General features: G+C 64.8%; 47 protein-coding genes (2 of these 47 only partly in view). 19 read left to right on the forward strand and 28 right to left on the reverse strand.

The window, feature by feature from the left end; all coding sequences use genetic code 11:
• The 3 genes in view from M9955_11910 to M9955_11920 are tightly spaced (each overlapping or abutting the next) and all read left to right on the forward strand, a layout consistent with a single transcriptional unit that may run on beyond the window.
• A protein-coding gene (locus tag M9955_11910; GenBank protein ID MCO5082348.1) for a biopolymer transporter ExbD crosses the window boundary here: on the forward strand, positions 1-53 show its 3' end. Its footprint begins 376 nt before the window's first position; the window shows 53 of its 429 coding nt (coding positions 377-429); the start codon falls outside the window, past its left edge; the stop codon is at positions 51-53.
• Positions 50-463: a biopolymer transporter ExbD gene (locus M9955_11915; GenBank protein MCO5082349.1), complete on the forward strand. Its 414-nt coding sequence runs from the start codon at positions 50-52 to the stop codon at positions 461-463. Before M9955_11910 ends, M9955_11915 begins: the two co-directional genes overlap by 4 nt.
• Positions 463-2,049 (forward strand): hypothetical protein, encoded by a 1,587-nt coding sequence (locus tag M9955_11920; protein ID MCO5082350.1) that lies wholly within the window; start codon positions 463-465, stop codon positions 2,047-2,049. The genes M9955_11915 and M9955_11920 overlap by 1 nt, the downstream gene beginning before the upstream one ends.
• A 13-nt stretch (positions 2,050-2,062) precedes the next feature.
• On the opposite strand, the gene M9955_11925 is transcribed toward M9955_11920, so the two are convergent.
• From M9955_11925 to M9955_11955, 7 genes are all read right to left on the reverse strand, one after another.
• Entirely contained in the window at positions 2,063-4,309 is a 2,247-nt protein-coding gene (locus M9955_11925) for a protein kinase (protein MCO5082351.1), read from the reverse strand.
• Complete coding sequence (locus M9955_11930; GenBank protein ID MCO5082352.1) at positions 4,306-5,094, reverse strand: protein phosphatase 2C domain-containing protein; 789 nt, start codon at positions 5,092-5,094, stop codon at positions 4,306-4,308. Before M9955_11930 ends, M9955_11925 begins: the two co-directional genes overlap by 4 nt.
• A 40-nt stretch (positions 5,095-5,134) precedes the next feature.
• Positions 5,135-5,803, reverse strand: a complete 669-nt coding sequence (tagF, locus tag M9955_11935; GenBank protein MCO5082353.1) for a type VI secretion system-associated protein TagF — start codon at positions 5,801-5,803, stop codon at positions 5,135-5,137.
• Positions 5,803-9,387 (reverse strand): type VI secretion system membrane subunit TssM, encoded by a 3,585-nt coding sequence (tssM, locus tag M9955_11940; protein ID MCO5082354.1) that lies wholly within the window; start codon positions 9,385-9,387, stop codon positions 5,803-5,805. Before tssM ends, tagF begins: the two co-directional genes overlap by 1 nt.
• The gene (gene tssL / locus M9955_11945) at positions 9,384-11,003 is read right to left on the reverse strand and encodes a type VI secretion system protein TssL, long form (protein ID MCO5082355.1); all 1,620 of its coding nucleotides are present in this window, start codon (positions 11,001-11,003) and stop codon (positions 9,384-9,386) included. The genes tssM and tssL overlap by 4 nt, the downstream gene beginning before the upstream one ends.
• On the reverse strand, positions 11,000-12,331 hold the full coding sequence (gene tssK / locus M9955_11950; GenBank protein ID MCO5082356.1) for a type VI secretion system baseplate subunit TssK: 1,332 nt from the start codon (positions 12,329-12,331) through the stop codon (positions 11,000-11,002). The genes tssL and tssK overlap by 4 nt, the downstream gene beginning before the upstream one ends.
• 136 nt (positions 12,332-12,467) lie before the next feature.
• Positions 12,468-13,919, reverse strand: a complete 1,452-nt coding sequence (locus M9955_11955) for a caspase family protein (protein MCO5082357.1) — start codon at positions 13,917-13,919, stop codon at positions 12,468-12,470.
• 520 nt (positions 13,920-14,439) lie between these two features.
• Here M9955_11955 and M9955_11960 point away from each other — a divergent pair.
• Positions 14,440-16,926 carry an autotransporter gene (locus tag M9955_11960; GenBank protein MCO5082358.1) on the forward strand — a complete coding sequence of 829 codons (2,487 nt, stop codon included), beginning with the start codon at positions 14,440-14,442 and terminating at the stop codon, positions 16,924-16,926.
• Positions 16,927-17,115: 189 nt separating this feature from the next.
• Here M9955_11960 and M9955_11965 read toward each other — a convergent pair whose 3' ends face one another.
• From M9955_11965 to M9955_12015, 11 genes are all read right to left on the reverse strand, one after another.
• Positions 17,116-17,544: a peptidoglycan-binding protein gene (locus M9955_11965; GenBank protein MCO5082359.1), complete on the reverse strand. Its 429-nt coding sequence runs from the start codon at positions 17,542-17,544 to the stop codon at positions 17,116-17,118.
• 427 nt (positions 17,545-17,971) lie between these two features.
• On the reverse strand, positions 17,972-18,628 hold the full coding sequence (locus M9955_11970; protein MCO5082360.1) for a flavin reductase family protein: 657 nt from the start codon (positions 18,626-18,628) through the stop codon (positions 17,972-17,974).
• 118 nt (positions 18,629-18,746) lie between these two features.
• Positions 18,747-19,835: an ABC transporter substrate-binding protein gene (locus M9955_11975; protein ID MCO5082361.1), complete on the reverse strand. Its 1,089-nt coding sequence runs from the start codon at positions 19,833-19,835 to the stop codon at positions 18,747-18,749.
• Between the two features lie 108 nt (positions 19,836-19,943).
• Positions 19,944-21,893 (reverse strand): ATP-binding cassette domain-containing protein, encoded by a 1,950-nt coding sequence (locus M9955_11980; protein ID MCO5082362.1) that lies wholly within the window; start codon positions 21,891-21,893, stop codon positions 19,944-19,946.
• On the reverse strand, positions 21,890-22,765 hold the full coding sequence (locus tag M9955_11985) for an ABC transporter permease (GenBank protein MCO5082363.1): 876 nt from the start codon (positions 22,763-22,765) through the stop codon (positions 21,890-21,892). The genes M9955_11980 and M9955_11985 overlap by 4 nt, the downstream gene beginning before the upstream one ends.
• A 302-nt stretch (positions 22,766-23,067) precedes the next feature.
• On the reverse strand, positions 23,068-23,556 hold the full coding sequence (locus M9955_11990) for a MaoC family dehydratase N-terminal domain-containing protein (protein ID MCO5082364.1): 489 nt from the start codon (positions 23,554-23,556) through the stop codon (positions 23,068-23,070).
• A complete protein-coding gene (locus M9955_11995) occupies positions 23,556-25,751 on the reverse strand; it encodes an acetate--CoA ligase family protein (GenBank protein MCO5082365.1) in 2,196 nt (731 codons plus the stop codon). The genes M9955_11990 and M9955_11995 overlap by 1 nt, the downstream gene beginning before the upstream one ends.
• 116 nt (positions 25,752-25,867) lie before the next feature.
• Positions 25,868-26,665, reverse strand: a complete 798-nt coding sequence (locus M9955_12000) for an ABC transporter permease (protein MCO5082366.1) — start codon at positions 26,663-26,665, stop codon at positions 25,868-25,870.
• A gap of 143 nt (positions 26,666-26,808) precedes the next feature.
• The gene (locus M9955_12005; protein MCO5082367.1) at positions 26,809-27,618 is read right to left on the reverse strand and encodes an ABC transporter ATP-binding protein; all 810 of its coding nucleotides are present in this window, start codon (positions 27,616-27,618) and stop codon (positions 26,809-26,811) included.
• Positions 27,615-28,640, reverse strand: coding sequence for an ABC transporter substrate-binding protein (locus M9955_12010; GenBank protein MCO5082368.1), 1,026 nt, complete (start codon positions 28,638-28,640; stop codon positions 27,615-27,617). The genes M9955_12005 and M9955_12010 overlap by 4 nt, the downstream gene beginning before the upstream one ends.
• 30 nt (positions 28,641-28,670) lie before the next feature.
• On the reverse strand, positions 28,671-29,663 hold the full coding sequence (locus M9955_12015; GenBank protein ID MCO5082369.1) for a nitronate monooxygenase: 993 nt from the start codon (positions 29,661-29,663) through the stop codon (positions 28,671-28,673).
• Between the two features lie 356 nt (positions 29,664-30,019).
• Between M9955_12015 and M9955_12020 the strand changes: the two genes are divergently transcribed.
• The 3 genes from M9955_12020 to M9955_12030 are packed head-to-tail and all read left to right on the forward strand — an operon-like array spanning position 30,020 to position 34,195.
• Positions 30,020-31,273, forward strand: coding sequence for a DUF1116 domain-containing protein (locus M9955_12020; GenBank protein MCO5082370.1), 1,254 nt, complete (start codon positions 30,020-30,022; stop codon positions 31,271-31,273).
• A gap of 38 nt (positions 31,274-31,311) precedes the next feature.
• Positions 31,312-32,691 carry a malonyl-CoA decarboxylase gene (locus M9955_12025; GenBank protein MCO5082371.1) on the forward strand — a complete coding sequence of 460 codons (1,380 nt, stop codon included), beginning with the start codon at positions 31,312-31,314 and terminating at the stop codon, positions 32,689-32,691.
• Positions 32,681-34,195, forward strand: a complete 1,515-nt coding sequence (locus M9955_12030; GenBank protein ID MCO5082372.1) for a malonyl-CoA synthase — start codon at positions 32,681-32,683, stop codon at positions 34,193-34,195. The genes M9955_12025 and M9955_12030 overlap by 11 nt, the downstream gene beginning before the upstream one ends.
• A 2-nt stretch (positions 34,196-34,197) precedes the next feature.
• On the opposite strand, the gene M9955_12035 is transcribed toward M9955_12030, so the two are convergent.
• A complete protein-coding gene (locus tag M9955_12035) occupies positions 34,198-34,662 on the reverse strand; it encodes a carbon monoxide dehydrogenase subunit G (protein MCO5082373.1) in 465 nt (154 codons plus the stop codon).
• Between the two features lie 213 nt (positions 34,663-34,875).
• On the opposite strand from M9955_12035, the gene M9955_12040 reads away from it, so the two are divergent.
• On the forward strand, positions 34,876-36,165 hold the full coding sequence (locus tag M9955_12040; protein ID MCO5082374.1) for an amidase: 1,290 nt from the start codon (positions 34,876-34,878) through the stop codon (positions 36,163-36,165).
• Here M9955_12040 and M9955_12045 read toward each other — a convergent pair.
• The 7 genes from M9955_12045 to M9955_12075 form a co-directional block, all read right to left on the reverse strand.
• Entirely contained in the window at positions 36,159-37,157 is a 999-nt protein-coding gene (locus M9955_12045; protein ID MCO5082375.1) for a hydroxyacid dehydrogenase, read from the reverse strand. The two genes, M9955_12040 and M9955_12045, sit on opposite strands and share 7 nt — an antisense overlap.
• 98 nt (positions 37,158-37,255) lie before the next feature.
• The gene (locus M9955_12050; GenBank protein MCO5082376.1) at positions 37,256-38,038 is read right to left on the reverse strand and encodes a class II aldolase/adducin family protein; all 783 of its coding nucleotides are present in this window, start codon (positions 38,036-38,038) and stop codon (positions 37,256-37,258) included.
• A 53-nt stretch (positions 38,039-38,091) separates the two neighbouring features.
• Entirely contained in the window at positions 38,092-38,988 is an 897-nt protein-coding gene (locus M9955_12055; protein MCO5082377.1) for an amidohydrolase family protein, read from the reverse strand.
• Between the two features lie 98 nt (positions 38,989-39,086).
• Positions 39,087-39,728: a flavin reductase family protein gene (locus tag M9955_12060; protein MCO5082378.1), complete on the reverse strand. Its 642-nt coding sequence runs from the start codon at positions 39,726-39,728 to the stop codon at positions 39,087-39,089.
• 1 nt (position 39,729) lies between these two features.
• The gene (locus M9955_12065; GenBank protein MCO5082379.1) at positions 39,730-40,527 is read right to left on the reverse strand and encodes an enoyl-CoA hydratase/isomerase family protein; all 798 of its coding nucleotides are present in this window, start codon (positions 40,525-40,527) and stop codon (positions 39,730-39,732) included.
• A gap of 33 nt (positions 40,528-40,560) precedes the next feature.
• Positions 40,561-42,171 carry a GMC family oxidoreductase N-terminal domain-containing protein gene (locus tag M9955_12070; protein ID MCO5082380.1) on the reverse strand — a complete coding sequence of 537 codons (1,611 nt, stop codon included), beginning with the start codon at positions 42,169-42,171 and terminating at the stop codon, positions 40,561-40,563.
• 187 nt (positions 42,172-42,358) lie between these two features.
• Positions 42,359-43,300 (reverse strand): LysR family transcriptional regulator, encoded by a 942-nt coding sequence (locus M9955_12075; protein ID MCO5082381.1) that lies wholly within the window; start codon positions 43,298-43,300, stop codon positions 42,359-42,361.
• Positions 43,301-43,438: 138 nt separating this feature from the next.
• Between M9955_12075 and M9955_12080 the strand changes: the two genes are divergently transcribed.
• Genes M9955_12080 through M9955_12105 form a run of 6 tightly spaced genes read left to right on the forward strand, consistent with a single transcriptional unit; the run spans position 43,439 to position 50,221 of the window.
• Entirely contained in the window at positions 43,439-44,482 is a 1,044-nt protein-coding gene (locus tag M9955_12080) for a hypothetical protein (protein ID MCO5082382.1), read from the forward strand.
• Between the two features lie 5 nt (positions 44,483-44,487).
• Positions 44,488-46,809: a xanthine dehydrogenase family protein molybdopterin-binding subunit gene (locus M9955_12085; GenBank protein ID MCO5082383.1), complete on the forward strand. Its 2,322-nt coding sequence runs from the start codon at positions 44,488-44,490 to the stop codon at positions 46,807-46,809.
• A complete protein-coding gene (locus M9955_12090; protein ID MCO5082384.1) occupies positions 46,806-47,681 on the forward strand; it encodes an FAD binding domain-containing protein in 876 nt (291 codons plus the stop codon). Before M9955_12085 ends, M9955_12090 begins: the two co-directional genes overlap by 4 nt.
• The gene (locus M9955_12095; protein MCO5082385.1) at positions 47,678-48,166 is read left to right on the forward strand and encodes a (2Fe-2S)-binding protein; all 489 of its coding nucleotides are present in this window, start codon (positions 47,678-47,680) and stop codon (positions 48,164-48,166) included. Before M9955_12090 ends, M9955_12095 begins: the two co-directional genes overlap by 4 nt.
• A gap of 25 nt (positions 48,167-48,191) precedes the next feature.
• A complete protein-coding gene (locus tag M9955_12100) occupies positions 48,192-48,698 on the forward strand; it encodes a cupin domain-containing protein (protein ID MCO5082386.1) in 507 nt (168 codons plus the stop codon).
• Between the two features lie 59 nt (positions 48,699-48,757).
• Complete coding sequence (locus M9955_12105; protein MCO5082387.1) at positions 48,758-50,221, forward strand: NAD-dependent succinate-semialdehyde dehydrogenase; 1,464 nt, start codon at positions 48,758-48,760, stop codon at positions 50,219-50,221.
• 2 nt (positions 50,222-50,223) lie between these two features.
• Here M9955_12105 and M9955_12110 read toward each other — a convergent pair whose 3' ends face one another.
• Entirely contained in the window at positions 50,224-50,706 is a 483-nt protein-coding gene (locus M9955_12110) for a MaoC family dehydratase N-terminal domain-containing protein (GenBank protein MCO5082388.1), read from the reverse strand.
• Positions 50,707-50,824: 118 nt separating this feature from the next.
• On the reverse strand, positions 50,825-51,835 hold the full coding sequence (locus M9955_12115) for an ABC transporter substrate-binding protein (GenBank protein ID MCO5082389.1): 1,011 nt from the start codon (positions 51,833-51,835) through the stop codon (positions 50,825-50,827).
• Between the two features lie 491 nt (positions 51,836-52,326).
• Between M9955_12115 and fgd the strand changes: the two genes are divergently transcribed.
• The 5 genes from fgd to M9955_12140 form a co-directional block, all read left to right on the forward strand.
• Positions 52,327-53,334, forward strand: a complete 1,008-nt coding sequence (fgd, locus tag M9955_12120) for a glucose-6-phosphate dehydrogenase (coenzyme-F420) (protein ID MCO5082390.1) — start codon at positions 52,327-52,329, stop codon at positions 53,332-53,334.
• 28 nt (positions 53,335-53,362) lie between these two features.
• Positions 53,363-54,118: a coenzyme F420-0:L-glutamate ligase gene (cofE, locus tag M9955_12125; protein MCO5082391.1), complete on the forward strand. Its 756-nt coding sequence runs from the start codon at positions 53,363-53,365 to the stop codon at positions 54,116-54,118.
• A gap of 61 nt (positions 54,119-54,179) precedes the next feature.
• Positions 54,180-54,875 (forward strand): 2-phospho-L-lactate guanylyltransferase, encoded by a 696-nt coding sequence (gene cofC, locus M9955_12130; GenBank protein MCO5082392.1) that lies wholly within the window; start codon positions 54,180-54,182, stop codon positions 54,873-54,875.
• Between the two features lie 18 nt (positions 54,876-54,893).
• Positions 54,894-57,332 (forward strand): 5-amino-6-(D-ribitylamino)uracil--L-tyrosine 4-hydroxyphenyl transferase CofH, encoded by a 2,439-nt coding sequence (gene cofH, locus M9955_12135; GenBank protein MCO5082393.1) that lies wholly within the window; start codon positions 54,894-54,896, stop codon positions 57,330-57,332.
• 245 nt (positions 57,333-57,577) lie between these two features.
• A protein-coding gene (locus tag M9955_12140) for an extracellular solute-binding protein (GenBank protein MCO5082394.1) crosses the window boundary here: on the forward strand, positions 57,578-57,671 show its 5' portion. The gene runs 1,004 nt beyond the window's last position; 94 of the gene's 1,098 nt are visible here — the first part of the coding sequence; it begins with the start codon at positions 57,578-57,580; its stop codon lies beyond the right edge, outside the window.

Raw genomic sequence — 57,671 nt, forward strand, 5'->3', positions numbered from 1 at the left:
AAGGCGCATCCGCCGTGACGGTGACGCTGGTGTCGGCGGGCGGCGGGCGATGAGCTACATTCCCGCAAGGCCGAAGCGCGCGCGTCACGATTTCTCGCTGACGATCATCAACATCGTCTTCCTGCTGCTGCTCTTCTATCTGGCGACCGGAAGCCTCATCAAGCAGAACGAACTGACGGCCGATATCCCCTTCAGCAAGGATATGCCGCTGGAGCGGCTGCCGCGTCCGTTGCTGCTCGCCGCCGCCGACGGAACGCTGTTCCTTGACGGTCAGCCGGTTTCGCTCGATGCGCTGAAGGAGATCGCGCCGCAGGCTGTCGGAGACCGCGCCTATCTCAATATCCTTGCCGAACGGACGCTGCCGGCGACGAGCCTCGTGGCGATCCTCGCAGAAGTGGATGCGGGCGGCGTGGCCGCGCGGCTGGTGACGCTGCGCGAGCGGCGGGACGGGAGCGCGCCCTGATGCTGCGGCAGGGCGACGGCTGGCTGTGGGCCGGTGCCTTCGGCGCCTCCATCGTCCTGCACGGCGCGCTTGCGTCGGCGCTGGCGCTGGCGCCGCGTCCCGAACGCCGGGAGACCCCAGCCGCCGCCATCTCAATCCAGTCGTTGACACGGGGCGTTCCTTCCAGCGTGGCGCCATCGCAGGTAGCGGTCGCGGATGTGTCGACAAAACTGGCCGAAGCGGCGTCGGCAAGTATCGTGTTGCCGCCTGTCCCGCAGGCGGAGGACGTCGCGGCCGTATCCGCCTCGCAACCGCTTGCGCCCGCGCAGCAGGGCGAGGCGATTGCTCCGATCCGGGAGGCGGCGCCCGCAGCCGCTCCTGCGGCCCAGCCCGAAAAGATCGACGCCAGCGAGCCCGCGCCAACGCCTGTCGTGGTTGCGGGCACGTCCCGGCTGGTAGTGGCTGCACCCGTGGAGAGCCTGTCGACATCGCCTGTCGATCAGGCCGAACCGGTGAGCGCCGCCCGGGTGGCCGATGGCATGGCGGTGGAAACTGTCACGGCCTTCGCCGCAGACAATATTGTGCCTGCCTCGGCGTCGGACGCGGTCGCTCCTTCGGGCGTGTCACCCATCGAAACAGTGGGCGCGGTGCCGCCACGGGTCGGCTCGGCCCTGCCGCCCGTAGTACCAACACCGGCCGAAGGACCTCGTGTCGCTACCGCCGCGCCGATCCTTGCGCCTGCGTCCGTCGGTGCCGGAACGGCGTCGCGCACCGAACCTCTGCGCCCATCTCAGCCGACCGCCAGCGTTCAGACGGGATCGGAACGATTGAGCGCCATCGCGGCCGACCCCCCACCCGCAAATGCGGAGCAGCCGGCCGCCCCGGTCGTCACGGGCGCGCCGGTATCCGCCCCGGCGCCGGAGGAGCGGGTCGCCATGGCGCCAATCCGCCCCGAGGCTCCGCCGGTCGAGCCGCGCTCGTCGGTCGATCCCTTGCAGCAGGTGCGCAACGTGATCGTGGCCGAGCCGGGCGACGGCGGATGTTTCGTCGCGATCGCAAAGCCTTCTGCCGATACCGTCGCGGTTGACGGCTACGCCGCGGCTGGCGAGACGCTGGCGAGGCTCGAAACGGATCTCGTGGCGATCGAGGACGCGTCCGTCGCGATGCGCCGGCATCGGATTGCGTCGGCGCAATGCGACGCGCTGGCCTTCACGCGGGGGCTCAATCCGGACCCCGTGCCGCGCCTGACGATCAGGCCGGACACGCCTGAGATCGCAAGCGGAACCGAACTGACCGGGATCGTGCGCGACTTCGGCCGCAAGTGGCTCTATCTCGTCGTCGTGGACGACGAGGGCAAGGTCCAGGAACTGGACGATCTGAAACCCGGTCCCGACGGCTCGATCGTTTTCCGCGCTCCGTTGACATTGACGGACGGACCCGTCGATACGGTGCAACTCCTGCTCGCGGTGGCGAGCGACGAGCCGCTGGACACGTTCGCGACGCAGGACGGCGCGCCGGCGGGAGCTTATTTCCAGTCGCTCCGGGAGGAGATTTCGGCGCATCCGCGCCCGATCGATATCGGGCTCGCAGGCTTTCTGATCCGCTGAGGTGCAAAGGCGCTCAGCCGCCGAGCCGGAAATATTTCGCGGTCGCCGCCGCGTCGCCGTTCGAGCGCATCTCGTCGAGGATCTTCGGAAGCACGTCCGCCGCCGGCACCGGCGCGGAGAACTCGGCCGCCTTGATGCCGTCGGCGCTCGCCAGCACGATGATCATCTGCGGCACCACCTTCCTCGCGGCCTGATCGGCGGCGCTCAGCCCGATGGGAACCGAGAAGCTGCGGCCGTCGCCTGTCCCTGAAAGGCGGCTGTTGAGGTTGAACGCCATGCCCTTGTGGTCGATGAGCAGCATTTCGGGCTTGCGCCCGCCGAGATCGGACAGCGTGCCGCTTACCGGCGTCCCGTTGGGCACCGATGTCCGGTCAAGCGTCAGATCCGGGGCGCCCGCCGACGACCGCGGCAGGTCGCGCAGGAAGTTCGCCACTACGCATTGCGGCTGCTCGATGAGGCGCACGCCGACATCCGGCTCGATCCTGAACTCGCTCTGGAAGGAGTTCAGCAGTTGCATGAAGGGCTGCACATCGGTGCCGAAACCCTCGATTTCGATGGCCTTGTCGGTCGCCGCGAGAGCGGTTGCGTAAAAGCAGTCGCCGCCGGAATAGTCGCGCACCCATGAAATCCGCCGCGCGACGTCATCCAGCGCTTCCGTCGCCGGCGGGGCGGCTGTCGGCTGCAAGGCGGCTTCGGTGACGGCCGGTTCAGGCTGCGGCTGCTGGGTCGGCGCTTGCGGCGTCGCGGGCTGAACCGGAGCCGCCGGGTCGGATGCGGCTGCCGCTGGCGGTTGCGCGGGAGCGGGCTCGGACGCCAGGGGAGCTTCCGCAGGAGGCGGCTCCGCGACGGGCTGCGATTCCGTAGCCGGCGGGGTCGTGGCCGCTGCCGCGGGCGGTTCGACCCGCGCCACGGCTTCTCCGGCATCATCGGCGGGCTGACCGGCAGCGGATTGATCGGTGGTAGTCTCGGTGCCGGCAGACGGCTCCGGCGTGAGCACCGTCTCGGTCTGGCCGGGTTGCGCCGACTCGGGCGTGGACGGTCCGAGAACGCCGCTCATATAAAGAGCGGCGCCTCCGAGCACGACGACCAGCGATGCGGCGATCGCCACGATGGCTGCTTTGCCCGTGTGCTGCTTCGGCGGCGGACCGGACGCGGGCGTGCCCTCCCGTTTCTCGTCCAGCCATGCAGGCCGGACATGCGCGACGAAAGGCGGCGCTTCACCGCCGTGTGCGGAAGAATCCCCGGCTTGTGGCGACGGTTCGTGCGCTGGTTGGTGAGCAGCCTCCGCGACAGGTTCGGGTGTTGGCCACGACGCTGCGGTCGGCACGGGGTCGGCGGCAGGCGGGGGAACTTGCGCCACCGGATCGGCCGCAGGCGGAACCGTGCGCGGCAGGGCGGTGACATCGACGCCGCGCGCCATCTCCGCGACCGCCGCCATGCTCGCCGGCCGGTCCTGCGGCCGGGGCTGCAACATGGCTTCGAGGATCGGGCGTATGCTTTCGTCAATCGCGGAAAGAGCCGGCACGACGCGCCGCTTCTCCACGATTTCCACCTGAGTGCCGCCCATGTCGATCGGCTCGGCCAGAAGGGCGGCGGCGATCACCAGCCCGAGGCTGTAGATGTCGGACTGCTCGGTGATCTCGGCCCCGAAGAGACCCAGCTGCTCGGGAGAAACATAATTGTACTTGCCGGCGAACTTGCCGCCGATCAGCGTTTCGCCGCCGACGGTGGCGGAGCGAGCAATGCCGAAATCGATGATCTTGGCACGCTCCACCCTGCCGCCCGGCAGGATGATGTTGTCGGGCGAAAGATCGCGATGCACGATGCCGGCCTCGTGCGCGGCCGCCAGTCCCGAGGCGAGCCGGGCGCAAAGCTTGCGCGCCTGGTCAGCCGACATGGGTCCGCGCTTCATGAGGTCGACCAGCGACTCGCCGTCCACGAACTCCATGGCGAGATACGGCCGGCCGATGCCGGCATCGATGGTGAAGACGTGGTAGCGGACGATGGCGTCGTGGGCGAGATGGTTGAGGATCGACGCTTCCTTGCGAAACAGCGACAGGATGGTCGGGTCGCGGGCGAGTTCCGGCAGCACGATCTTGATCGCGACCGGATCGCCGGTCTGGATGTTGTGGCCGCGATAGACCTCGCCCATGCCGCCGAAGGCGATGCGCTCGTCGAGTTCGTAGATGCCGCTGAGCTGCGTGCCGACCGTGGCTTCGGCGACCTGCGGCAGGATCTGGGTTTTCTCGTCGCTGCTCATAGGGCGTGACCATTGCCGGCATAGGCGGCGGATTTTCGATGGGTCGATGGCATATTGGCGGCATCGAGCATGCGGACGACGATAATGGTCACATTGTCGGTGCCGCCGCGCGCCAGCACCATCTGCAGCAGCGCCTCGCAGGCCTGCTGCGGCGAGCCTCCCGCGACGGCGCTGAGTATCTCGTCGTCGGACACATGCGCCGTCAGCCCGTCCGTACCGAGCACGAAAGTGTCGCCGGGCTGCAGTTCTCCCTGCGCGATGTCGACGTCGATGTCGTCGCTCACGCCCACGGCCCTTGTGATGACGTTTCGCCGGGGCCAGTTGCGCGCCTCGTCGGCCGTGATGACGCCGCGGTCGAGCAGTTCTTGGACCTCCGTGTGGTCGCGCGACACCTGCGAGATGGCGTCGTCGCGGACGAGATAGACGCGGCTGTCGCCCGACCAGAGGCAGGCGAAACGTCCGTCGATGGCGAGCAGCGCTGCGACGGTGGAGCCGATGGTCACGCCGCGCTCCTGCGCGACACGCCGGATCTCCGCATGGGCGCGCGCCAGCCGGTCCTCGAAACGGGCGCGCAGATCCGGCGCCGAGGTGGCGATGCCCATCGTTGCCAGATGCTCCACGATGCTCGCCGAGGCGACCTCGCCGGCATCGTGGCCGCCCATGCCGTCCGCCACGAGCCAGAGCCCGCTTTGCGGCTCGACGAGGAAATTGTCCTCGTTCAACGGGCGGACGCAGCCAGCATGGCTGACGGCGTAGCTGTCGGACTGAAAGGAAAGCTGGCTCACCTTGTCTGCCCTTGCCCGAAATCCCCCGGAACGCAGAATGTCAGTCTGCCACAGACTTCAGCATGAGAGTATAGAAATAAGGGTCGGGCAGGCCGTCTTTCGTGAGCAGGACCGGCCCGCCGTCGGCGCTGCCGTTGGTCCACCAGAAGGTGCGGGTCCGCGCGGCCAGCCGGTAATCCTCCTCGACGATGCCGGTGAGAAGGGCGGCGGTTCCCGTATCGGGACCACCGCGCCAGAGCGTGCCGCCCTTGAAGTTTTCGCGCGCTCTTCCGGAGGCTTGTTCCAACGCGGGCGCCGGCAGGCCGGCGAGCAGGGCATCGATCTCGACCGCGCCGTCATTGTGCAGCACCGACAGAAGACGGCCTTCGAGCGCGCCGAACCAGTCTCCCTGCGGCGCGAAGGGCGGCGGCGCGATTGTCTCGCCGTTTCCGCAGGCATAGAGCGCCATCAAGGGAAAATAGCGGCCGACGCCGTCGACGGAGGGCATGATGACGCCCGCGCAGCCGGTGCCGAGGATCGCCGGCCCGATCCAGAAGCGCCAGAGCGGCGCGACGAGATAATGCTGCTCCCAGCTTTTTCCGAGCTCGGCGCGGCTCGCCGCCAACGCGGATTGCAGCCAGGTTTCCAGCGGGGTCAGGATGTCCTGGGCGATGCCGAAGGAGATGAAATCGCGCTTCTGCGGCAGCTTGCCGAACAGCCCGAAGCCCATCACAGACCGGACGGGCAGGAGAATTCGGAAAGGGCGGGCAGGAAGAACGGGTTCTCGATCGATCCGACCTGGATGGTGTAGGCGACGTCGCGCCCGCCGACGACGAAGCGCGCCCGGATGTTGTCGCCGCTCTTCGTCACGGAGCCGGCGTCGAACAGGCGCATCAGCGCCCACGGCCCGTCGAAATTGACGGAGGACTGCCGCCCCTCGATCGGCGGCTGGAAGCTCAGATTCACCGAGCCGGAAGCCATGCTGCCCGGCCAGTCCACCTGCGAGGGGATGCCGCCCACCTGCTGGCTCTGGACGACCTGCGAGTTGATGTCGAGCAGCGCCATCTGCGCCTCGCCATGCAGGGAGAAGGGCGTGAAGGTGAGCTGAACGGACGGCATCGAGCCGCCCTGCGGGAAGAAGGCGTCGCGGATCTTCGACGCCCGCTGGAACTCCTTCAGCGACGCGTTGGAAAGCTCACGCCCGAGCCGGCTGTCCTGCTTCCACGTCCAGTTGTCGCCGGTCATGTCGGCGAGCGGCGCGAGGTTCTGGGCGAAGAAGCGGTCGATGACGCCGTTCGGCGAGAACAGGCGGGCAAAATCGGCCATGGGCACGTCGCGGCCGCTCTTCCTCGCGAAGGGGAAGCGATTGGCGATCACCTGTTCGCAGGGGCGCGTGACCGTCGCCACCAGCATCTGGTTGAGTTGCGCGATGGACGTGTTCGCCGCGTCGCCCTCGAAGTCGTCGACGGCGGCATTCACCATATGCGCCAGCGACCTCGGCAGGCGCGAGGCGTTGGCGCGCAAATTCACGACCTGGAGCTGGAGATTGGCGTTGGCGCGCTCCGCCTGCGACGGGTTCGTCGCCGCGAGGACGAGGCTCTGATAGACCTCGTAGAAATTCTGGATCAGGGCGTCGATCGGCCGCTTGCCGACATCGCCGTCGACCAGATTGTGGTACTCGCGGAACTGCGCCTCGATGTTGGCGCCCGGTATCTGCGCGCTGCCGCCGGCGAAAGCGCCGCCGGCGCGGCTCTGCGACTTCTTCACGGCGAGGTCGATGCCGATCTTGGCCAATCCGCCGGCGCGCGAGGTGATCGCCTGCGTCACCTTCTGCGTGACCTTGCCGATCGCCTTGTCCGTCGCCTCGTCTCGCGGCGCCTCCTCGGCTTCGCCTTCGGGCTCGCGCGTCAGCATCGTCTCGCGGGCGATCTCCTCAAAAAGCTGCTTGACAGGCGAAGTGGACGAGGCGACCGCCGAAAGCGCCACATATTGCGGCTTGTCGGCCGACATCTGCTTGAGCTTCAGGTTCTCCAGAGCCGCGTTCCAGGCGGCGACGAAATCCTTGCCGTAGCGGTCGAGGAGTTCGGGGCCGAGCCTCTGGAACTGCTGCTCGATGCCTTCCTGCTGACCGATCTCGCCCATCACCCACTGCTCGTCGGCGATCTTCTCCGCGACGGCCGAGAGCTGCGTCAGGAAGAAGTCGTTGAAGCCGGCATAGGTATAGAGGCTAGGCACGGCGAGGCTCGAAAGATCGCTGCCGTCGATCGTCTCGAAAACCAGATTGGCATCCGGCCCGGCGCGCTGCGCCACGGAAAAATCCTCCAGCGGCGCGGCATAGGTGGCCGATTTGATGAGCGCATAGGCGCGGTCGGCCATGTTCATGCGGCCGAGCGAACGCTGGGCGGATTCGATCAGCGGGCCGTTCAGCTCGAACAGCGGATCGTAGCCGTCGTCCAGCGTGAGCATGGCCCTGAGATGCTGCTCAAGTTCCTCGCGGCCCTTGCGGTTGGCGGGGCCGGGATAACGGTTCTGCTCCCAGTCCTGCTTCATCCAGGCGACGATCAACTCGTCGTCCGTGCGCGGGGCCTTGCCGCCGAGCATGAGATAGACCTTGAGCGCCTCGTAGAGCACCACCGGGTCGTTCATGTTGGCCTCTATGGTGCGTTCCATCTGGAGGATGAGACGCGAGCGGAACATGCGTTCGAGCGCGCGGCGATAGGTGGTCTCGGAGGCCGACAGAAGCCGTCCGCGCTGGCTGAGGCCGAAGGTCTCCCTGGTCGGAGTCGACATCTCGCGGTTCTCGTAGCCGACCGGCAGGGTCCGCAGCGTGTTCAGGATACCGACGACTTTTTCGAGTTCAGTGTCGCTGATGGTGTTGCTCTTCAGCTGCGCGTCGGCGTTGACGCGGTACTGCTCGACCGCATTGTCGGTCGAGGCGATCAGTGTGCGGTTGCTGGCGAAGCTGACGCCCCACGCGCCGAGCAGGCCGGCGGCGACGACCGCCAGCGCGGCCACGGCCCCGTAGCGCAGCACGGCCGCGCGGCGCACGGCGTTCATGTCGCGCGACACCCAGCCGGATTCGGCGAAGATCACCTTGGTCAGGAGATCGTGCAGGAAGAAGCTGCGGCCGGTCCCCGACATATGAGCGGTCTGCGTCTGACTGCCGAAGCTGCGGCCGATGGCGCCCAGCACCTGATCGATCGGCGTGCCTTCCTGCGTGCCGGAGGAGAAATAGAAGCCGCGCAGATTGGCGTTCACCTGATAGCGGTTCGGCTCGAAGATGCGGTTGAGGAAATCCGCCACGCGGTCCTTCAGCGTCGCGAACTGCGCGGGAAAGCCGAAGATGGCGATGCGCGCGATCGGATCGGCCTCCTCGTGCAGCCGGTCGGTGACCTCCTCGGTCAGGCGCTTGACCAGATCGTCGAACTCGGCCGGCACCTGCGCGACCATGTTCTTCTTGCGGTCGTCGGTCTGGAACGTCGCGCCCCACACCTTGCGGCGGCGGCTCTCGGTGAAGCTGCCGAAATATTCCACGAAACCGGCGATCAGATCAGCCTTCGTGAACAGCGCGTAGACCGGGAAATCGATCTTCAGCTCGGTGTGGATTTCCAGAAGGCGCTTGCGGATCGCCGCGGCATGCGCCGAAAGCTCCGCGCCGTCGAGCTTCATCAGGTCTTCGAGGCTGATGGCGACGATGACGCCGTTGATCGGCTGCTTGGCGCGGTTTTTCTTCAGGAGCGACAGGAAGGAGAGCCAGCTTTTCTTGTCGGCCTCCGCGTCCGAATCCTGCGTCGTGTAGCGGCCAGCCGTGTCGACCAGCACGGCTTCCTCCGTGAACCACCAGTCGCAATAGCGCGTGCCACCCACACCGGCGACCGCCTGCGCGCCTTCGGTGCCGGCAAGCGGGAACTTCAGGCCGGAATTCACCAGCGCCGTCGTCTTGCCCGCGCCCGGCGGCCCGATGATGATGTACCACGGCAGTTCGTAGAGGAAATTGCGCTTGCCGCTGGAGCGCTTCAGCGTTTCGAGCGCCTCCGTCATGCGCTCTCCGAGCACTCTCGCGTCGCCGGCCTCGCCCTCCGTGGCGGCCATGGCCGCTTCCAGCGCCTTCTGCGCCTTGCGCCTGCGCCAGTAGCGGATGCCGTAGTAGCCGCCAACCGCAAGGAGCACGATCGCCACGATGAGAAGGCGCGGCCACACGGGCTCCAACGGATAGACCTCGGCATAGCCGACCATCGGCCCGCCGAACCAGACGGCGAGGATAAGCGCCAGGAGCGCCAGCCAGACAGCGATGCGGATGATCCACGCCTTCATGGCTGAGCCGCCTGCGTGTTATTGGAGGCGAGGTTCAGCGTTTCCTCGCGCGGGATCATGAGATCGACGCGCCGGTTCTTCGCGCGGCCTTCCGGCGTCTTGTTGTCGGCCACGGGATCGTCCTCGCCCTTGCCTTCGATCGAGAAGCGGGAGACATCGCTGATCTTCGGCTCCATTACGGCCTCGACGGATTTGGCGCGCGCGACGGAAAGGTCGTAGTTGGACTTGAAGGAACCGTTCTTCTTCGGCTTCACATTGTCGGTATGGCCGGTCACCTTGATCGGACCGGGCTCGGGTTCGAGGGCCGCGGCGATGCGGTCGGCGATCGGCGCGAACTCCTTTTTCACCTCGGCGCGGCCGGAATCGAAAAGCAGCAGATTGTTGATCTCGACGACGATGAAATCGCCCCTGGCAACCACGTCCAGACCGCCGGCCTCGATCTCGGGCGCGAGCGCGGCCCGGATGCGCTCCAACTGCGTCATGTCGCGCAGCTCTTCCTTGTAGGGCATGAAGGCGGCGCGCTCGATGGTGATCGGATCGGCGGGGTTGAGGGCCAGAAGCTTGTCGGCCAGCGCGTCGCCGTCATTGCTGATGAGCAGGCGCAGCAGGAAATAGATGGCCGTCAGCAGCGCGACGGCCGCCGCCAGTATCGCCCACAGCGGCACGCGCGAGCCGAGATTGGACATCAGCTTGGCGAGGCCGCGCCAGCGCGGCGAGATGTCGTCGTCCGGCCGCGCTTTCAGGTGGCGCAGCGTCTCGTAGACGTCGCGGCGCACGCGCTGCAGGTCGCGGTCGCCGCCGTTCACGCCCCGGTACTGGCCCTCGAAGCCGAGCGACAGGCAGGCATGCATGAGTTCCAGAAGGTTGAAGTGGGGCGCGGGATTGGCCAGCAGCTTGTTCAGGGCCTCGAAGAAGCCGACGCCGGATGTGCGGACCTGAAAGAATTGCGCCAGCATCGAATACTGCATCCAGACATGGCGGTCGGTTCCGGGCAGGTTCTGGACGATGTCGTCGGCCGTGCCGCAGAGCGCGTATTTGGCGATGCGCACCTCTTCGGCCGGAACGCCTGCTTCTGTCACCTTCCGCTCGAACTCGCGGATGGCGTTGGCGACGTGATTCATCAGCGGCACGGCCTGCATGTCGATGATCATCAGCCTGAGCCGTCCGAGCAGGATGAGCAGGGGTGCCGCCGCCTTCGTGATCGGATTGGTGGCGGAATACTCGCCGCCGTCACGGGCGTTGAGCGCCACGTCGAGGGGGATCTTCTCCGCCGGCGCCATCGGTTCGGGCTGGGGGGTGCTGCCGGGGAAGAAGGCATTGCCGGCGCTGCCCTTCATCCAGTCGTCCTGTTCCTCCGGCACGCCGAAGCGCGGGGAGGCAGGCGCGAAGGGCGGGGCGTTTTCGGGCCGGTAGGGCGATGCGGGACGCGGCGGAGACGCCGGCTGCGGCGCGAACACGGTCGGATCGCTGGGGCGGGGAAGATTGTTCGGCGATGCGGGATTGGGCGATCCGGGCAGGGGGGCCGGCTTGAACTGCTCCGGCCGGATCGCTCCCCCCGGATTGGGCCGGATGACGGTCTTGCCGCCTGAGCCGAACGGATCGTCCTTCGAGCTCATCTGCGGTCTTCCATGATGGCCCAGAGATCGAGTTGCAAGCCCGGCCATTCACCGGCGAAATGCAGGCCCATGCTGCTCGCCTGGCTGAACTCCGGCCAGAGCGGCGAGGACTTGTCAAGATAGAAGTAGACGTGATCGGAAATCGCCCGGATCTGCCGCGGCGGCGTCGGCATGTGGACCAGTTCGATGCCCGGCAGGTGAGTCTGCACGATCTCGTTCATGCGCGTGTTCGGGCCGACCTTGCAGAGAGCGGGGAACTGCTGCTGGATCTGCGTCAGCGGGCGGCTTGCCGCGACCTCGATGACGAAGGTCGCGTTGCGGAAGAGCGCCCGGTCGGTCACCTGCGCGATGAAGGCGTTGGGCGCGCGCTCGATCAGGTTCAGCCGGATCGCGCGGCCGATGTCGAGGCTGAGCAGGCGCTGTATGTCGCCGAGCACCGGCTCGAAGGTCGTATCGAGCGAGTCGTGATCGTATTCGGCATATTCGGACGCCAGCCGTTTCGGCGAGAACGTCCAGAGTTCTCCCGAGATACGCAGCAATTCCTTGTAGACCTCAACCGGATGCACGTATTTCGAGCTCCGCAGATGCTTGAGGACATTGACCTCGCGATTGAGCATCTGAAGCATAAAATAGTCGAATGTTTGGAGACCGCCGCCGGAACTCGGATCGGCCGCATAGCGCGCGAGCGTCTCAAGCTTGGTGTCCACCCAGCCGATGACGCGATCCGTCCATCCGGCGACGACGGGATGCGCGTGCGTCACCAGAACAGGCGGCGCGAAGGTCTCGTCGAAGACGATCGTCTTGTCGCGCACCTCGAGGATGCGGGCGACCTTCAGGGAGTGGAAGCCCGGCTTCGGCGTCTTGCGCACCTCGAATTCCGCGCGTGGATGGGCGACCTCGATCTCCTGCTCCACGAAGAGGTTCGAGGCGGAATCGATGACGGTCTCGAGGTCGCGCACGTAGCGGCTGCCGGTTGCCGCCTCGGCCATGTCGATCTCGCGGCCGTTCACGGTCGCGGCCGGCAGCGTCAGCCACAGAAGCTGGCGGTCGACGCCTTCCGGCATGTCGATCGGCTCTGGCAACGGACTCGTCCCCGGCATGTCGAACGGCGTCCCGTCCTGAAAGATGCCGGACGCCCGGCGCAGGGCGAACTTGTTCTGCTGCGCGAGATCGCGGTCGATCTCGATCTGGGAAAAGCCCCACGGATAGGGCGTGATCTGCGCGACGCGGCTTTCGAGCAATCGCTCGACATAGCGGTCGTTCTGCTGCAGATGGTGCTGCCGCAGGAACAGGCCTTCCGACCAGGCTACCTTGCTGTACCAGGACATTCGCGGTGAAGGCCTCCCCGCCGTGGCGCGTCTGTGTTGTCGTAGCGGAATGGAATGCTAGAGCATGGCTTTGGGAAATGAAACCGCGTTGCGCGACCCCCTTGCCTGATCGGTCGTCGATTTTGCCGGACCGGGTCTAGAAAACGCCGCCGATGCCGATGCCGCCGCTGATATCCGGAGGTGGCGCGGCGGGCCGGATTCCGCCGGAGCTCTTCTTCGTGCTGCGCTGCTTGGCTCCCTTGCCGGCCTTCGAGGCGCCCGACCGGGAATCGGCGTCCGACGCGACATTCGTCTGCTTGACCTTCTTGACGATGACGGGCGCCTTGCAGATGCGCCCGGATTGCAGGAACAGGTCGCCGAGCAGTTCGACGGTAGGCCCGGCGCTTGCGACCTGCTGCTTCGTGTTGCGGTAGTAGTCGTTCAGCGCGCGCGAGGAGCCCGGACCCCAATCGCCGTCCACTTCCATCCTGTAGCAGCCGAGGCGCCGCAGCTCGGTCTGGACCTTGCGGGCGAGATCCTCGGCCTTCTGCTTGTCGGTCTCGTTCGGGTCGGCGCCGACGATCAGCGTTTCGAGGCCGGAGACGACGCTCCGCCGATCGCCCGTCGACAGGCTCGCCACCTGCGTGCCCACCGTGAGCGGCTCTTGGGACTGCGACGGAACGTCGACCGAGCGCAGCGTCTGGCCGACGATCAGCACGGCCGTCTGCAGGTCATTGGACGCGAGCTCGATCTGCAGCTTCTCCTTGGCCGCCGGATCGGAAAGGATGCGCGAGAGGCTGGCGCTGAGCTGCGCGGGATCGAGCACCTGCTGCTCGGTGAAGTAGAATTGCTCACGCAGATTTGACTGATCCCACGGCACCTGCCGGCCGAGTGTCAGCGCTTCCGTCTCGTTGCGCACCCGGATCATCATGTCCGAGATGCTGAGGCCCGGAATCTCGACATTCTTGAGCAGCGCCGTCGTGAAGGGGCTGTTCTCGCCCGATCCGTCGACCGTGACATTGCCGGGCTGCGTGGCGAAGGCGACGAAAGTGTTTTCACCGACCTCGACCTGCGCGAGGCCGTTGCCGCCGCCTTGCCCCATGGGATTGTTGCGGCAGGCGTCGAGGAAGATGAAGGTCTGCCGGTCGCGGCTGGCGAAGCGCGCGATGACGTCGTTGAGCTTGACGGCGCGCGCGGTGAGGCTGTCGATGCTGTCGGGATCGGGCGTGTCCACCGGCAGCAGGTAGTTCTCGCCCTGAAGCTGGATGCCGTGGCCGGCGTAGAAGATCAGCACGGCCGTCGCGGTGGGAAGCTTCCGCTCGGCCTGATCGAGAAGCTGCCTGAAGCCGCTGGATGTCAGGTCCGTTTGCGACAGCACCTCGAAGTTCAGCCGGCGGAGGCTTTCGGCGAGCTTCACCGCGTCGTGCGCGGCGTTGGCCAGCCGGTCGAGCCGGGTGCTTTTATAGTTGGAATTGCCGATGACGATGGCGAGACGGTTGCGGGGTTGGTCGGTCGGCTTCTCCTCGACCGCAGCTTGCGCCGTCCATGCTCCGACCAATGCCAGAAGCAGGATCGTCACGAGTCCCAGAGCGCTTCTTCGAAACGTCATCCCGGCCTGCCCGTTTTCGCTTCGCGGCGCGATCAAGAAGTGAATGCGTCACGCCGACGGCCGCGCCAAGTATCCGGAATTTTTACACCAATAACCACGGCAAAGATAGGGCAGGAGATCGCCTGAAGCAGGAGTTCGCGGGCTTCGGCCGAATTCGCGTGGCGGAAGTGGAGTCACGAAACCGCGTCGACGTGCCTTTCATGCAACACTGCCATTTCGGCGCGCGCCTTCGGCAGACTGCTTTTAAGCCAAACGGACGAAACAGAAATAACCGATCAAATTCATGGTCTTGTATAAAGGCAAAAGAATACTTGGCGCTGCGGCTTCTTCTGATTATGCCAGCCTGCTTGCCCGCAGGCGTTTCCGCAATCGCCAGGCCGGGATATGCGGAAAATTGTATTCCCTCTGTATCTGCGATGCTAGACTGGCCTTAATGCAGCCACGATTCACTTGCGGTCGCCGGTTTGAGGGTCCGAGCTTGCTGCGACCGAAGACCGGCCGGCTGTAAGGAAGGGGATTCATGTCGGGCAACAGGCGCGTTTTGCAGTTTTCGGGTGTTTCGGCGCTGGCTCTGCTGGCGTGTTTTGCTGTCGACGCGACGCCTGCCGCCGCCTGCAGCGCGACGCCGAACTTTACCGGAGGAGTGGTAACCTCCGTCACGGTCAATTGCGCGGCCGGAAACACTGCCAGTCCCTTCGCCACCAGCTTCAGCGACTGGTTGATCGACAGCGCCCAATATTCCTACGACGGCAATGGCGCCGATACCTTCACGATGAGCGGAGGCACCATCGCCTCGACAGGCGGGTTCAATACGCCCCTTTACCTCAATGATCCGCTGTACGGTCTCGATCCCTCGACCGGGTTCATCGAGATGCTGGGCGGCGACGACACGGTCGTCATTTCGGGCGGAACCATCGGCAGCGCGACCGACGTGATCAGCCTGAGCCTCGGCGCCGGCGCGGATCTCTTCCGGATGAGCGGCGGCTCGCTCTCCGGCTCCGTGTTCGGCCTCGGCGGCGGCAACAGGTATGAAGTATCAGGCGGCACCATCGGCGGCTCCATCTTCGCCGGCAGCCAGGACGATGTGGTCATCATTTCCGGCTCCGCGCTGATACAGGGCACCAACGCCGATCCCGACGCGGTCGGACTCGAGGACGGGAACGACCGTTTCGAGATGAGCGGCGGCCGGGTCAACGGCGCCGTCAGCGGCGGCGCGGGCGACGACACATTCTCGATCAGCGGCGGTACGATCACCGGCTTCGTGTCGGGCAATGACGGCGACGACGAGGTCGCGGTGTCCGGCGGCGTCATCCAGGGCGACATCATCGCCGAAACGGTTCGCCTCAGCGGCGGCACGATCGGCGGCAACATTTCCGGGCTGTCGGGCAACACGCTGTTCATCGACGACACGCTGTCGCCTGCCGCGCTCAGCCTGCGCAACGGCGTCCTGTTCAGCGGCACCAATGCAGTCGGCGTGATCAACAATACCGATCTCGCAGCAGGCGGCACGCGCAGCCAGAACTTCACCGGCTTCACCAGCGTCACGACGCAGAATTCCACGCTCGGTTTCGCCTCGGGATCGGTCAACCAGATCGGCGCGCTGAACCTCGGCGCCGGCTCGACCCTCTTCGTGCAGGGACCGGCGCAGCTTACGGGAACGCTCTCGGCCACCGGTTCCACCATCTCGCTGATCGACGGCGTAGCGGACGACGTCTTCACGCTAGGCGGGCTGGCGCTCAACGGCTCGCGGATCGGCATCGACGTCAACCAGCAGACCGCCCAGGCCGACCAGCTTATCGCGAACGCCTTCTCGGCGACCGGCCTCAACACGATCCAGGTCAATCTGCTCGGTACGCCCAATTTCGCCGGCGTGACGGACATTCCGGTCATCGTGGCGACAAACGCTCCGGTCATCGGCACATTCGCGGTCGAAGGCGCGCCGGCGACGCCCGGAGCGCTGTTCGCCTTCGAACTCGTACAAGGCCCGGCCGGCGGCCTGCTGCTGCGCGCCACCCCCGTCAGCGCGGGGCTGGGGACGGCGACCGCCAATGCGCTGGACGTTTCGGCCCTCGACAATGCGCTCGACACGCTCGACAGCATCACCGACGACGCCGCGGATTCCGGCCTGCGCCTCGGCAAGAGCGGCATGGTGCAACTCACGCCGACCTTCGGCGTCTTCGCTTCCGGCCAGTTCGCCAAGGTCGAGCATGACGGCTTCGAAGTGTCGAACGACACCTTCCGCGCCATGGGCCCGTCCTTCGACGCCAACGACTTCTCGGCCGCCATCAGCTTCGATTTCAACGCGGCCAAGCATTTCGGTTTCGACGAGCAGTATGGCCTGAACATCGGCGTCTTCGGCGGCTATACTTCGACCGATGTTGATCTGGGCAGCTTCCAGTCTTTCGCCAGCGTGGGCGAAGGCACCAACGAAGCCGGCATGTTCGGCGCCTACACGCTGTTCCGGCAGGGCCTCAATTACGGCCTGATCTCGGCGACCGGCTTCATAGGCCAGTCCGACGTCGTCAACTATGCGCTCAACACCACCGGCAGCTACGACACCGAAGGCTATGCCGTGACGGCTTCGGCCGGTCACATCTTCGTGCTCGGCGAGCGCACGCGTTTCGACATGCGCGGCGGCATACTGGGCGCGACCTTCGAGGGCGGCGATTATGTCGACAGCGGCGGCAATGTCTTCGGCAAGAGCCGCATCTCCTTCGGCGCTTTGAAGTTCGAGCCGGGCATCTATGCCGACTACCAGATGGAGAACGGCATGGTGTTCAGCCCCTATGCCCGGGCCGACGTCCAGCAGCGCTTCTCCTACAGGAACACCTCCGACCTGGCCGGCACGGAGTTCGATTTCGATGACTCCGACTTCTCTGCCGCTGTTTCCACGGGCTTCAATATGCGCATGACTCAGAGCGCGACGCTCAGCGCGGAAGTGCGCGGAAAATTCTCGTCGGACAGCACGACGGTCGCCGGCAAGCTCGGCCTCAAGGTCGGATTCTAGGATCAATCGACATTCGGGATCGGCAGGGTCGGCGGATCCCGGCCTTGGGTCGTCGACCCCTCGCGGACCGCGCCGCTTGAGTTGATCGTCCCGCCGGTGGCGGCCCATATCTCCGATATGCGGATCGGCCTTGCGGCCAGGCAATGATGCCGGGCGAGCCGGCCATCCGATGCGGTTCGCCCTTCTTGTCTAGCCTTCGAAAAGACGGGGAAAGCCCACCTTGCCGGTCAGGAAGCCGGGTTCCTGACGGATGTCCGGCCAGTGGAAAACGTGCATGGACGCCCTCAGATTGAGATGTCCGAGCGTCGATATGACCCGCCGGGCGCCGATCGGAGCTAGGGCCGGGTCTACTGCGCCATCCGGGACGAGCCCCGGGGCCATATTGTGATTCCGCAGGAAAGTCTGGAACTCGGTAATCGCCGCAATGGTCAAGGAGCCGGCGATGCCGTCCATCGTCACGGGATTTGCGCGGGAAATGTAGATGCCCTGTACGATGCCCAGCATGAACTGGACGATGGCAACGTCTTCCTTGTTGTTCGGTCTGTTCTTGCCGACACCCGCCGAAATCTGAAAAAAGAACTTGGATCGGGTCTCGGCGTTGACGTGAGGTACAATCATCAGATGCGCCATTTCACTCCCCCCGAAATCGAAATGCGCGTTCAATTCTACATGACTTCTTGACTACGGCTAGATAGCAAGAAGAATTTGTTCGACCTCATTTTGACTTGAGGCCGGAAGCTGCTCCGGGCAAATCAACAGCCGCCTATAGAGAGCATCGGGCTATTCGACTGTAGATGTTGCCCCGTTCTCGGCGGATGTCCCATTGTTCTGGCTTTGATTTATAAGAGATTTTCTTGCCGGACATCGGAACGAAACCGAAAATTCGCGCCATCACGGCGTTGCGATACGCGTCCCGGCCAATCCGTCATGACAAGCCCGCTTGGCCCGATGGGCTTCGATTTTCACGGGCATCGGCTTTGAACGGCCGAAGCGTTCAACTGTCGAAACGTTCAGAATTCACGCAGCGGCGGCATGAGCCTTCTTGTCAAGGCGCCTTCTGATGTCCATGGCATGGTTCCTCCTGCTCTATGGCGGGCGTCGGAAGCTGGAACCAATCCGTCATGCGCGTATACCAGCCGTTGCCATGCATGCGCGCGACGAGGTCGAGCTTCGGCGTATCGACATAACAGCGATTGGCGTCGAGCACTGCCGCGTCGCGGATATGCAGGGCGACCACCTCGCCAAGCACGAGCACCTGGCCATCCACCAGGTCGACAGTCTTGTGGAGACGGCATTCCAGCGATGCCGGGCTTTCGGCGATACGCGGGGTCGACAGTTTCGACGATGACGCGAGGGTGAGACCCGCCTTGTCGATTTCGCTGATCCCCGGCGCGAAATTGACGGCCGTGACCACCATTTGCGGCGCCTGCTCGAAGCCCACGAGATTGACGACGAATTCGCCGGTCCGCCGGATGTTGCGGCCCGTATCCTTCAGATCGTCCTCGCCGCGCTCGCCCGATCCCACGCCGACGCTGATCAGGGGCGGCTGCTCGCAGACGATGTTGAAGAACGAATACGGCCCCACATTCACGGAGCCGTCCTCGTTCAGCGTCGATATCCATGCGATCGGCCGCGGCACGACGGTAGAGATCATCAGCTTGTGACGATCGCGCCGGGACAGGTCCGCGAAATCGAAGATCATTGCTTGGCTTGTCCGGTTGCAGCGGGTTCTGTCAGCAGGTCGGGAGGCGAACTGCCGTGCCGGTATCGCGCTGCGCGTGAATGCGGGCGAAGGGTGACCCTCGCCCGCATGACGGTCGTCAACGGTTCGAATACCACTCCAGCCAGCGGCGGTTGACGGTCTCCAGATTGTCCGTCCACCACTGCGGGTCGATCCGCACCTGCCGCGCGAGATTCTCGGGCGAGGTGGGGATGTTGTCCGAGATCTCCTTGGACATCAGCGCATAGGCCTTCTTGTTGGGCATGCCATAAGGGAATTTCTTCACGAAATCCGCCTCGTTCTCGGCCTGCGCCATCCAGGCGATGAGCTTCATCGCGTTTTCTGCGTTCGGCGCATTCTTCGGCACGATCCAGTAGCTCTGCTGCCAGAGGCCGTCCTGCATGGTGTATTCCACCGGCAGGCCCTTGCCCTTGGCGAGGAAGGAACGCCCGAGACTGCCCAGCATCAGATCAACTTCGGCGTTCTGCAGCAGCACGTCGTACTGGCCGGTATTCTCGACCCAGACGTCGATATGCGGCTTTATCTCGTCGAGCTTCTTGAAGGCGCGGTCGATGTCGAGCGGATAAATCTTGTCGCGCTCCACGCCGTCGGCGAGCAACGCGACTTCCAGCATCGGGCGCGGATTGGCGTAGGCGGCGCGGCGGCCCTTGAACTTCTCAACATTCCAGAAATCGGCCCAGCTCTGCGGGGCGCCGTCCTTGAACTTCTCCGGATTCCACGCCAGCACCCAGCCGAACGACACGGACGGAAAACCGTATTCGTGCAGGGTTTCCGTGATCAGGTCCTCTTCCGGCACGACCTTCTTGATCAGGTCGTAGTCGATCTTCTGGATCAGGTCGTCCTCGATCGCCTTGAGCATCATCTGCCCCTCGGCGTCGAGCAGGTCCCATTCGACATTGCCGCTCTGCTCCATCAGCTTCAGCTTGGCGGCGTCCGGCGTGCCTGTGGTAGTGACCTCGATGCCGGTTGCTTCCGTGAAAGGTTTGAAGAAGGAGTTCGTCTGGCTCTCGACATAGGCCCCGCCCCAGGTCGACACGATCATCGAGCCAAAACCCTTCAGAATCTCGGCAGCCTTGGCCGCATCCGCGAAGGAAGGCCGCACTCCCATGGCGACAGCGGCCATCGCCGTGGAGGCGAGGAAGTGCCGCCGGTTCATTTCATGTCTCATCTCATTCCCCTTTCGTCGCTGTGACGATCACAAGAACCCCGGGCGGCCTCTCGTCACGCAAGGCCCTTCGGATAGGATGGCGCCGACGCGCTCCGGCGAGCCGCCTGCTCAGGCGGAATCCATGGCGTGCGTCAGGGACGGGTCCCAGCTCAGATGCACCACGGCGCCGTTTTTGGGGGCCGCCGTGGCGGTGTCGATGTGGCGCACGACGACGACTGGCCCGAGCGCGGTCTCGACCAGAATGCGCAGGATGCTGCCGAGGAACCGCGTCTCGACGATGCGGCCCTGAATGACGGGAAAGTCTGCGCGTTCGGCGGCGTCCAGCGCGATGAGTTCCGGCCGCACGCACAGCACGCTCGGCCCCTGCCGGGCCGCCGCGAGCGGCAGGGAGATGCCGCCTTCGGCGCTGAGCACCGACCCGCTGGCGCTCCCGGCGAAAAGATTGGCTTCGCCGAAGAAGCTTGCCACGAACGGGTTTGCGGGTCGTACATAGAGGTCGCGCGGCGTTGCCACCTGCTGCAGCTTGCCGCCATGCATCACGGCGACGCGGTCGGACAGGTTGAGCGCTTCCTCCTGATCGTGTGTCACGTAGATCACGGTCTGTCCGAGCGAGCGCTGCAGCGTCCGGATCTCTGTCTGCATGTCCTTGCGCAGATTGCGGTCCAGCGCGGCGAGCGGCTCGTCCATGAGCAGCGCGCGCGGATCGAACACGATGGAGCGGGCAAGCGCCACGCGCTGCTGCTGACCGCCGGAAAGCTGCGAGACGCGCCGTTCCGCATAGTCCTGCATGTGCACCCGCTCCAGCGCCCATTCGACGCGGCGGCGGATGACGTCCTTGGCCACGCCACGCACTTCGAGCGGGAAGGCGACGTTCTGGAGCACGTCGAGATGCGGAAAGAGCGCGTAGTTCTGGAAGACCACGCCGATGTCGCGGCGGTGAGGCGGGATGGCGGAGATGTCGCGGCCGCCCAGCAGCAGCCGGCCGGCGGTGGGCGCCACGAAGCCGGCGACGAGCATCAGCACGGTGGTCTTGCCCGATCCGCTGGGGCCGAGGATGCTCAGGAACTCGCCCGGCTCGATCGACAGGCTGACATTGTCGACGGCCGCCTGCGACCCGTAGTGCTTGGTGAGGCCGTCAAACTCGATGCCGACGCCCTGCGCGCCCTCTCCGCTGGCCTCGCCCTTCTCCCGGCTGGCGATCGCCGGAGCGGCCGCGCCGCTCGCCTGCATGGCGAGGGCATCCGGGTTGGCCGGCGCAGCCGGGGCCGGGCGCAGCCGCCAGAGATACAGCACCGCCATCACCAGGACGGCCAGCGCCAGCTGAACCGACGTGATGGCGGTGATCGTCTTGTCGATGCCGCCCATGGTGATGCCCTCCCACATGCGGCGGGGAAGCGTTTCGAGTTGCGGTCCGGAGAGAAACTGGGCCACGACGACCTCATCGAAGGAGAAGATGAATGCGAAGGCCGCGCCGGCGGCGATGGAGGGTGTCAGCAGGGGCAGCGTGACGCGGGCGATCGTCTTGTAAGGGCCGGCGCCCAGCGAGGCGGCGGCCCACTCCAGCCGGCCGTCGATGCTGAACAGGCGGGCGCCGACGGGCAGGATGACGAAAGGCAGCACGAGCACTGCGTGCGCGAAGGCCAGCGGAAAGAAGCCGCCGAGGAGCCGCAACCGGGCATAAAGCACGTAGAACCCCACCCCGATCACCATCAGCGGCACGATCATCGGTGCGATGAAGAGCAGCCGCAGCGCCTTGGCGAGCGAGGGCGGCACGCGGCTCATGGCAATGGCCGCCGGCACGCCGACGACGGTCGCAATGATGGCCGCGACGAAGGCCAGCTTCAGGCTCAGCAGCAGCGCCGCCTGCCAGCGCGGATCGGTGAAAAGCGTCTCGTACCAGCGCAGCGAGAGGCCGTTCGGAACGAGCACGAAACTGTCGTCGCTGCCCAGCGACACGGGCACGAGCACCAGCGCCGGCACGACGATGAAGAGGACGAGCACCCAGCCGTAACCGACGAGCAATCGACGGCCGCCCGTACCGAGCAGGAGCTCGTTCATGTCCGGCCCTTTCCGAAGATGCGGTCGACGCCGGCGATCTTCTCGTAGACGACGAGGATCGCGATGCTGACGACCAGCAGGACGACCGAGGTGGCGGCCGCCAGACGCAGATCCACCAGCACCTGGACCTGGTTCTGGATGGCCATGACGATTGTGTTGACGCGTCCGCCGCCGAGAATGGCCGGGGTGATGAAGAACCCGATCGCCATGGTGAAGACGAGGATGCTGCCGGCGACGAGGCCGGACAGCGAAAGCGGCAGGTAGATGCGCCTGAAGGCTTGCCAGGGCGTGGCGCCCAGGCTCAGCGCCGAGCGGACGAGCGACAGGTCGATCGCTTTCAGCGTCGGCACCATCGTCATAACCATGAACGGCAGCAGGATGTGGATCATGCCGATATAGACGCCGGTCTCGTTGTAGACGAGCGACAATGGCTGGTCGGTGAGCCCGGTGCCTGTGAGGACGGCGTTCACCAGACCGTTCCGCTGCAGGATGATGATCCAGCTGTAGGTGCGCGCGAGCACGCTGAGCCACAGGGAGATCAGCAGCGCCACGGTCATGAACCGGATCAGGGCGCCCTCGATATGCGCGAGCAGATAGGCGAGGGGATAGGCGACGAGGGCGCAGGCCACGGTGACGGTGAAGGCGAGCTGCAGCGTGAAAAGCGCGAGCCGGAGATAGACGGGCTCGAGCAGTTCCTCGTAACCGACCAGGCTGAAGCCCTGCGGGCCGCCGAAGCTCAGCCAGACGAGGTAGAGCAGCGGCACGACGAACAGCAGGCCCATAAGCGCCAGCGGCGCGATGAGCAACGCCAGCGTCGCGCGGTTGCGCTGGCGCTCCCATCCTTCGGCGCGAGCCGGCGAGGCGCTAAGCATAGGCGGCACGAACGATCCGGCACGAAAAGCAACCGGACGTCACGCATGGCGTGTCCGCGCGGTCGCAATAGGATACCGGCCTCGCCGATGATGTCGGCTGGGTTTGAAAGCCTGTCATTCGCAAAACGTTGTAAATTGCATGTTCCGGTCGCGCCCGTCTTGAGGTGCGGGCGCTTGCCATGACCGGAAACCTATCTCCCGAGCCCCTAACCAGCTAGCATTCTGCTCGTTCCGGCTATAGCTGCCGGTAATATCGGGAGCGCCGTGTGATCCATCGGCTCCACGGCTTTCCCGGCGCCGGATCAGGTTGCGGCGGGTGGGGAGCGTCTCCACATAGACCGCGCCGTGCCTTTCTGGATCAGCTTGCCGTTCTGGTTGATCACGCTGATGTCGCGGTCGACGATGTAGCGGCTGCCGTCGCTGGTCAGTTTCTTGGCTGCGATCTCCACCTCGATGTGGAGCGTGTCGCCGACAAAGATCGGTCCGAGGTATGACCATTCCTTTATGCCGAGCGCGCCGACCAGCGGGTCCGACGATTGCAGGAGCGGGGCTTCCAGATGACTGCCGAGGGAGAGCGCGACGCCGAACGTGCCCTGCACGAGCAGTTTTTCCAGCCCCTCCTTCCTGGCATATTCGACATCGCAATGGATGGGATGCCACCCGCCGGTCAGCATCATGAACATGGCATGATCGGCGTCGGTGACGGTGCGGCCCTGGCTGACGGATTTCTGCCCGACCTCGATCGTGTCGAAGGTGAAGCCGAGCGGGATCGTATTGGCGTGCTGCTGCATCAGCGGTCTCCTTTTCCAGACAGGGCAACGACGGCGTCGAGCGCCATTGGGCCGCCCGTTCCGGCGCGGCTGACCAGAGGGTTCACGTCGACGGAGACGAGCGCTTCGCCGAGGTCTTCGGCCATGTCGCTCAGGCCGACCAGCGCGTCCGCGATCCCGCCAATGTCATGCGGCTCGCCGCCGCGGTAGCCTTGCAGCAAGGTGGAGATGCGCGTGGATCGGATCAGTTCCAAGGCGCGTTCGTGCGTCAGGGGCAGGGAAGCGAAGGAGACGTCGCGGATCAGTTCGAGGAGCACGCCGCCCGCTCCGAACATCAGCGCAAGGCCCATTTCCGGGTCGCGCTGCAGGCCGAGCACGAGTTCCGTGCCGCCGACGATCTGCTGGCAGACCAGAATCCCGTCCAGCTCGCCCTCGAAGCCGGACCGTCGCACATTGTCCCGTATCAGCCGATAGGCGCTGCGGACGGCATCCGCATCGGCGAGGCCAAGCTGCACCGCGCCGATGTCGGATTTGTGCGCGAGCCGATCCGAAGCCGCCTTCAGCACGACGGGATAGCCGATCCGCGCCGCGAGTCCGGCGGCTTCGTCTTCGCTTTTCGCGAGCGCCTCGCCCGGGGCGGCGATGCCATAGGCGGCGAGCAGCTCTTTCGAATCCTGCTCGTTCAGCAGGAAACCGCCCGCGCGCGTCCGTGCCTTCTCCAGAACCTGCCGCGCTTCGGCGGGCAGTGGCCGGGCGGCGCGGCTGTCGGCAGCGCCCGCCTTGTGCCGCGCCGCCGTCTCGGACCAGTCGGCGAGTAACGCGAGCGCGCGCACTGATTTGTTGGTCTCCTGTATGAAAGCGACGTTGCGAAGCCCCGAACGGACCTCGCGCGTATAGTCCGTGTACATGCGCGAGAACATGGAGATGAAAGCGAGTTTTTTGCCGCGCCGCGTCACCAGATCATGGATGCCCTGGAAGCGCTCCTCCCAATGCGCCGCCATGCCGGTCTCGCGCGGAAGTTCGGCCTGAAGCACCAGCAGATCGAGATTGGGATCGTCGCAGAGTATGTCGACAGCCTCGATGTATTTCTCGACGCTGGTGAGCACGGTAAAGCCGCCATCGCAGGGATTGCCGGCTGATGAGCCGACGCCCAGCAGGTCCGACAGGCGTCTTTCCACCTCTTCCGCCAGCGGCGGGAACTTCAGGCCCGTGCCCGCCGCACCGTCGACCAGTATGCCCCTGAACGCGCCCGACAGGCTCAGCGCGCCGATATTGCGGCCGATCGGCACGCCGAGATGGACGACGAGTTCGATCGTCTCGATCGCCTCGTCCAGCGAGCCGACACGGATGACGCCGACTTCCTTCATCACTGCATCGAATATGGCGGCGCTGCCGGCCAGCGCGCCGGTATGCGTCATGGCGGCCTTGCGACCCTCCTCGCTCGCGCCGATCTTGAAGACGAGCACCGGCTTGCCGTTGTCGCGCGCCAGCGTGCAGGCCGCCTTGAACTTCTCCAGATCCTTGATCGATTCCAGATAGCAGAAGATGACCTTCGTCGCCTCGTCCTGCGCCAGATAGGCGATGTAATCGGCGCAGTTCAGCCCGATCTCGTTGCCGCTGGTGATCAGCTTGCCGATCTGGATGCCGCGATCGGCGAGGATATGGTTGGCATAGAGCAGCACGCCGCCGCTCTGGCCGACCAGCGAGACGACGCCCTTGCCGACCTGAAGCTTGCGATGGTCGACCAGCGTCACCAGGCCGCTGTCGGCGATGATGTTGCCGGTGCAGTTGGGACCGGTCACGGCGATGCCGGTCTGCCGGATGACGTCGGAGAGATCGGAAGCGAGTTTGAGCCCGTCGGCCTTGCCGTCCTCGCCGAAGCCCGAAGCGAAGACCGTCGCCGTGCGGGCTCCCGCCGCGGCGGCCGCCGCGAGGCCCGCCGGCACATGCTGGGCGGGGGTGAGGAAGGCGACATGGTCGGGCGCTTCCGGAAGGCTGGCGAAATCCTTGTAGCAGGTTTCGTCGCCGATGCGGTCGCGATTGGGATTAACCGCATAGATGGCGCCCCGGAAACCGTGCTCGTGCACCGTCTTCCATACCGTTGCCGGCCAGCTTCCCGGACGATCGCTGGCCCCGACAAGGACGATGTTGCGCGGCGCCACGAGAGCGCCCACCTTGCGTATCGCATCGTCCACGGATCGTCCGACTGCCGACATGTTTCAAGTTCCTCCGAGCAAGCGTTTCAAGAATGCGCGCGAACGGAAGCATGGCAGGCGCCCGCATGCGCCGTCCGCGCGGTGTGTTGAGCTGGACCCGACGGGCAGGTTTCGCGTCAGACCGACGAGCCGTGCCAGGGAATGAGGTATTTCCGCACGCCGACCACGGCCGCGTAGAAGGCGAAACCGAGCACCGAAAGGTGGATGATCACGGCGAAGAGCGCGGTCGTGTTGTAGGAGTTCATCTCCTTGACGGCGAGGTTGCCGAGACCGACGCTGCCGCCGAGATATTCGCCCACCACCGCGCCGATGATCGACAGCACGACGCCGACCTCCATGCCGGTGAGGATGTAGGGCAGCGAACTCGGCAGATCGAGCTGGGTGAGGCGCTGGAGACGCGTCGCATTGATGCTTTCCATCACCTCGACATGGCCACGATCGACGGACTTGATGCCCAGCACCGTGTTCAGCAGGATCGGGAAGAAGGCCAGTATGGTGGCGATCACCACCTTCGACGTCATGCCGAAGCCGAACCAGACGACGAAGAGCGGCACCAGCGCGACCTTCGGCACGACCTGCGTGGCGATGACGAACGGATTGAGCATCCGCTCCAGCCGGGGCATCTTGCCGAGCAGGATGCCGAGGCCGACGCCCAGCAGGCTGGCCAGAATGAAGCCGAGCAGCGTTTCCCACGCGGTCACGCCGGTATGGTACCAGACGCTGGCGGTGCCCAAGAATTCCATCCATTTCATTATCACGTCGGATGGAGGAGGCAGCACCAGCCTGCTGACGTTGAAGAGGCGCACATAGGCTTCCCAGCCGCCGAGGAAGAGGATGAGCAGAAGCAGGCTTCCGACCCACGCCGGAAACAACGGCGCGCCGCTGCCGCTCTCTCTGTCGATGTCGATGCTCATTGGTTCCCCGCTCGCCTCCGAAGCTTCCTGTATGAGCGTCGGCCCTGAATGCCGAAACTCCTGCGGTGTTCTCGTGTGGCAGCCTTCAAAGGCGCCGGAATCGTAGTGATGCCGCTGCGCCCGTGCCGACCCTGGCGCAGCGGTTAATGCTCAAGCTTGCCGCGCAGATAGCTGACGATCGACTGGAATTCCGGCAGTGCATGAATGTCGGAATCGCGCGGCCTCGAAAACGGAACTTCGATGACTTCCTGCACCCGGCCGGGCCGCGGCGAGAGAAGAACGATACGGCTGGCCAGGAACACCGCCTCGGCGATGGAATGGGTGACGAGCACGATCGTCTTGCGCGTCTCCATCCAGATCCGTTGAAGCTCGGTGTTCATGGTGTCGCGCGTGATCGCGTCGAGCGCGCCGAACGGCTCGTCCATCAGAAGGATGCCCGGATCGTAGCTCAGGGCGCGCGCGATCGCGGCGCGCTGGCGCATGCCGCCCGAAAGCTGGCGGGGATAGCTCTTCTCGAAACCCGCTATGCCTACGAGGGCGCAAAGCTCCCGCGCCTTGGCACGGCGTTGCGCCTTGTCGACGCCCCGCAGCTTGAGCGGCAGCGCGATGTTGTCTTCGACGCTCAACCATGGAAACAGGTTCGCTTCCTGGAATACCATGCCGAGTTGCGACAGCGCGCCGACGTTGCGCTTGCTGCTGGCCCAGAGATTCGACCCGCCGATCTCGATGTTGCCGGCGGTCGGCGGCTCCAGGCCGGCGATCATGCGCAGCATGGTCGTCTTCCCGCAGCCGGACGGCCCCAGCAGGATCGTCATGTCCTCGCCAGCAATGTCGAGCGTCGTCGGCGTGAGCGCCAGGACCCCCTTTTCCGGCGAGCCGAAGCGTTTCTCGGCGCCCTTCAGCGCTATGGATTTCGGAAGGACCCCGGAAGCGAGGGCCTGCGCATTCGTCATTTCATCGCCTCGTCGATGAATTCGTTGCTGTAGATGGCCTTCACGTCTCCAACCTCGGCAATGCCTGCCGTTGCAACAAGCCTGGCCGCACTCTCGAAGACTTCAGGCACATTGCGCATGACGTTCGCCTCGCCCTGCGCGAGCGTCAGCTCGTTATAGGACTTTATCGCGGCAAGACGGAAATCGCGATCCTCATTGGCCGTGATCTCGAACTTGGCGACGACCCGATCCAGGATCTGCGCGGGATCGGCCGAGATGATCTCGAGCGCCGAATTGCGCATGGCGCGCACGAATTTCACGACCGTGTCGCGGTTGGCCTGGGCGAACTGCTCCGTCATCACGATGACGCCGCCGGGCAACGGCGCATATTTGGAGGTGCTCCATATTTCCACCGGCTCGTTGTTTCGCTGCAGCAGGAGGGCGGTTTCGACCGTCGCCAGGAAGGCGTCGACGCGGCCCTGCTTCAGGATTTCGACATTGCCGGCATTCGAGCCGATGGCCTGCCGCGGCACCTCTGCGACCGGGATGTCGGCGCCTGCGAGCATGAGGTTCAGGATGTTCTCCTGACCGCCGCCCATGGACGCCACGCCGACATTTTTTCCGCGCAGGTCGGCGGGCGACATGATCGGGTCTTCCTTGCGGCTGACGAGATTGAAGATGCCGCCCTGAAGACTGGTGGCCACGGAGATCAGCCGGGTGTCCTGGGACGCGGAGGCCTTGAGGAGGTCGAGCAGCCCGATACGCGTGACGTTCGCCTGCTCCGCGATTACCTGCTGGATACCGACGGCCGTGCCGCGGGCATTGTTGATCTCGACATCGAGGCCTTCCTTCTCGAAATGACCGCCGACCACGGCGTTCATCTCCTGAAGATATTCCAGAGCCAGATCGAAGGGCTCCATGAAGACAAGCTTGGTCGCCGATTGTGCGAACACAGGCATGCCGCCGGACAGCAGCAGCGCACCGCCGGCGGCGGTGCCTTTCAGAAAGCTGCGCCGGGAGAGGATTTCGTTGCAAGCGTTCATGTCGTTCCCCTTATTCTGCACCATCAAAGTTCAGGTAGAATACTTTTGCGACCATGGGTCCCGCTTTTCCGCCGCGATCGCTCCGGCGTACTCATCGCGCAGCCGCGCGATGATCTCGGCGGCGGGCTCGGCCTTTCGCACCGCACCGACACCCTGGCCGGCGGACCAGATGTCCTTCCATGCCTTGGGCTGTTTATCGGCGTAGTTCATGTCGAATTTACCGCCGTTCCTGAGTTCGTCCGGGTTCAGCCCGACCGCGAGGAGGCTTGGCCTCAGCTTGTATGCCCATCCGCCTGTTATGGCGTTGGTCAGCACCAGATCCTTCGACTGGCATTCGATGACCATGTTCTTGTAGCGCTCGTCCGCAAGGCTTTCGTTCGAGGCGATGAACCGCGTGCCGACATAGACCAGATCCGCGCCCAGAGCCTGCGCGGACCGCACGGCATTGCCGTTGCCGATGGCGCCGCCGATCACGATGATCCCGTCATAGAACTCGCGGACCGCTTCCACGAACGCCGGGGCGGCGAGCTGGCCGGTATGGCCACCTGCGCCCGAGCAGACCAGAACGAGCCCGTCGGCCCCTGCATCGGCCGCCTTGCGCGCATATTCCGGCGTGTTGACGTCGGCGAACACGAGGCCGCCATAGGAATGGATGGCTTCGAGCGCCGGTTTTGGGCTGCCCAGCGCCGTGATCACCAGCGGCGGCTTGTATTTGAGGCAAAGCTCGAGATCGTCCCCGAGGCGCTGGTTCGTCGAATGCGTGATGAGGCTCAATGCCCATGGCGCGACCTTCTCGCCCGCCGCGCGGGCGGCGTCCAGACGGCGGGTCAGGTCGCCCAGCCATTCGTCCAGGATCTGCGGCGTTCTCGCATTCACCGTGGGGATGGAGCCGATGACGCCATTGCGACAGGCTTCCATGACGAGGTCGATGCTGGAAACAAGGAACATCGGCGCAGCGATGACCGGCATGGCCAACTGCTCTACCCAATCCGCCGGCAGGCGGCACTTGCCCGGTAAGGTCATTCTATCTCTGGCTACCCGCAATACACTTCTTGATCGGTCACTCGCCCGCAAGGTCTCGCCTGAGCGATGACGGTGGAACCGTATGGAGAGCGTTTCATAGAGCGAATATAGCCAGAAGGGCATTATTCGTTGTTGGTATGCCTGCCGGTTATGGACAGATGCCATTCCAGTGAGGCTTCGGGCGATGTGGCGGGCTTATACACGCAATCATGCAGCCGCGGACTGCTTTTGTCTTCAGCCTGCATCGGAAACATGGCAAGACATATAACGATAGGAAATAGCTACACTCATGACGGTGATGGACACCCCGCCAGCGGCCCCGCATGGTCGCCCGGAATTGTGTCAGGATTGCCGGAATGAGCGAGTCCACCAACCGATCCGCTGATCTCGATCTTGCCAATAGCGAGGTCTTCGAGCGGCTTTGCACGGCCAGGCCGATGCTGGTGGGCATGTCGACCGCGCGCGAGGCCATTCCGGGGATGGATTCGCATCTTGTCCTGCACGCCGGCCCGCCGGTGACATGGCAGAAGATGGCGCCGGCCATGCGGGCGGCGGTCTGCGGCGGGCTCGTCTTCGAAGGTCTCGCCGCATCGATCGGCGAGGCGGAAATGCTTGCCGCGTCCGGGGCGATCCGCTTCGCGCCGGCGCATGACCATGATGCGGCCGGCGCCATGGCGGGCATCATCACCGCGTCCATGCCGGTCTTCGTCGTCGAAGAGGAAAAATCCGGCGTCAGGGCCTATGTCTCGATCAATGAGGGTCTCGGCAAGGCGCTGCGCTTCGGCGCCAACGGGCCGGAGGTCCTGCAAAGGCTCCGCTGGATGCGTGACGAGTTCCATCCGCTGCTCGGTGAGGCGCTCGCGAAAGCCGGGCCGATGGATCTCAAGGCGATGGTCGCGGAAGCGCTGCGGCGGGGTGACGAGGCCCACAACCGCAACAAGGCGGCCACCAGCCAGTTCTTCCGCGAGATCGCGGTGCCATTGCTGGCCACGCGCGCGCCGCACGAGAAACTGGAAGCCGCCCTGCGCTTCATCGGCGGCAATGACCATTTCTTCCTGTCGCTTTCGATCGCCCATGCCAAGGCGACCTCCCTCTATGCGGAGCAGATCGGCCGTGGCAGCATCGTGACGGTGATGGCGGGCAACGGCGTCGAGGTCGGCATCCGCGTCGCCGGTCTGGGGCGGCGGTGGTTCACGGCGCCGGCCGGCGTCGCCAACGTCAAGCTCTTTCCCGGCCACGGCATCGAGGAGGCGACGCCGACCATGGGCGATTCCTATATTACCGAGAGCATCGGCCTGGGAGCCTTTGCGCTGGCTGCCGCGCCGGCGATCGCTTCCTTCATCGGCGGAACGGTGGAAGAGCTTCTGGCGCGTTCGGAAACCATGCGCGACATCACCGTGGGGGAGCATCCCGACTTCGTGATGCCGGCGCTCGGTTTTCGCGGCGTGCCCTGCGGCATCGACGTGCGCCGCGTGGTGGCGACGGGCATTGCGCCGCTCATCAACACCGGCATCGCGTCGAACATTGCCGGCGTCGGACAGATCGGCGCGGGAATCCAGGAGATTCCGCTGGCATGCTTCGACGAGGCGGCGTCGGCTCTCGGTCGCTGAGGCCTGAGGGTGCCGGACCGCACGATGGAGTACGGCTGATGAGCGTGACCTTTCTGTCGGACCTGATGTCTGAACTCGGCCAGCGCGGCCGCAATCTGCTGCTGCGCGGCCGCGAAACCCGCAAGAGCCCGGAGGAACTGTGTGAGGCGCTGGTCTCGCAGAAGGGCCAGATTTCCTGCTTCGTGCTGTCCGAGGCGATCTTCGACCATTGGGAAAAGCTGGACGAAAGCGGCCGCGAGGCCTTCCTGACCATGATCGCTGAGCGTTTAGGACCTGACCGGGAAGCGATAATGCGGGCCGTGGACGCGCTGAAGACGGACGCGGATATGGATGCCCTCTACCGTGTGCACCGCGCGAGCGAGCCGCGCGTGCAGGAACTGATCCGGCGTCTGAACCACGCGAGCAACGGCACGCAACGCCTCGTCAGGATGCGCGAGGCGTTGCTGAGCGCTCTGGAGACGAAGCCCTCCCTGAAGAATCTTGACGGGGACTTCTCCCATCTCTTCACGTCTTGGTTCAATCGCGGCTTTCTGGAACTGCTGCCCATCAACTGGGACACGTCGGCCAGCGTCCTGGAGAAGATCATCCGCTACGAGGCGGTTCACGAAATCACCGGCTGGGACGATCTGCGCCGCCGCATCGAGCCCCGGGACAGGAGGCTGTTCGCGTTCTTCCATCCGCAGATGCGCGACGAGCCGCTGATCTTTGTCGAGGTCGCGCTGACCGATCACGTGCCGGACAATATCGGTTCGCTGCTCGCCACGGGCCGCGCCGAACTCGATCCGCGCATGGCGACCACCGCCGTCTTCTATTCGATTTCCAATTGCCAGAAAGGTCTTCGCGGCATCTCTTTCGGCAACTTCCTGATCAAGCAGGTGGTCGACAAGCTGCGCGCCGAGTTTCCCAACCTCAGGAATTTCGTCACGTTGTCGCCGGTGCCGGGTTTCGCCGTCTGGCTCGACGGCGTTATCGCCGACAGGACGCAGGGGCTTCTTTCGCCGCAGGACGTCGAGCTGCTGAGCCTGATCGATGCGAGGGACTGGCAGGCGGACACGGAAGGACGACAGCAGCTCGGCGCCCTGCTGGAATCTCTCGCCGCCTTCTACTTCCTCGAGGCGAGAGACCCGAAGGGCCGTCCTCTCGATCCCGTCGCGCGCTTCCATCTCGGCAACGGAGCCTGTCTGGACAACATCCACGCTTTCGCGGACCTTTCCGACAAAGGACGCTCGGATGCCCGCACGCTGATGGTGAATTACCGCTACGCGACGGCCGACATCGAAACCAATCACGAGGCCTATGCCGAACGCGGTATTGTGGTCGCCTCTTCGAGCGTGAAGGGTATTCTGAGGAAATTCATGGCAAGAGCGAGGAACAACCAGATGCTCAACCACCAGTCGCAAGAAGATCATGTCGCATAATCTGTTCTCCCAGATTTCCTCACGGGTCTCCGACCCGAATGCATCCTTCATGCGCATGGCCGATGGCGCCGTGCTCAGCTATGGCGAAGCATTCGCCCTTTCCGCACGCTACGCGAACGTGCTTCGCAACAAGGGCGTCGTGATCGGCGACAGGGTCGCGGTGCAGGTCGAAAAATCGCCTGAGGCGATCATCCTCTATCTCGCCTGCCTGCGCGTCGGCGCGGCGTTCCTGCCGCTCAACACCGCATACACCACCGCGGAGCTCGAATATTTCATCGGCGACGCATCTCCGCACATCTTCGTCTGCGACCCCTCGAAACAGGACGAGATCGCGCCCGTATGCGGCGGGCATGGCGTCGCATCCCTGCTGACGCTGGGTGCGAAAGGCGAGGGCACGCTTCCGGAACTCGCCGCGTCGATGGACGACAGCTACCCGACGGCCGCAGTCGAGGCGAGCGACCTTGCGGCGATGCTCTATACCTCCGGCACCACCGGCCGTTCCAAGGGCGCGATGCTGACGCATGCCAATTTGTCGTCGAACGCGCGCACGCTTGTCGAATACTGGCAGTTCACGAAGGACGACGTGCTGCTGCACGCGCTGCCGATCTTCCACACGCACGGGCTTTTCGTGGCCACGAACGTGGTCCTGTTCGCCGGCGCCTCGATGATCTTCCTGCCGAAGTTCGATGTAGAGGCGATCCGCAGGGAGCTTCCCGGCGCGACCACGCTGATGGGCGTCCCGACCTTCTACACGCGGCTGGTGAAGGAGGACTGGCTCAACCGGGACAACACCGACCACATGCGGCTGTTCATCTCGGGCTCGGCGCCGCTGCTCGCCGAAACGCATCGCCAGTGGACGAACCGCACGGGCCATCACATCCTCGAGCGCTACGGCATGACGGAAACGAACATGATCACGTCGAACCCGTATGATGGCGAGCGGGTTCCGGGCTCGGTCGGCTTTCCCCTTCCGGGCGTCAATGTGCGCATCACGCATCTGGAAAGCGGGGAAATCCTGCCCGCGAACGAAGTGGGCATGATCGAGGTGAAGGGGCCGAACGTCTTCAAGGGCTACTGGCGCATGCCTGACAAGACACGCGCCGAATTCCGCGACGATGGCTACTTCATCACCGGCGATGTCGGCGTGATCGACGATCGTGGTTACATTTCGATCGTGGGCCGCAACAAGGATCTCGTCATCACCGGCGGATACAACGTCTATCCCAAGGAGATCGAGACGGAGATCGACAGGATGGAGGGCGTCGACGAAAGCGCCGTGATCGGTGTGCCGCATGGCGATTTCGGCGAGGCCGTGACTGCCGTCGTCGTGCTCCAGCCCGGCGCGTCCCTTACCGAGGCGGCGGTGCTGAAGGCGCTCGACGGGCGTCTGGCGAAATACAAGCTGCCGAAACGGGTGCTCTTCGACGCGGCCTTGCCTCGCAACACGATGGGCAAGGTGATCAAGGCCGATCTCAGGAAGAAATACGAGGACCTCTACAAATAGGGTCAGGCGGCGTTCGCACCGCCGGCCTCCACGGCCTTGCCGAAGTCGGCAAAGAACTGGTCGGCGAGTTTTTTCGCGACGCCATCGATCAGGCGCGAGCCGAGTTGCGCGATCTTGCCGCCGATATCGGCCTGGACGTCGTAGGCGAGACGGGTGGCTTCCCCCTCCGGTGTAAGATCGACGTTTGCGCCACCCTTGGCGAACCCCGCAATGCCGCCCTGGCCTTCGCCGACGATCCGGCAGCCATGCGGCGCATCGACGTCTTCGAAGCGCACCGTGCCTTTGAAGCGGGCCGCGATCGGGCCGATCTTCACTTTCACCACGGCGTTGAAAGTTCCATCCTCCGTTCTTTCGAGCGATTCGCATCCCGGAATGCTGGCGCGCAGGATCTCCGTATCGTTGATCGCTTCCCACACGCGGGAGCGCGCGGCGGCGAGGACGACTTCGTTCTTCAGCGTGAAAGCCATTGGGATCTCCAGATGCGGGAAAGCGCCGCGGGCTTATCCGGCCTTGCACCATGTCCCGGCGTCGCCGGGGATGCGCGTAGCACCGCCCGATACGGGCAGCCAGACATGTTCGGTCGAGCGCTATAGCCGTTGGCTATGTCGGGCTCATCTGTCGATTTGTTCCGACCCGACAGGCGTGGAAAAGTCACGACATTGACAGATGTTGGATGCTGAATGACCCGGCAATTTCCTGGCCTGCCGAATGACCTGCATGCCGGAGTTTTTCCCTCCGGCGGCAGCTCGCCGGCATATGACACGATCGAATGGAGCAGACGGGCCGCTCGTCGGACGAACGATACGCTGCGGGCCTTCACGCTTGTCAATGATGCGGAGTTTCGTTCGAATCCTTCGCTGCCGCTGGACGGCCTCGCGATCGGCGTGAAGGATCTCTACGACACGGCCGGTCTGGCCACGGCTTACGGCTCGCCGATCTACCGCGATCACGTTCCGGCGAACGATGCGGCTCTCGTCGCGCGGCTCAAGGCGCTCGGCGCCTTCGTCCTCGGCAAGACGGTGACCACCGAATTCGCGTGGCGGCAAGCCGGGCCGACGGTCAATCCCTACAATCCGGAGCACACGCCCGGCGGCTCGTCCAGCGGCTCGGCCGCTGCCGTCGCCGCCGGCATCGTGCCTCTCGCGCTCGGCACGCAGACTTTCGGCTCGATCATCCGGCCCGCCGCCTTCTGCGGGGTGTTCGGGTTCAAGCCGGGTTATGGAGCGTTGCCCCTCGACGGTGTCCAGCCGCTCAGCCCGTCGCTCGACCATGCCGGCTATCTCGCCCGCTCGGTCGAGACCGTGCGGCGCCTGCATGGCCTCGTACTGGATGAATCGCGCCCGTTGGTGCGGTCCGAAAAGCCCCGGCTTCGGCTGGTTCGCAGCCGATATTGGCAGCAGGCAAGCGACACGCAGCGGATCGCCTTCGAAAGCGCGGTCGAGGCGCTCCGCAAGGCCGGCGCGGATATGCATGAGGAGGAATTGCCGTCGTCGTTCGACGGAGGTTTTGGCTTCGCCGAGACGATCCTGCGCCGGGAGTCGGCAACGATCTATCGCCCGCTCATCGATCGATGGCCGGCCGAGGTCAGCATCCACATCAGGGAGCTTGTGGAAAAAGGCGAGGAGTTGTCGGCGGAGGATTATCCGGCCGCTCTCGCTGCCCGGGATGAATTGAAGGACCGCCTGCGCCGGGAAATGGAGGGCTTCGACGCTATCCTGACCTTGTCCGCGCTGGGAGAAGCTCCGCTGCTCGGCGAGGGCACCGGCAATCCGGGGCCTTGCGTGCTCTGGACGCTGTTGGGCGTTCCGACCGCCTCCCTGCCTTGCGGCTTCGGCCGGCACGGGCTGCCGCTCGCCATCCAGCTTGTGGGCGCGGCGGGCCATGACTTCGAACTGCTCGATCTTTGCGCCTTTGCCGAAAAGGTCCTGCGCGCGGGTCTGGACCCGTCCGGCTCCCGCAGTGCTCAGTAGCCCTTGCCGCGCTCGGCGATGTCGGCGAGGGCTTCGCCGCGGCTCCATCTGGAAAGATTGTCGAGCAGCTTCTTCGTCAGGCGCTCGTGATGATCGGCCGAGAACCACGCCACATGCGGCGTCAGCGTCACGCGGGGGTTGGCGTAGAACGGATGTCCCGCCGGCAGGGGTTCCGGCTCGGTCACGTCGAGCGTCGCATGGCGCAGCTGGCCGCTCTCGAGCGCCGCGTGGAGCGCGTCATGATCGACGAGGCTGCCGCGCGCGACATTGATGAGATGGGCGTCCGGCTTGCAGGCCGCCAGCGTTTCGGCGTTGATGATGTGGCGCGTTTCAGGTGTTGCCGGGGCGCACAGGACGAGCTGGTCGGCGATCGCCGCCAGTTCGTGGATGGATTTGACGAAGCGGCCGGAGCCGTCGTCGCCGCTCCTGCGCAGCGCCTTGACGACCATGCCCATGCCGCGCGCACGCTCCGCTATGGCCTGCCCGATCGCGCCATAGCCGACGAGGCCGAGCGTCTTGCCGCGAACGGCGCTGAGCGTGTGCTTCGGCCATTTGTGTTCGTCGGCGATGGACTGGAGGTGCGCGTGGTCCCGTCCGACCATGTCGTCGAAGCGCTTGATGTCGCGGAACATCGCTGCCAGCACATATTCCGCGATCGGCTCGGCCGTGATGCCGCGCGCGCAGGCGACTGTCGTGCCGTCCCACGCCCAGTCAGGCAAGGCGTCGACGCCTGCCGAGGCGAGCTGGATATAGCGTATGCCGAACGGCCACCCCGCCGGCGCCTCCTTCGGTGCGCCGCGCCACGCGCCGATGAAGCTGAGCATCGCCTGCGCGTTTGCGGGAGGAAGCCAGATCGGCTGATCCGCGGTCTTGCGGATCAGCACCGGATGTGCCTCGTGGCGTTCGAAATGCGGCAGTTCGGCCTCCGAGAGGCCATAGAAAACGATGGGAACGGCCTTCCGCGTCGGGTTTGAATCCTGTTCCGGCCTCATGCCGCGCCTTTCTCTTGCTGTTTGCGGCGCGCCGGTTGCCGGCGCGCCGCAGATGGCCTTGGGAGGTTGCAGGCCGTTATCGGACAAGCGCGATGGTGTCAGGTATTGTACGGAATCGGATCGCGCGAAATCAGGCGGAGGCATGCCGCCCATGCAAGCTCCTGATGCTCCACGAATGACGACGCTTCCGGGTTGGCTTGCTTCTCGGTCGTCTTGCGCACTTCCTCGGGCGGAATGACAAGTTCGCGGCCGCCGGAAAGGGCGGCGATCTGTGCCTGGCAGGCCCGTTCGAGAAAATAGATCCAGTTCCATGTCTGCGAGGCGCTGGGTCCGCCGACCAGCAGGCCGTGATTGCGCAGGATCATCGCGTTGTGGGTGCCGAGGTCGGCAATGATGCGCTCGCGTTCATCGAGATTGAGCGCGATGCCCTCATAGCCATGATAGGCGATGCGGCCGTAGAATTTCAGCGCAAGCTGGGTGAGGGGCAGCAGGCCGTCCTTCTGGCAGGAAACCGCCATGCCGGCCGCCGTATGCGTGTGCAGGACGAACTGCAGATCGTGGCGCGCCATGTGCACTGCGGAATGGATCGTGAAGCCTGCCGGGTTCACCTTCTTCTGGCCGCGGTTGGGCTGGTCGACGATGTTGCCGTTCATGTCGATCTTGACCAGATCGGAGGCGCGCATCTCGTCGAACAGAAGGCCGTACTGGTTGATGAGGAAGTGATGCTCCGGCCCGGGGATGCGGACGCTGATATGCGTGTAGATGAGGTCGGTCATCCGGAAGTGCGCGACGAGACGGTAGAGAGCGGCCAGATCAAGTCGCAGCCTCCACTCTTCATCGCTGATGCCTTCTATCGGAGAAGTTGCGTTTGCATGTGACATGGACATCCCTCCTGCGGATGCGACGATGAATGGATCTGGATCGGGCCTGGAGGTCAGATCCGGTAGAATTTCTCCGCGGTCGCGGCGAAGAGCTGCTCGCGCTCGCCATCGGTGAAGTCGGCCGTGACCGTGTCATAGGCGTCGAAGAGGACTTCGAAGGAGCTGTAGAGCTTGTCGACCGGGAAGTTGCTGCCGAACATCGCGCGTCCCGGCCCGAAAATGTCGATCATGGTCAGGATGTAGGGCCGGATCGACTCCACGGTCCAGTCGTGGTCGACCATGCCGAGGCCGGAAAGCTTGATGAAGACGTGGTCGAGGCTTGCCAGGCGCTCGAGGCCGCGCTTCCAGCGCTTGAGCTCCTGCAGACTGCGGTCGACTGGCATGCCGGAGTGATCGATAACCACCGGAATACCGGCATTTTCCTTCAGCAGTTCGTAGGCCTGCTCCATCTGCCCGGCGTAGACCTGCAGGTCGAAGCTCAGGCCGTAGCGGGAGAGCAGGGCGAAATTCGAGCGCCATGTCGCGTGTTCGAGATAGTTCTCGGGCGCGTACACCTTGCTCATGTCGGAGTGCCAGTTGATCATCTGGCGGATGCCGCGCACATTGGCGTGCCTGACGTGCTCTTCCATCACCGCCTGCGCATCGGGATTGTGCAGTTCGACCTTGGCGACGATGGCGTGCGGATATCCGTGCGCGTCGGCTATCTGCTGCAGCCACGCGGTCTCCTCGACGGCTTTCGCCGGGTCGGCGCCGGCCTCGACATGCACCGATTTCACGACATTGTGGTGTCCGAAGCCGGCGCGGTAGCGATCGAGCGTGAAATTGTCGGTGATCGGAGTGACGTCGCCGCAGATGGACGGACCGACGGGCCGGTTACAGAGCCAGGGATAATGGATGTGGTTGAGGTCCCACAGATGGTGGTGGGCGTCGACAATACGCAGCTTGGACACGCTCGTTCCCCTTTGCCAGTGAGGGAGAGTGTTCCGCATCTGCCCGTCGCTTACAAAGATATTGTCGTTGCCGCTATAACCGAACGGAATAATGGCGCTCAGCGCGGCGCCGGCCGCGTCCGTGGGGTAGGGGCGTTCAGCATGTCGCCGCGCGTGACGTAGAGCGGGCCGCCGATGCGCCCGAGCGGCCGATAGAGGGACGGGTCGATCCGGTCGCCCTGCCACACCGCCTCGCGGACATGGAAACAGACGACGGTCCCGACGATCAGGCGGTGCGCGTCGAGGTCGCCCACGTCGATGATGCGGTCGAGCCGGCATTCCATGGCGATGACCGCATCGGCGATGAAAGGCGTCCCGATCAGGCGCGAGGGCTGCATGGCGACACGCAGTTCCGCCGCCTCGCTCGCATCGGGAGGAAAGGCATAGGCGCTGTTGACGACGGGCTCGAGCAGGTCCTGCGTCACCGCATTGACGCAGAACTCGCCTGTATCGCCGACATTGACGAGCGTGTCCTTGAGGCTTTCCGTGCCCGGCCCGACGCTGATCAGCACCTTTGGCGGCGTGTAGCTGATGAAGGTGTAGCTGCTGAAGGGCGCAAGGTTGACGGTCCCGTTCCCGTTGCGGCTCGATACCCAGGCGATGGGTCGTGGCGTCACCGTTGCCGAGATCAGCTTGTAGGCCTGATCGGAGGTGAGCTTGTCGCTCTCGAAGACGAGCGTATCGTTGTCTAGGCGCGTCATCTCATCTGGCCTTGAACGGTCCGGCCGGGCGCTTCTCCGCGAATGCCCTGACGGCCTCGGCGAAATCCTCGGTGAGGTGCAGCCGGGAAGGCTCGGCCTGGAAGGCGACCTCACGCGTCAGCTTCATGAAATGCCACCGCCTGATGCGCGCCGTCTCCCGCACGCTGAGCGGCGGGCAGGCGGCGATCTGGCGCGCCATCTCCAGCGCGGACTCCACCGCCTTGCTCGCTTCCGCCACGCGGCTGAACAGACCGGCGTCGCGCGCCTCTGCGGCGGTGAACGGCCTGCCCGTGAGGCACACGTCGTCGGCGAAGGCGCCACAACCCCGCGCCTTCATCAGCGCCCAGTGACGATATCCGCCGAGGCCGCGGACGGTTTCCGTCACCTGCAGCCGGGCCTCCGCGTCGGAGACGATCAGGTCGCAGTCGAGCGCGAGACCGAGGCCAAGTCCGAGTACGTTGCCATGGATGGCGGCGATCACCGGCTTGTTGTTGGCGGAGTGCGAGAAGAGTTCGAAGAACGGATGTCCGACGCTCATCTGGTCGCGCGAGTCCTCCATCTCCTCGCGGCTCGCCATCTGGCTTTCGCCGACGTCCGCGCCGCTGCAGAATGATCTGCCCTGCCCGGAAAGAATGGCGACGTCGGCAGAGCGATCGAGGTCGAAGCGGTCGATGGTCCGCGCCAGCTCTCCTATCAGCGCGCGGGTCAGCGCGTTGTGCTTCTGCGGCCGCCTGATCTCGATCCGCGCGATCCTGTCCTCGACCTCGTAGCCGATGCTGCCTTCGACAGCCTGATCCATGTCGTCTCCTTCTGCGTACTGCTCGCGCCGGCCTCAGGCCGTCTGCAGCATACTCGCCGCGATCTTCTCGGCCGCCATGATGATGGGAGCATTGATGTTGCCGCCGAGGGGCTCGGGGAAGATCGAGGCGTCGACCACGCGCAGTCCCTCCACGCCGAAAACCCGGCATTTCGCGTCCACCACGGCGTCCTCGTCGTCGGCGAGGCCCATCCGGCAGGTGCCGGCGGGATGGAAGGACAGCGACACGATGGAGCGGACATAGTCGTCGATCTCCCGGTCGCTCGTCTTCGTCAGGCCGGGGCCGATCTCCGTGCAGTGTTTCGACAGAACCGGCTGCTGGCCGATTTCCCGGAATAACTTGATGCCTTCGCGCATGCGCACGATGTCGGAATCCGTGTTCAGCACAGCCTCCTCGATGCGCGGCGCGTCGAACGGGTCGGCCGACCGCAGCGTGACCGAACCGCGCCCTTCCGGCCGGCACATGATGACGCGGGTGAAGAACCGGTCCTCATAGGGCCGCACGAAGGGCGGGAAATAGGCATGCGCGTCCATCGGCGCGCCGACGAAGAGAAGCTGGAGGTCAGGCACGGCCTGCGCGGAGGTGCTCTTGACGAAGGCGGTGATGCCGCCCGGCAATTCGGTCGCGAAGCCCGAGCCGGCGAGCCATGCGCGCGCCATGCCGAACGCTGCCCGGTCGGCCCGCATGTTGCGATGGAATGGACCCGGCCTGTGGCGCTTGTAGGCGATAGAGGTACCATAATGGTCGTGAAGGTTGCGGCCGACGCCCGGCAGAGGAACCGCGCACTCTATGCCGGCCCGGCGAAGCTCGTCGGGGTCGCCGATGCCTGACAGCATGAGCAATTGCGGCGAGTTGAATGCGCCGGCGCTGACGATGATTTGCGCGCGCGCTTCGGCCGATACGGTGGCGCCGCGGTATATGTAGTCGATGCCTGTCGCGCGTTCGTTTGCGAGCCGGATGCGCGAGACCTGCGCCCGCGTGACGATGGTGAGGTTGCGGCGTTTCATCGCCGGCTGGATATAGCCGGCCGCGGTCGAGCACCTGCGTCCGTTGCGCAGCGTGAGCTGCATGCGGGAAAAGCCTTCCTGCTTTTCGGCGTTGTAGTCCTCGGTCCAGTCGTGGCCGGCGTCGCCGCTCGCCGCCGCATAGGCCTCGATCACCTCGTCGCTGTAGCGCGACCGACCCGTGCCGATCGGGCCGCCGGCGCCGCGATAGGCCGTCGCGCCGCCTTCCCAGTCTTCCTGCTTGCGGAAGAAGGGCAACACGTCGTCATAGCCCCAGCCGGCAAGCCCCGCGCGGTCCAGCCGGTCGTAGTCGTCGCGATGCCCGCGCACATAGGCCATGGTGTTGATGGAGGAAGTGCCGCCCATCACCTTGCCGCGCGGGCAGTCCAGCACGCGGCCGCCGAGAGCCGCCACCGGCTCGCTCCTGTAGTTCCAGTTGTGCAGGCCCGCGCGGATGAGCATACCCCAGCCGATCGGCACGTGGATCAGCGGGTTTCTGTCCCAGCCGCCGGCCTCCACGAGCAGCACGCTCACCTGCGGGTTTTCGCTCAGCCGCGCCGCCATGGCGCAGCCGGCCGATCCGGCGCCGATGACGATGTAATCATAGGAGGCTTTCGCCATTGCGGCTCCGACGTGCTGAAACGGCCGAATCTGTGGTGAACAGTCCGTCCTGACCGGCCTGCCTCGCGATTTCGTACACGGCGGTGCTAGCAGGCAGAACGCATAATATGTCGATAGCTATTCGCATCGGTTATCACATCGTCCGCAACGGCGGATGCATCGCGGCACGGGCGACGTGTCACGGCCGCTACTTGCCGATGAGATTCAGCTCGATGCAGACGGTGTTGATGCTGCGCAGCAGTGCCTTGCTGCTTTCGGTGAGCTCGATTTCGGCGGCATGCACGAGGCCGAGCGGCCTGACGAGGTCCGGGAGAAGATCGCGCGTCGAGAGGCGGTCGAGCGGAATGTAGCGCAGGTCGCCGGACGAGGTGCTCATCTCGGCCGAATAGGCGGGCAGGATGCCGATGAAGTCGGTCTTGCGGGCCACCTCGCGCAGGAACACCAGCGAGTTGCTCTCGATGGGGCGCGTCGGAACTTCGATGTTCTCCTCCCGCGCGAGCCGCGAGACGCTCTCCCAGAGCGGCAACGCGTCCTCCAGCATCACCCAGCGCGAGCTCATCAGGTCCTTCAGCGAAATCTCGCGCTGCGTCAGGAGTTTGTGCCCTGTCCGCACGACCAGTGCGAAACTGTCTTCGAAGAGCCTCTGGACCTTGAGGTCCGGGCCTTTCGTGCGTTCGTCCAGCACGGTGAACAGAAGGTCGAGGTCGCCGCGATGGAGATCGACCAGAAGCTCCGAGATCGTGCCGCTGCGCACGCGGACCTTCAGATGCGGGCGCTTCAGTGCGATCCGCACGATGGCCTTCGGGATGATCTGGTCGAGGATGCCCGGACCCGGCGTCACGCCCAGCGAGATCGAGCCGGTGAGCAGGCCCCTTATGTGGTCGAGGTCGTCATTGGCGCGGCGCAGTTCCGCCGTGACCGAGCGTGCGCGCCGGTAGAACGATTCGCCGAAGACGGTGAGCTTCACGCCGCGCGGTCCCCGCTCGAGCAGGCGAACGCCGAGCTGTTCCTCCAGCAATCTCAGGCTCTTGCTCAATGCCGGCTGCGAGACGTTTAGCCGCTTGGAGGTTCGGCTCAGGCTGCCGCTTTCGACCACATCGACGAAGCGCTCCAACTGCTTTTGATCCAAACCGCTATTCCCGTTGGCAATATCTGGAACGATCTCTGAACTGGATGGCTATCGTTTGCAAGACTAATCATCCGGGATGACCACCTCGTAAGAGGCGGGTATTTGTGAGCGGCGAGAGCCAACGTCACGGAGCCACGCATGATCAGACTTCCGGTCAGCCACGACAGCACGGCGGACATCATCCCGATCTTTCGCGAGGGGTTGAAGCAGTCGCGTGTCGCGCCGGGCGAGAAGGTGGTGATCTATGCCGACAGCTTCACCAATCCCGTCTATGCGCCGGCCTTCATGGCGGCCGCGCGCGATCTCGGCGCGCAGGCCTTCGCCATGACGCAGCCGCTCATCAATGCCGACGCGTCGAACAGCATCGGCCGCGCCAATCCGCAGCCCTTGATGATCGAGGTGATGAAGCAGGCGGATTTCGTCGTCGATGTGTCGACGGGCGGCATGCTCTACTCCAACGACCACGAGGCGATCCTGGCCACCGGCACGCGCATCCTGCGGGTGCGCGAGCCCGAGGACATTCTGTTGCGGCTGATGCCCAGCAATGACGTGAAGGATCGCGCCGAGCGCGGCGTGGCCCGCTACAAGGACGTCCGCAAGGTGCACGTCACGTCGAAGGACGGCACCGACCTCGTCATGGAGAAGGGCGGTCGGGCGGCCTCCAACCAGTACGGCATGGCGGACAGCGCCGGCCGCTGGGACCACTGGGGCACGGGTCTCGTCTGCACGACTGTTGAGGAGGAGACCGTGGAGGGCCTTCTGGTCCTGTCGCCGGGCGATATTCTTTTCCCGTTCGAGCGCTATGTCACGGAACCCCTGAGAATCCATTTCGAGACGGGTTCCGCCCGTCGCATCGAAGGCGGACGCGAGGCCGTCATGCTGGAAACCCTGCTTGAAAGCCGCGGCGACGAAGGCGCGCGCCGCCTGTCGCATATCGGCTGGGGCGTCGAGCATCGCGCCGCATGGGACACGATGTCGATGCGCGGCTGGGACAATGCCGGCGGCGTCGAGGCGCGTTCCTGCTATGGCAACGTGCTTCTGGCGATAGGCGAGAATCGCGATCTCGGCGGCAAGAATCCGTCGCGTCTGCATATCGACATGGCGCTTCGCAACAAGCGCCTCGAACTCGACGGCATGCCGATCGTGGATTGCTGCAAGTTCATCGACGGGTCGGTGGCCTGAGGCCGATGGCCATCGGCGCGCCGATCCTGCGGGTAGAGGACGAGCGCTTCCTGCGCGGGGAAGGGCGTTTCGTCGCGGACATCGCCATGCCGTTCATGCTGGAGGCGCATGTCCTGCGCAGTCCCTACGCGCATGCGCTGATAGGCGGGATCGATCTCGACGCGGCATTGGCGCTCGACGGCGTGTACGCGATCCTGACCGCCCGGGATCTGCCAGAGGACCTGCCGCCGATCCCCTGCCGCATACCGACGCATGGCGATCTTGGCCCCTATCTCCAGTACCCGCTGGCGAAAGACCGGGTGCGCTATGTCGGCGAGCCGGTGGCTCTGATCGTGGCGAAGAGCCGCGCCGTGGCGGAAGACGCGGCGGAACTGATCGATATCGACTTCGAGCCGCTGCCTGCGGTGACGGACCCGGAAGTCGGGATGACGCCGGACGCCGAGGCGATCCATGACAAGGGAAACCTTGCAGGACGCTGGGGCTTCGATCTCGGCGATGTCACCGGCGCGCTGCGTGACGCTGCCTTCAAGGTGAGCGAGAGCTTTTCGGTTCAGCGCCACACCGCCATGCCGATGGAAACGCGCGGCCTGCTGGCCGTCTACGACGTCGGGCGTGATCTTCTCGACATCCACGGCCCGACCAAGGTCGTCCATACCAACCGCAACGTGCTCGCCGCCATGCTGAAGATGGGCGAGGCGCAGATCCGGATGATTGAGCCGGATGTCGGCGGCAGCTTCGGCGCGCGCGGCGAGTTCTATCCGGAGGATTTCCTCATCCCCTTCGCGGCGATCCGGATGCGTCGCCCGGTGCGCTGGATCGAGGATCGCGTCGAGCATTTCGCGGCGATCAACCACTCGCGCGACTGCACCTTCGACGTGACGGTCTCGGCCGACGCCGACGGCATCGTCACGGCTTTCGACGTGCGCCTCGTTACCGACATGGGCGCCTATATCCGCACGCATGGCGACGTCGTTCCCTCGCATGCCGCCGCCTCGTTTCCCGGCCCCTACAGGGTGCGCAACTACCGCATCGACGCGATGACGGTGATGACGAACAAGACGCCGACGGGGACTTATCGCGCGCCGGGCATGTTCGAGGCGAATTTCGCCCGCGAGCGCATACTCGACCGGCTGGCGAGGAAGATCGGCATCGATCCGGCCGAACTCCGGCGCCGGAACCTCATCCTGCCCGAAGAGATGCCGTGGCATGTCGGAACGGAGAGCGTGAAACGGCCGACGATCTTCGACTCGGGTAATTTTCCGTTCGTCTTCGAAAAGGCGCTGGCCGCGAGCGGCTGGAACGAGCCCTACGAACGCGAGGCCGACGGGCTGCTGCGCGGACGCGGCATGTGCGCGCTGGTCGAGCCGTCGGGACTAGGGCCTTTCGAGGGCATGCGCATTGAGGTCGACCAGCACGGCAAGGCGCACATATTCAGCGGATCGAGCAATCAGGGGCAGGGGCACGAGACGGTGCTGGCGCAGATCGCCGCCGAAATCCTGACCCTTCCGATCGAGAAGATCCGCGTCCGCCACGGCGACACGGGCATCATCACCTTCGGTGGCGGCACCTATGCCAGCCGGACGGCCGTGCTGGGCGGCAACGCGGTCTACAGCGCCGCCATCGGCGTAAGGGAGAAGGCGCTGCAGGCGGCGAGCCGCAGGTTCGGCATTCCCGTCGACGAGTTGAGCCTGCGGGACGGCGACATCTGGCACGGACAGAAGAACGCACCTGTTGCCTCGCTCGGCGACATTGCGCGCATGCTGATGCCCGGCAATCCCGAACTGCTGAAGCCGCCCTCGGACATCAACATGGCCGACAGCGACGGTCTCGTCGTGACCTCCTACGTGCGCGGCGTGCCCGCCGGCGCGGCCGTCTTCGCCGTCCACGTCGCCGACGTCCTGGTCGATCCCGAAACGGGCGACACCAGGGTCGAGAATTATTTCGTCGCCTGCGACGTGGGACGGCAGCTCAACCCGCTGATCGTGGAGGGGCAGATCGTCGGCGGCGTCGCGCAAGGGCTCGGCGGCGCGTTTCTCGAGGAACTCACCTACGCCGGGGACGGCCAGCTCACCACCGGCACTTTCGCCGACTATCTGATGCCCAACGTCTACAACATGCCGCCAGTCCGCACGCTGGTGCTGGAGGAGGCGAAGGCGCCCGGTAACGTGCTCGGAGTGAAAGGCGTCGGAGAGGTCGGCCCGTCGGGCGTGGCCGCCGCCGTCGGCAACGCCATTGCCGACGCGCTCGGAGCGTCTTCGGGCCTCAACCGTCTGCCGCTGACGCCGGAACGCGTGCTGCAAGCCACGGGGTTTGCGAGCGCGCCATGAAGCCTGCACCCTTCGACTATCATGCACCCGAGACGATCCAGGGCGCGCTCGAACTGCTCGATCGCCACGGTTCCGACGCGCGCGTCATCGCGGGCGGACAGAGTCTGGTGCCGATGCTGGCCCTTCGGCTCGCGCGTCCGGAGGTGCTTGTCGATCTCAACCGTATCCCGGAGCTGGCGGGCATTCGTGATTGCGGCGGTACGATCCGGATCGGCGCGATGACCCGGCAGGCTCACGCGCTGGCGTCGCCGCTGCTGCGCGATCGCCTGCCCCTTCTCGGATACGGATTGTACAATGTCGGTCACCCGCCCACCCGTGCGCGCGGCACGATCGGCGGCAGTGTCTCGCATGCCGACCCGGCCGCCGAAACTCCGGCGGTCATGCTGGCCTACGATGCGCGCATGGTGCTGGCGGGCAAAAGCGGAACGCGCACCGTCGATGTTGCGGATTTCATGCTCGGCACGTTCGAGACCTGCATCGAGGAAGGCGAGATCCTGACGGAGATCGTCGTGGATGTGCCGCCGGCAGAGGGCACGGCCTTCGTCGAGCTGTCGCGTCGCAAGGGAGATTTCGCCATGGCGTCGGCCGCCGCGCGCATGCGGCTGAACGAGGACGGCGCCTGCGCATCGGCCCGTCTCGTCATCGGCGCTGTGGCACCCGTGCCGCTGCGCTTCGACGCCGTGACCGATGCGCTGACAGGACAGGTCGTCACCGAAGGTCTTCTGCGCGAAGCGGTGTCGCTGATCGACCTTGAACGGTTCGAGTTCGACAATCCGGATATCAGCCTCGCCTATCGCCGGCATATCGGGCCTGTGCTGGCGCGTCGCGCCCTGATGCAGGCCTTCGAGCGGGCCGGGGAGCGCCGGTCATGAAGATGCACGACCTCGAGCTTTCGGTGAACGGACAGTCGGTCTCGCTGCGGGTGGAGCCGCGCCAGACGCTCGCCGACGCGTTGCGCGGAACGCTGGGCCTGACCGGCACGCATCTCGGCTGCGAGCACGGCGTCTGCGGCGCCTGCACGATCATCGTCGACGGCGAGCCGGCGCGCGGCTGCCTGATGCTCGCGGTTCAGGCACAGGGCGCGGAGGTGATCACCGTCGAGGGCGTGTCGCCGCCGACCGGGCTTTCGCCGATCCAGCAGGCGATGCGGGAGCATCACGGGCTGCAATGCGGCTTCTGCACGCCCGGCATGGTCGTCGTGCTGCACCACCTCCTGTCGACCAACCCCGATCCGACCGACGACGACATCCGCGAGGCCATCTCGGGGCAGCTCTGCCGCTGCACGGGATACCAGGGGATCATGGCGGCGGCCAGGGCGGTGGTGGCCCGCCGCCGGCACGAGATTCGAGACAACTGACACGAACGCCCAAGGAACGCACTGAATGCCAATCTGCATAAACATCGATGACATCCAGGAAGGCCAGAACGTCTTGCAGACGCGGGGCGGCTCCATGTCCACCAAGATGGTCTACGGCAACGACTGCAACATGATGATCGCGGTCCGCGGACCAGGCTATCACTCGCATCCGCACACGCATGATGCCGAGCAGATCAACTACGTCACGGAAGGGGAGGTCTGGGTCTTCATCAACGACGGCGGTTTCCTGATGAAGAAGGGCGACCTCTGCCGCATCCCGCGCAACGCCGTCCACTGGGCGTGGAACCGCAGCGACGGCGACGTGACGCTGATCGAGGTTCACGCGCCGGCCTGCGATCCGCTCGTGCGCAAGAATGCGGTCGGCCTCTATTTCGAGGGCGAGACGCCGGACCTTTCGACGGCGGTCGACACGGTGCGCACCGGCTTCGAGGGCGATCCCATGGAGATCGAGGCGCGCGTGCTGGGAATGACCGTGGAAGAGTTGAAGGCGGAATTGCAGGCCGCCGAATAGAGGTCGGGCACGCCGGCGACGGCCGGCGCGAAAGCGGCCCGTGGCTAAGGACGACAGAGATGAGCGCGGATCAGACCATGTTCGAGCCCCTGATGATGTATGGCGGTGCGTTTCGGCCGGCGATCGGCGGCGAGACCTTCGTTTCCACGAATCCTGTGGACTGCAGCCCGCTTGCCCGGATACCGCTCGGGGACGAACGCGACGCGCGCGCCGCGGTGGACGCGGCCGCCGCCGCCTTTCCCGGCTGGTCGAGATTGAGCGCGGCCACCCGCGCGCGCCATCTGCATCGCGTGGCCGACATCATGGAGGCGCGCCGCAACGAACTGGCGTTGCTGGTGACGCGCGAGGAAGGAAAGCCGCTCGCCGAAGCCCAGGGCGAATTGCAGCTCTCCATCGATTCCCTCAGATGGTACGGCGAAGAGGCGCGGCGGGCATATGGCGCCTGGATTCCCGATCCCGTGCCGAACCGGCGCCTCCTGACGATGCGCCAGCCGGTCGGCGTTTGCGGCGCCATCATCCCCTGGAATGTTCCCTGCGCCATGATCTTCCGCAAGGCCGCGCCGGCGCTTGCGGCGGGCTGCACCATGGTGCTCAAGCCGGCGGAAGCGACGTCGGCCATCGCGCTCAAGGTGGCCGAGATATTCATGGAGGCGGACCTGCCCGCCGGCGTCATCAATTTCGTGACCGGCAAGGCGTCGAAGATCGGCAGCGTATTTCTCACCGATCCGCGCGTGCGGAAGATTTCCTTCACCGGCTCCACGGAGGTGGGCAAGCTTCTGCTGCGCGGCGCGGCTGACCAGATCAAGCGCACGTCGATGGAACTCGGCGGCAACGCTCCGGCCATCCTGTTTGAGGATTGCAATATCGAGGAGGCCATCCGGTCGGTCTCCGCGTTGAAATTCCTGAACGCCGGCCAGGCCTGCATCGGTGCGAACCGCATCTATGTCCATGACGCGATCTACGAACAGGTCGCCGATCAGATCGCCGCCCATACCCGCGGCATGAAAGTCGGCGACGGCAGTCAGAACGGCGTCCGGATGGGGCCGCTGGTCGATTTCAAGGCGGTCGAAAAGGTCGAGGAACTGGTCGCGGACGCCGTGGCGAACGGCACCGAGATCAGGGCCGGCGGCAGCCGCATCCAGGGAGAAACCTACGAGCGCGGCTCGTTCTACGCGCCTACCGTCCTGACGGAGGTTCCGAGCCGCGCGCGGCTCTGCGCGGAGGAAATCTTCGGTCCGGTCGCGGCGCTCTATCGCTTCCGGACGGAGGAGGAGGTGCTCTCCGCCGCGAACGACGTGCCCTACGGCCTTTCTGCCTATCTGTTCACCGAGGACATGGATCGGGCGATCCGGGTCGGGGAACGGCTGGAAACCGGCATGGTCGGCATCAACGAGATCAGGCTCGGCGCCGCAGAGGCCCCGTTCGGCGGCATCAAGGAAAGTGGCATAGGCCGGGAGGGCGGCCGCGAAGGCCTCGACGAGTATCTTGAAACCAAGCTCCTCGCCATGCGCGTCAGGAGCTGAGATCAGTCGCCCGCCGGGACATCCCGTTCCCACATCGAACTGGCAAGCCCTTCCTGAATGAGAACGCCGTCCTGATTGACGATGCGGACGCGCCGGGTGACGCTGTATCGCCGGCCGTCCTCCATCAGCGTCTTGTCGGCGATGGAAACCTCCAGATGGATCGTATCGCCGGCGACCAGCGGCTTGTGATAGGCCCACTGGTCGACGCCCATCGCCCGCACGAATTTCTCGCTCGAAACGACGAGCGAGCTTTCGAGATGGCTGCCGAGCGAGAGCGCGATGCCCATCGAGCCCTGCGCCCGGACCGGCCCCAGCCCGTTCCGGCGCATGAATTCCTTGTCGCAATGGACGGGATGCCAGCCGCCCGTCAGCATCATGTAGAGGTTGATGTCGGTTTCGGTGATGGTCCTGCCCTGGCTGATGGCCGTCTGGCCGACTTCTATCGTGTCATAGGTGAAGCCGTAGGGAATTCTGGATTCGCTCATCACCGCTCGAACCTCTCTTCTGGCGCGTTTCGTTTAGAGCATTTCCGCCGGACGCAGACGAGCCGCAAGACTTTTGCGAAGTCCTGCGGCTCGGCAAGCGGCCCTATAAGATCGGCGGTCAGCCGGCGATCGCGGCGTCGATATACTGGTTGGTGTAGGTGCCCTTGACGTCTTTCACGTCGACGATCCCGGCGCGAGACGCCAGTTCCGCCGACTTCGCGACCACCTCGTCGACATTGCGCATGACGTTGGCTTCGCCGTTCGCGACGGTCATGTCGTTATATGCCTTGATCGCCGCGATGCGGAAGTCGCGATCCTCGTTGGCGACGACGTCGTACTTCGCCGTGATGCGGTCGAGGATCACGGCCGGATCGGACGCCAGTATGTCGAGCGCGGAATTGCGCATTGCGCGCAGGAACTTGACGACCGTTTCCTCGTTCGCCTGCGCATATTCCTTCGTCATCAGCAGCACGCCGCCGGGCAGCGGCGCATAGTCCGAAGTCGGCCAGATCTCGACCGGCTCATTGTTCATCTTGAGCAGCAGCGCCGTTTCGACCGTGGCCAGAAACGCGTCGACACGACCCTGCTTCAAAATCTCGACATTGCCGGCATTGGAGCCGATGGCCTGCCGGACGACCTTGTCGCCCGGCACGTCAGTCCCTGCGAGCAGGAGGTTGAGCACGTTCTCCTGCCCACCGCCGAGTGACGCAAGTCCGACCGTCTTCCCGGCGAAATCCTCCGGTTTCCTGATCGGATCGGCGCTACGGCTGACGACGTTGAAGATACCGCGATGCAGACTCGTTCCGACCGAGAAGACGGGCTCATCCTGCGCTTCCTGTGCCCGAAATACATCGAGCAGCCCTACTCGTGCGGTAGCGGCCTGGTTCGTGACGACCTGCTGAATGGCCGCCGAGGTGTTGCGGATCGAGGTGACCTCGACATCCAGGCCCTCGCGCTCGAAATGACCGCCGACCACGCCATTCATTTCGTGGATGTATTCCAGTGCCAGATCGAATGGCTCCATGAAGACAAGCTTGGTCTTGGACTGTGCCAGAACCGGCATGCCTCCAAGCAGAAATCCCGCGCTTCCGGCGGCGAGACCTTTCAATACGGTGCGGCGATTGGTCATGAAGCTTTTCCCCTGCATTTCCTGTTCCTCCGACAGAAGATGTCAGACGATATCAGCGTGTCCTCCCGCGCCAATGATCGACATGATCCGGGCTATTACCCTTGGTAATAGCTTCCTCGGCCATTTGAATTGTCTGGTCAGGGCTCGTTTCGAACATGCCGCAATGAGCGAGCCATGCTGATTTTGTTGCTCCGGGCACGACCTTCTGAGCGCGCATCACGGCCCGACTTCTTGTCCCGCGATCGGCGCTCAGCGACGTGAGAATGCGTAAGAGCGAGGCGCCGCTTCGCCCGTGCGGCGCACACCTAGGAACCGGTCGACGAGCGGCGGCAGCCGCGTCCGCACTCTATTGGAAATATCGATTTGAGCGTTTGAATTTTATCGTTTTTCCGGCGTTCGCCGGAGGGGTATGTCTCGAACGGGAGACGGCTCTTCAGGATTTTCGGGGCCGTCGGAAATTCGAAACGCTCGACCGACAGGCGGATAAAATCGTGCATCTCAAGCTCGGCTACAAGGCTTCAGCGGAACAGTTCGGCCCCAGCGAATTGCTGAAATACGGGGTGCTTGCGGAGGAGTGCGGGTTCGACTCGCTTTTCATCAGCGATCATTTCCAGCCGTGGCGCCATACTGGCGGGCACGCGCCTTTTTCCTTCTCGTGGATGGGGGCTCTCGGAGCGCGCACGTCGCGGATCGTCATGGGCACCAGCGTGCTGACGCCGACCTTCCGCTATCATCCGTCGATCGTTGCCCATGCGTTCGGTACGCTGGGCGAGTTGTTCCCCGACCGGGTGATACTGGGCGTCGGCACCGGCGAGTCGCTCAACGAAGTGCCTGCCACTCGCGTGGAGTGGCCGGAGCTCAAGGAACGCTTCGCGCGTTTGCGGGAGTCGATTTCCCTCATGCGGAAGCTCTTCACGGAAGAGCGTCTGAGCTTCGAGGGCGAATTCTACAGGACCGAGAACGCGACCATCTACGACCGGCCGGAGAAGCCCGTGCCCATCTATGTCGCGGGCGCCGGTCCGATGATCGCAAAATATGCCGGCCGGGTCGCCGACGGCTTTATCTGCACGAGCGGAAAGGCCCCTGAACTCTACCGCGAGACGCTGCTGCCCAATGTCGACGCCGGTTTGGCCGATGCGGGCCGCGCGCCGGACTCGATCGATCGTATGATCGAAATGAAGGTTTCGTTCGACACCGATCTGGAGAGGGCGCGGGAAGATACGCGGTTCTGGGCCGCGCTCGCGCTCTCGCCGGAAGAGAAGATGTCCGTGGAAGACCCGCTCGAAATGGAGAAGCTCGCCGACGCGTTGCCGATCGAGCGGACGGTCAAGCGCTGGATCGTTTCCAACGACCCGGACGAGCATGTGGAGCGTATCCGGCCCTATGTCGAGCTGGGCTTCCGCCACCTTGTCTTTCATGCGCCGGGTCCGGACCAGGCCCGTTTCATCAGGCTCTATTCCGAACAGGTGTTCCCGAAACTCAGGAAGGCGTTCGGCTAGCGGGCGGTTTCGACGCCGGGCGGCAAAGATGGAACTGATTGCAGTCCCTGAATTGCCTATGATCGCCCCCGGCGACGATCTGGCGCGCATCGTGATGGACGGCCTTGCGCGCGCGGGCCTTTCGCTCCGGGACCGCGACATACTGGTGTTCGCCCAGAAGATCGTCTCGAAGTCCGAGGGACGCATGGTCGACCTCATCGATGTAGAGCCGTCCGGGGAGGCCATGCGGATTGCGCGCGAGGTCAGGAAGGACCCACGTCTGGTGGAGGTTGTACTTTCGGAGTCCCGCCGTATCGTGCGTCAGGCTCCGGACGTGCTTATCGTCGAGCACAGGCTCGGCTATGTCATGGCCAATGCCGGCGTCGACATGTCGAATGTGCAACAGGGAGAACGCGGCACGCGCGCGCCGCTTCTGCCCGAGAATCCGGATCGGAGCGCCTGTCGCCTGCGTGAGGCGATTGCCGCGGCGTCAGGCGCCGATATAGCCGTGGTCATCAACGACAGCTTCGGGAGGCCATGGCGGCAAGGCGTCACCGGAGTTGCGCTCGGCGCATCCGGAATTCCGGCCTTGCGCGACCGGCGCGGCAGGCCCGATCTCTTCGGCCGCAAGCTGGAGGTAACGGTCGTCTGCTTTGCCGACGAGATAGCGGCCGCCGCCTCCCTCGTCATGGGACAGGGCGACGAAGGACTTCCGGTGGTTCTCGTCCGCGGTCTGTCCTGGGACGATCCGGCAATGCCAGCGCTGTCGATCTGCCGTCCTCCGGCAACGGACCTGTTCCGATGACCGGGGGCCGCGCAGGTTCCCTTTCCGTGCGCGCGGTCGTTTCGCGGGAAAGCGATCGGCCATGAGACCCGATGCCATCTGGGCCGTCGTACCGTTCAAGGGCTTCGAGCGATCGAAGCAAAGATTGTCGCCTGCCTTCAGCGCGCGTGAGCGCAGCACGCTGGCGGGATTGATGCTCGAAGACGTTCTCGACGCGCTGCAGCGAGTCGCTGAACTGGACGGGATCGTTCTTGTCACGAGGGACGAAGCGGCGGCCGAGATCGCCCGCGAGCGTCAGATAGAAGTGTTCGTCGAGCGGGAGACGAGCGATCACTCGCAGGCCGTTCTCGAAGCGGCCCATGCTCTCGCCGCGAGATCGGTGGCCGGCATCCTTGCGCTGCCGGCGGACATTCCGGGCGTCGAACCGTCCGAAGTCTCTTGCTTCGTCGCCTCGCACCGCGCGGCGAGCAATTCCGTCACGATCGCGCCGTCGCTCGATCGGCGAGGCTCCAACGCCATCGCGATGACGCCGGCCGGCGTGCTGCCGCTCCAGTACGGAGAAGACAGCTTCGAGAGGCACGTCAGCTCGGCGGCGCGGCTGGGACTGAGTCTGTCGGTGCTCGATATGCCCGGCCTGGCGCTCGACATCGATACGCCGGAGGATTGCGCGCTGTTTCTGAGCCGCGCCTGCTCGGATACCCGGACGCGACGCTTTCTGAGGCGGCGCGATGCAGCCAGGTCGCGTCGGTCCAGACATCCCGAGAACCTTCACACGTGATTGCGGAGCATTTCTGAAATGCCTTTGGAACACGAACTGGAAAAGATGCTCGATTCCTTTGCCGGGCTCATTCCCACGGACGAGGAAGCGCGCCAGCTCGGCGCCGTCGAGAACACGGGGCTGCTGATGCCGCATGCTGCGCGGATACGCGACGAAGGGCATGGCGACGTGGTCACCTATTCCCGAAAGGTCTTCATTCCGCTCACTCAGCTTTGCCGGGATGTCTGCCATTACTGCACATTCGCCCATCCGCCGCTGCGCGAGGAGGCTCCCTTTCTGAGCGCCGGGCAGGTCCTGGCCATCGCGGAAGCCGGCAGGAAGGCCGGCTGCAAGGAGGCCCTGTTCACCCTGGGCGACAAGCCCGAACTGCGCTATCGCGTCGCGAAGGAGTTCCTCGATCGCGCCGGCTACGCGTCCACGCTGGATTATCTGCGCGCCGTGGCCAAGCTCGTCCTTTCCGAGACCGGCCTGTTGCCGCATCTCAATCCCGGCGTGATGTCCCGCGACGAGATCCTGTCGCTGCGCGATGTTTCGGCTTCGATGGGCATAATGCTGGAAAGCGCGTCGGAAAGGCTTTGCCAGCGCGGCCATGCGCATTTCGGCTCCCCCGACAAGCACCCTGCCGTGCGGCTTCAGACGATCGAGGCGGCGGGGGAGGCGGCCGTCCCGTTCACCTCCGGCATACTGATCGGAATAGGGGAGACGCGCGCTGAACGGATCGAATCCCTGCTCGCCCTGCGCAGAAGCCATCAGCGCCACGGCCATTTGCAGGAAGTCATCATACAGAACTTCAGGGCCAAGCCCGGAACCCGAATGGCCCACGCGCCGGAGCCAAGCTTCGACGAGCACCTTTGGACAATTGCCGTCGCGCGCATCATCCTCGGCCCTCAGATGAGCGTGCAGGCGCCGCCGAACCTGACCGCTGGCGAGAAGGCGCAGGTCATCGCAGCCGGCATAAACGACTGGGGCGGCGTGTCGCCCGTGACGATGGACTATGTGAACCCGGAAGCGCCGTGGCCGCATATCCAGGATCTGGCGCGCGACACGGCGCATTCCGGCAAGCATCTGGCCGAGAGGCTGACGGCCTATCCTTCGTTCGTGCGCGATCGCGGCCGGTGGTTCTCGGATGCCCTGCGCCGGCCCGTGCTCGAAATGTCCGACGCGGACGGGCTGGCGCGCACCGGGGAATGGCGGCCGGGCGCGGCCCTTGCGCCTGATCATATCGATGCGAGCTGCCCGCTTTCGCATGTTTCGACGCCGGCGCGCGGCGAGTTGCGCAGAGCCGTCGGCAAGGCGCGCGACGGCAAGCGCCTGAATGAGGGTGAGATCGTCGCGCTTTTCGGCGCCCGGGGCGAAGACTTCGAATATGTGCGTGCGGCGGCAGACGGGTTGCGGCAGGAGACCCATGGAGATGCGGTCAGCTATGTGGTGACGCGCAACATCAACTATACGAACGTCTGTTACTTCCGCTGCCAGTTCTGCGCCTTCTCGAAGGGAAAGATGAGCGAGAATTTGCGCGGCAAGCCGTACGATCTGGAGCTCGGCGAAATCGCCCGAAGGGTCGAGGAGGCCTGGAGCCGCGGCGCAACGGAGGTGTGCCTGCAAGGCGGCATCCACCCGAGCTACACCGGCGCGACATATCTCGAAATACTGGAGACCGTGAAGAAGGCGGTTCCCGAAATGCATGTCCATGCGTTCTCGCCCCTGGAGGTCTGGCAGGGTGCGAGCACGTTGGGCATGCGTCTCGAAGACTATCTGCGGGCGCTCAAGGATGCCGGGCTCGGCAGCCTGCCGGGCACGGCGGCGGAAATTCTCGACGACGAGGTGCGGCAGATCATCTGTCCGGACAAGATCGACACGCAACAGTGGCTCGAAGTCATGCGCACGGCCCATGGCGTCGGTCTGCGATCAACCGCAACGATCATGTTCGGCCATGTCGACAGGTCGCATCACTGGGCGCGGCACCTTCTCAGGATACGCGATCTGCAGGCCGAGACGGGAGGGTTCACGGAATTCGTCCCGCTTCCCTTCGTGCCGATGGAAACGCCGATCTATCTCAAGGGCCGTTCGAGGCAGGGGCCGACGTTCCGGGAGGCCGTGCTGATGCACGCGGTCGGCCGTCTGGTGCTCCATCCTCTCGTCGCCAGCATCCAGGCGTCCTGGGTCAAGATGGGTCTTGAAGGCCTGCAGTATTGTCTGGATGCGGGCGTCAACGATCTTGGCGGGACGCTGATGAACGAGACCATATCCCGCGCCGCGGGCGCGTCTCACGGACAGGAGATGAGACCTTCCACGTTCGAGGAAATAGCGGCGAGGAAGGGGCGCTCGATCTGGCAGAGAACGACGCTCTACAAGCCGGCGCCGTCGCATCGGCGCGATGCCGCGCTCGCGGCTGACGACCTGCTCGAATTGCCGGCGGCAGGTATGCGACATCATGTCCGCGTTGCGGCCGAATAGCGGCCGGGCATTGTCTGAAACAGGCGGAACAACGGAGCGCGACCCAGACAGGCAGGCTGGAAAACCACTTATCGAATTCTTCCATCACCTGGATTAAAATTCATCGTTTTCCTTCTGCAAAACGCATCCATACACTCCGTTCAGCATCGAAGAACAGAAGTCTCCCACAGCGGCGCGCAAGCAGCGCACGCGAAGACGAGCTTTGCAAAAGAAACGATGTCAAATGGGGAATCGGAGGTTCGAAAATGAAGAAGGATACCTTTACGGCGTCAAGCCTGACGCGCCGCGATGCATTGAAGGGCATGGCGGGTTTGGTGCCGGCGGTCGCGCTGGGAGGCG

Source organism: Rhizobiaceae bacterium (assembly GCA_023953845.1).
In the GTDB taxonomy this organism is placed as follows: Bacteria; Pseudomonadota; Alphaproteobacteria; order Rhizobiales; family Rhizobiaceae; genus Arvimicrobium.

Excerpts from the sequence above, each read along its gene's own strand:
- M9955_12070 (MCO5082380.1), bottom strand. The coding sequence starts at position 42,171 with ATGGCGAAAGCCTCCTATGATTACATCGTCATCGGCGCCGGATCGGCC.
- M9955_11965 (MCO5082359.1), bottom strand. The coding sequence starts at position 17,544 with ATGATTGTACCTCACGTCAACGCCGAGACCCGATCCAAGTTCTTTTTT.
- M9955_12065 (MCO5082379.1), bottom strand. The coding sequence starts at position 40,527 with ATGGATCAGGCTGTCGAAGGCAGCATCGGCTACGAGGTCGAGGACAGG.
- M9955_12035 (MCO5082373.1), bottom strand. The coding sequence starts at position 34,662 with ATGGCTTTCACGCTGAAGAACGAAGTCGTCCTCGCCGCCGCGCGCTCC.
- tssK (MCO5082356.1), bottom strand. The coding sequence starts at position 12,331 with ATGTCCTGGTACAGCAAGGTAGCCTGGTCGGAAGGCCTGTTCCTGCGG.
- M9955_12105 (MCO5082387.1), top strand. The coding sequence starts at position 48,758 with ATGAGCGCGGATCAGACCATGTTCGAGCCCCTGATGATGTATGGCGGT.
- M9955_12095 (MCO5082385.1), top strand. The coding sequence starts at position 47,678 with ATGAAGATGCACGACCTCGAGCTTTCGGTGAACGGACAGTCGGTCTCG.
- M9955_11990 (MCO5082364.1), bottom strand. The coding sequence starts at position 23,556 with ATGCAGCAGCACGCCAATACGATCCCGCTCGGCTTCACCTTCGACACG.
- M9955_12020 (MCO5082370.1), top strand. The coding sequence starts at position 30,020 with ATGAGCGAGTCCACCAACCGATCCGCTGATCTCGATCTTGCCAATAGC.
- M9955_12080 (MCO5082382.1), top strand. The coding sequence starts at position 43,439 with ATGATCAGACTTCCGGTCAGCCACGACAGCACGGCGGACATCATCCCG.
- M9955_11920 (MCO5082350.1), top strand. The coding sequence starts at position 463 with ATGCTGCGGCAGGGCGACGGCTGGCTGTGGGCCGGTGCCTTCGGCGCC.
- M9955_12110 (MCO5082388.1), bottom strand. The coding sequence starts at position 50,706 with ATGAGCGAATCCAGAATTCCCTACGGCTTCACCTATGACACGATAGAA.
- M9955_12050 (MCO5082376.1), bottom strand. The coding sequence starts at position 38,038 with ATGTCACATGCAAACGCAACTTCTCCGATAGAAGGCATCAGCGATGAA.
- M9955_11915 (MCO5082349.1), top strand. The coding sequence starts at position 50 with ATGAGCTACATTCCCGCAAGGCCGAAGCGCGCGCGTCACGATTTCTCG.
- M9955_12085 (MCO5082383.1), top strand. The coding sequence starts at position 44,488 with ATGGCCATCGGCGCGCCGATCCTGCGGGTAGAGGACGAGCGCTTCCTG.
- M9955_11955 (MCO5082357.1), bottom strand. The coding sequence starts at position 13,919 with ATGACGTTTCGAAGAAGCGCTCTGGGACTCGTGACGATCCTGCTTCTG.
- M9955_12115 (MCO5082389.1), bottom strand. The coding sequence starts at position 51,835 with ATGACCAATCGCCGCACCGTATTGAAAGGTCTCGCCGCCGGAAGCGCG.
- M9955_11925 (MCO5082351.1), bottom strand. The coding sequence starts at position 4,309 with ATGAGCAGCGACGAGAAAACCCAGATCCTGCCGCAGGTCGCCGAAGCC.
- M9955_11970 (MCO5082360.1), bottom strand. The coding sequence starts at position 18,628 with ATGATCTTCGATTTCGCGGACCTGTCCCGGCGCGATCGTCACAAGCTG.
- cofH (MCO5082393.1), top strand. The coding sequence starts at position 54,894 with ATGCCTTTGGAACACGAACTGGAAAAGATGCTCGATTCCTTTGCCGGG.
- M9955_11960 (MCO5082358.1), top strand. The coding sequence starts at position 14,440 with ATGTCGGGCAACAGGCGCGTTTTGCAGTTTTCGGGTGTTTCGGCGCTG.
- tssL (MCO5082355.1), bottom strand. The coding sequence starts at position 11,003 with ATGAGCTCGAAGGACGATCCGTTCGGCTCAGGCGGCAAGACCGTCATC.
- M9955_11980 (MCO5082362.1), bottom strand. The coding sequence starts at position 21,893 with ATGAACGAGCTCCTGCTCGGTACGGGCGGCCGTCGATTGCTCGTCGGT.
- tssM (MCO5082354.1), bottom strand. The coding sequence starts at position 9,387 with ATGAAGGCGTGGATCATCCGCATCGCTGTCTGGCTGGCGCTCCTGGCG.
- M9955_11995 (MCO5082365.1), bottom strand. The coding sequence starts at position 25,751 with ATGTCGGCAGTCGGACGATCCGTGGACGATGCGATACGCAAGGTGGGC.
- M9955_12045 (MCO5082375.1), bottom strand. The coding sequence starts at position 37,157 with ATGAGGCCGGAACAGGATTCAAACCCGACGCGGAAGGCCGTTCCCATC.
- tagF (MCO5082353.1), bottom strand. The coding sequence starts at position 5,803 with ATGGGCTTCGGGCTGTTCGGCAAGCTGCCGCAGAAGCGCGATTTCATC.
- M9955_12005 (MCO5082367.1), bottom strand. The coding sequence starts at position 27,618 with ATGACGAATGCGCAGGCCCTCGCTTCCGGGGTCCTTCCGAAATCCATA.
- M9955_12030 (MCO5082372.1), top strand. The coding sequence starts at position 32,681 with ATGTCGCATAATCTGTTCTCCCAGATTTCCTCACGGGTCTCCGACCCG.
- M9955_11985 (MCO5082363.1), bottom strand. The coding sequence starts at position 22,765 with ATGCTTAGCGCCTCGCCGGCTCGCGCCGAAGGATGGGAGCGCCAGCGC.
- M9955_12040 (MCO5082374.1), top strand. The coding sequence starts at position 34,876 with ATGACCCGGCAATTTCCTGGCCTGCCGAATGACCTGCATGCCGGAGTT.
- M9955_12025 (MCO5082371.1), top strand. The coding sequence starts at position 31,312 with ATGAGCGTGACCTTTCTGTCGGACCTGATGTCTGAACTCGGCCAGCGC.
- M9955_12010 (MCO5082368.1), bottom strand. The coding sequence starts at position 28,640 with ATGAACGCTTGCAACGAAATCCTCTCCCGGCGCAGCTTTCTGAAAGGC.
- cofC (MCO5082392.1), top strand. The coding sequence starts at position 54,180 with ATGAGACCCGATGCCATCTGGGCCGTCGTACCGTTCAAGGGCTTCGAG.
- M9955_12000 (MCO5082366.1), bottom strand. The coding sequence starts at position 26,665 with ATGAGCATCGACATCGACAGAGAGAGCGGCAGCGGCGCGCCGTTGTTT.
- M9955_12060 (MCO5082378.1), bottom strand. The coding sequence starts at position 39,728 with ATGACGCGCCTAGACAACGATACGCTCGTCTTCGAGAGCGACAAGCTC.
- M9955_12100 (MCO5082386.1), top strand. The coding sequence starts at position 48,192 with ATGCCAATCTGCATAAACATCGATGACATCCAGGAAGGCCAGAACGTC.
- cofE (MCO5082391.1), top strand. The coding sequence starts at position 53,363 with ATGGAACTGATTGCAGTCCCTGAATTGCCTATGATCGCCCCCGGCGAC.
- M9955_12015 (MCO5082369.1), bottom strand. The coding sequence starts at position 29,663 with ATGACCTTACCGGGCAAGTGCCGCCTGCCGGCGGATTGGGTAGAGCAG.
- M9955_12090 (MCO5082384.1), top strand. The coding sequence starts at position 46,806 with ATGAAGCCTGCACCCTTCGACTATCATGCACCCGAGACGATCCAGGGC.
- M9955_11975 (MCO5082361.1), bottom strand. The coding sequence starts at position 19,835 with ATGAGACATGAAATGAACCGGCGGCACTTCCTCGCCTCCACGGCGATG.